We start from the raw sequence: 55,924 nt of genomic DNA, 5'->3' as shown, positions 1-55,924 counted from the left end.
TCCACCAGGTCCCGCACGCTGTGCGCGAGGCCGAGGATCTCGCCGTCCACCCGCACCCGGCGCCCGCCGGTCGGGGACGGCAGGTGCACGATGATGGGACGTTTCCCGGCCATGGCTCCAGCATCATCCGGACCGTCGGGGCCCGCACCCGGACCGGTCACTCGAGAATTCCCAGCGTGGTGTCCGGCCGGCAGAGCGGGCACGGCTGGACACCTCCTTCGGTGAGGGCCCGTACCGCCTGCTCCCGGCCGACCCCCTTGGCCCGCCCGCCGGCGCCCGTACAGCCGCCGACGTGGACGTACACCGCGCTGCGGCCGTTCAGGCCACGCTCGATGGCCCACTCCTGGGCGGTCCGCCGGGCGGCGGGGCGGTGCTGCCGCGCGGCCTCCCGGCGTTCCTCGTCGGCGATCCACCGGTCCATCAGCGCGAGCTGGCGGGCAGCCTGGTGTTCGACGACACGGCGGGCGAAGCGCAGCATGTCGAGACGCGTCAGCGGACGGTCCTCGTTCACACGTTCGATTCTAGTCCACGGTGGCCGACGTCCGGCCGGGTCCACGGCGGGTGTGCCGTCGAGGCGCCCCGGCGGCGAGAAAACCTCTCTCGCGCGGCGCGGCATTTCGCCGGTGTCCGCCCTCTTCCCGTGGACGTTTCTGGGCACCCAGCCGGTATGGGCAGTCCCATTCCACCGGGAGCACCGGCGCGGGACCTGGCTCCTTCACCGCGCGACGTCGTCGTGGCCCGGCGGTTCGTACGGTCGGTGCCGGACGGCGCCGCACCCGGGATCGTGGACACCGCCGAGCTGCTCACCGGCGAGCTGGTCACCAACGCCGTGATCCACGCGCGCACCGGGGTGGAGGTGCGGGCCTGGCTCACCGAGGGCCGGGCGCACGTACGGGTCAGCGATCACCGCCCGGACCGCGGGCTGGTGCCGCACGACCGCCACCCCTACGCCTGCACCGGGCGGGGCCTGGCCCTGGTGGAGGAGCTGGCCACCATCCACGGCGTCCACAGCGGCGAGGACCTCAAGACGGTCTGGTTCGAAGTGTGGCCCGAGGCGCCGGCTCCCCCGGCGTCCCCCTGGGAGACCGTGGCCCCGCCCGGCCGGTCCCTGACCGTGACGCTGAACGACGTGCCGTACGCCCTGTACTGGGCGGCCCAGCAGCAGTGGGAGGGCTTGCTGCGCGAGCTGTTCCTCGCCTCAGCCGACGGCCGCCCGGCCGGTGTGCGGCCGGCCGGTGTGCGGCCGGCCGGTGTGCGGCCGGAGGACCTCGTCGTCGCCCAGGACACCAGCAATGTGATCTGCGCGTCCATGACGGTGGCGGTGGAGCAAGAGACGCCCGACAGCTCGACCCTCTCGCTCCTGGTGGCCTTCGCGGCGGACGCGGCCCCCCGCGTGGCGGTCCTGCGCCGGGTCCTGGACCGGGCCGACCTGGCGGCTCAGCGGGGCGACCTGCTCAGCCTGCCGGCCCTTCCGCAGCTCCGGGCCTTCCGGCACTGGCTGTTCGACCAGATCGCCGGCCAGCTGTCCGGGGAGCACCCCACCGCGTGGACGCGGGCCCCGGGCGCGCCGAGCGCCACCCCGACGGACCTGGCGCCCTGGGACGCGAGCGAGGTGGAGGCCGCCCTGGTGCCGACCATCGCGGCGGACGACGGAAACCGGATCATCGCGGTGAACCGCTCCGCGGCCGACCTGCTGGGCTGACACGCCCACGATCTCGTCGGACAGCGGCTGACCGTCGTGATCCCCGAGCACCTGCGCACACGCCACGTGACGGCTTTCACCTCACTGCTGCTCACCGGCGAGTCCCGCATCCTCGGCCGTCAGATACCGGTCCCCGCGTTGCACCGGGACGGCCGGGTGATCCCGATCCGGCTCTCCGTGCAGACCCAGGAGGCGGTCGACGGGCGCACCGTGTTCGTCGCCCGGCTCACCGCCACGACGGCTCCCCCGGCTTCCCCGGCCCCGCCGGACACCACCCGGGACGACCGGCACTCGCGGCGGCCGGTGCCGGGTCCGGTGCGCCTGCCGAGCAGCACCAGGAAAGTGAAGGCGGTGGACCCGGGGCGGGCGACGCCGGAGTGGCTGTCCCTGTTCGCCGACACCGGGGGCGCGCTGACCGGCACCCTCGATCCGCGCGAGAGGCTGCGGCGGGTGTGCCACGTCCTGACCCGGGAACTGGCCGACTGGTGCGTGGCGGACCTCGTCGACGAGCAGGGGCGGGTGGAGCGGATCTGCGTCGTGCACCGCGACCCCCGGGTGCTGGTCTCCGGAGTGCACCTGGGCAGGCTCCCGGCGATGTCCCGGAACACCCAGGGGTCCCTGCCCAAGGTGCTGCGCAGTGCGGGCCCCCTGCTGGTCACCGGCATCCCTCCGCTCAGCCGGCCGCAGAACCCCTTGGACGCCCGGCAACTGGAGCTGGTGGAGCAACTGGGGGCGAGCAGCGCCGTCGTCGCTCCGCTGCGGTCCCAGCGGGAGGTCTTCGGCGCCCTGACCATGGTCCGCGTGCTGGACGAACACCCGTTCACCAAAGAGGACATCCCCCTGATCGCGGAGCTGGTCCGCGGCATCGCCCTCGCCGTGGACAACGCCCGGCTGCACCAGCACACCCTCTCCAACGCCGAGCACCTCCAGCGTGCGCTGCTGCCCGGACTGCCCCGCGTCGCACACCTGGAGCTGGCCGCCCGGTACGTCCCGTCCAGCACCACCGCGGAGGTCGGCGGGGACTGGTACGACGCCTTCGTCCTGCCGTGCGGCGACACCGTGCTGGTCATCGGCGACGTCTCCGGCCATGACCTCCAGGCCGCCGTCGCCATGAGCACGCTGCGCAACATGCTGCGCGGCATCACCGTCGACCGTCCGGAACCCCCCGGAGACGTCCTGCACCGCCTGGACCGCGCGAGCCACACGCCGTACCCGCTGTCCACCGCCACCTGCGTGTAGGGCCTGGTCAAGCGGGACGGCGGCACAACGGAGCTGCACCACTCCTCCGCCGGCCACCTGCCGCCCCTGCTGACCACGCGCGAGGGCGACACGCGCTACCTGGAGACGGGTCGTGGCCTGTTGATCGGCATGGACCCCGGCATGCCCCGCCGCTCCGCCCGCGAGCCGCTGCCGCCCGGCTCCACGCTGCTGTTCTTCACCGACGGTCTCATCGAACGCCGCGGCGAGTCGCTGGACGACGGAATGGCGCGGCTGCGCCGGCACACCGCCGACCAGGCACGAGCGCCCCTGGAGGTCTTCTGCGACGAACTGATCCTCAAGTTCGGAGCCGAGGCCACCGACGACATCGCCCTGCTCGCCCTGCGCCCCACCCCGACGGCCTGAGACCTCGTCCGGCACATACCGGTACACGACGAAGGCCCCGTGATCTGCTCTCACAGATCACGGGGCCTCGTTCCCGTGTGGCGGCGCCAGGATTCGAACCTGGGAAGGCTGAGCCGGCAGATTTACAGACCGCGCGGCGATCAGGCCCTCATCTGCGCCTTCCTACGTGGCACCGCCTTGCCGCCCCACAGGTGCCCCACGTCCCGCGCGCTGACCCACTGGGTGCCTCTGCGCGTAGGGGGCGAAGACTTGACGCTTCGACCCAAAGGGCACCGCCTTAAGCATTGCCATGCCATGCGTAAGGCGGTACGATGGACCAACGCAACAATTGTTGCCCTAGGGTGGCCGCTACGCCATCCATGTGGCACCTCCTTTGTTTGTATGACGAATGACCCGTCTGGCGACGTCCTTGGCCGGTTGGCGCCAAACGGGTCTTCGGCGTGCGCGCGCATTCTATCAGGCAGGGTGTGACCGACATGCGTCTACTGCCCGATGCTCGACATTGGAGACGGTAGCAGCGCCTACATCCAGCGCCCGATCTGGCCACCTACCAGGCGCTCACTTCCAGCAACGAAGCGCTTGGCGTAAGGCCAGCATCTCCGGTAGTGAGATTGCAGCGTTGGTGCTGGATGCGTGGTCACGGTGTAGCTACAGCGTAGTCAACGTGTAGCTACGCCGCGCTCGTTCAAGGTTGGCCAGAAGTGCCCCATGGGATCGATGAAGTAGCTTCGCTGCCCCACATCCGGCACGGCAACACGTCCTCCCCCCTCCTGCGGGTGCCCCGAGTCGTGGGACTCTTGGAGATGACGACGGGCGAACGGACGAGGAGAGCGGTGTCGCAGCAGACCAACCCTCGGGGAACCTTCCTGAAGATCGCCAACGCTCTGAAGACGCGGATCGAAGGAGATCCGAGCATGACGGTGCTCCCGTCACTGACCGAGGTTGTGCGCGAATACAAGGTCTCGCGTGGCGTGGCTGTCCGTGCGTTCGGCGTGCTGAAGCAGGAAGGCGTCGCCGAACCGGCGGCGGGTGAGCGGTGGCGCGTCATACGCCCGGGGACGGTGGTTGACCGGCGCCCCCTCCATGAGCGGATCGCAGACGTCATCACGGCTGATGAGCTGGAGGTGGGGGAAGCCTTCCCGAGCGCTTCGGTGCTAGCCGAGCGTTTCGGCGTCTCGCGCCCCACGGTGACGAAGGCTCTGGAGAAGTTGGAAGCCGCCGGCGTGCTGGCAGGGGGAGGACAGGGCAGAGTGCGGACGGTCCACACCCTGCCGACGCGAGAGGAGCGTTCGTAGCTTGCCGAAGTTGACGGAGTGGGCTTATCCCCTGGCTGAGTCCCTGCTCGCTGAACCGTTGCCGCGGCGATGGAAGCACTGCTTGGGCGTCGCCGAGAGGGCGCGGACGATCGCGCTCGTACTCGACCAGGACGCGGATCTGTTGGAGGCCGCAGCCGTCTTGCACGACATCGGCTACGCACCGGACTTGGCCAAGACGGGCTTCCACCCGCTTGACGGTGCGCGCTACCTCCGAGACACGGCTGTCGCCGATAAACGCGTCGTCAACTTGGTTGCGCACCACTCCTGTGCCTGGCTGGAGGCCGAAGCGCGCGGTATGCGCGAGGAGCTGGAGGGGGAGTTCCCGCGTGAGCGGGAGGACCTGAACGACGCGCTCTGCTACTGCGACATGAACACCACGCCGGACGGCACGCCGACGAACCCGATCGACCGGATCAATGAGATTACGGGGCGGTATGGGCCGGAAAGCCTGATCGGACAGTTCATTCGCCGGGCCGAACCCGAGATCCTGGGATGCACGTCCCGTGTGCTCGATCGGCTAGCTGCGGCCAAGCGTCAGCCGATGTAAGGAGCGTTGCGCGTCCGATCCATGGCGTGCTCAATCCGGAGCCGCATAGTCGGGTGCACGTCCATCGACTCCAGGTCCGCGGGACTGACCCAGCGGACCTGAGTCGTCTCGTTGCTCGTACGGAGTTCGCCGCCGACCGGTCGGGCACGGAAGCAGATGCTGAACTGTTGCCGCACCTCGCCGTCGTCGTACCTCATCACGTGGCCGGGGTCCGTGTAGAGCCCGGACACGTCGGCTACCTGCACCTTGATGCCGGTCTCTTCCCACACCTCACGCACGACTGTGTCACTGATGGATTCGCCCAGGTCGTGGCCACCGCCGGGCAACGCCCACCGTCCATTGTCAGACCGCTGAATCATCAGCACTTCGCCCGCGTGGTTCTGGACGAACGCGACTACGGACGGCACGACCGAGTTGGCTGGCGGCGCGTCGGGGTCGTGCAGGTAGTCAATGCGTCCCATGGTTCATGGCTCCCGTGGTCCTGGCTACGTCCTGCTCGGTGACCGGGCGGGCGTGCTGCCAGGTGTGATCGATGCTGTTCGCGTACGTGTCGAAGAGGCCACCGCCCGGCAGCCGGCGGAGATGGAAAACCGGTGCCATGTAAGCGCCGATGCCGTAGACGTGCGGGTTCACCAGCATCTCGTCATCGGCACGGTAGATGGAGTTGTACAGCGTGGAGTCGTGCAGCCGGAAGCTGATGTCCGGATGGCTTCGGATCAGCGGGCGGTACAGCACCAGGGCGTTGCGAATCTTGCCATCCATGATCCGGTGGCCTTCGTCAATGCCGCGCTGCCGAACGGCCGCGCAGTCTGGGTCTCCGAGCAGGATGCGCACTTGCACGCCGGCTTCCACCTTCGCCCTCACCAGGTCGTGGAACAGCGGGTCCTCCGAGAGGAATAGACCGGAGTAGACCAACACGTCTAGGTGCCGCTGAGCGCGGCCATACATCTCTCGCCAGAGCCCGGACGGAACCGTGTGCCGACGCGGATAGACGGTCGCTATCTCGGCTTTGGTCAAGTCCGTGGCGCCGTCGAGGGAACGGCCGTCCTCCCAAAGCGTCGTCACATCGACCTTGAGAACGGCTGCCGTCGCGTACTGGTGGCGTCGGTACGGCACCTTGCCCTGAGTGATCCAGCGTTCGACCGTCTTCGGGTTGACCTCGATCGCTTCCGCAAGGGCCTGCACGGTCATGCCGCGGGCGAGGAGAGCGGACCGTAAACGCTCGTTCGACATCTGCACCCCCGATGGGACGTCTAGGGACTTCCTGACCGTAGCCAGAAGTCCCGAAGCTGTCTACGTGGGGGGTAACCAACTCCCCTGAGCAGCAGAGATTCTGATTGAGCGCCAAGAAGTCCCGGCGCGAACACCAAGGAGTTCCGTCAGCAAGCTTGACGGCCCCCCATGCAGTACCTGTAAAACAGGTACTGCACCGCCGAGGCAAGGACTCGGCTGGTTGGCGGCTGACGCCGCATGCGCAGAAGGCGGGGACGCTGCAATCCCGCTGAAGGCCAGGAGGAACAGGGTTTCGACCCGTACTGGCGAGGTGGCCCGGCGACCGCGAGCAACGGCCGGAGAGTGGGGACGTGGTCCCCCTTGCAGTGCTTGTTCCTCGTTGACCTCAACTGATGGGAGTCCCCATGCGCGAACGAAGACCTAGGCGCTACCGGTACGCGGACCGGCCGGCGGCGCCCTTCTTCCTCGGTCCGCTTCCTGGCTTCGCGGCGCTTCGTGCTGCGGCCGGCTGCCTCTCCCGTCCGTCCGGACCTGCCTCGTGCGGGGTCGTACGGACGGGAGCGCGGGGAGCCGGAAAGTCCGGCCCCGAGAGGGGGAGTTTGATGGAGATCGCCGCCGCGGTTGTCGCGGTCGTCGGCACCGTGCTGGGTGCCGGTGTCGTCGGTGTCCAGCAGTACTACGCGGCCCGGTCCCAGCGCAGGCAGACGCTGAGGGACCGGGCCTTGACGGCCCTGTCCGAGCTGAGCACCGCGCTGGCGGATCACCGCCGTGCGATGTGGGTGCGCGAGGACCTGCGCCTGTCCGGCGCGGCCCCGGCCGACGTCGCTGCCGCCCGTGAGGCGAGCCACGTCACTCGGTCCGCTGTCACCGCCCCGCAGATCGCCCTGACGGTGCTGCTTCCGCAGCTGCGTCTGGACGTGACCGCGGCGGTGCGGGCCGCGTACGACATGCGCGGCGCCGTGAGCGTGGAGGCGCTGGCGTCGCTGCGTGAGTCGGCCGTCGCCGCTGCCGACTTCCTGGCCGCCTCTGCGGCCTACCTGCTGTCCCGCCCCTGATCCACCCCCACCACAAACGGCCGCACCCCCCGGAGGGCAATCCGGGGGGTGCTCTTCGGGCCGTCCACCCTGTGAGAGGAACCACGACCCATGAAGTCCATCGCTGCTGTCCAGGCGGTTGTTACCGCCGACGAGTACGACCGCGAGCCCACGGCCGCGGAGCTGGACGCGATCGAGACCGAGATGCCGCTCATCCGGGCGGAGGTCGAGCTGCTGGACGTGCGGATCGCGCTGCTGGACCGCGCGCCGAACGAGCTGGACCACAAGCGGCTGCGCCGCGCCCACAACAGGGTGTTGGTCGAGCGGGCGGTGCTGGCCAACCGTGGGACCGCGGGGGAGGCGGCGTGATCCGCATCGTGACCGCCGGCCGTGTGCGCCGGCTGGAGCAGGACGCCGACCGGGCCCGCTGTCGCGCGCGGGAGGTGCAGGGGCAGGCGGATGCCGCCTTGGGCCGGCATGCGCGCGAAGTGGGGGACCTGACGGCGCGCGCTGAGGAAGCCGAGAGCGACGCCGGAATCCTGCGTGAGCACGTCTTCGAACTCGCGGCTGCGCTCAAGAAGTCCGAGGGCGAGGCCGAGACGCTGAAGGAGCGCGCCGACCGGTCGAAGGCGGCTGCGTCCGAGACCGGTGCGCTCTTCTCCCACGCCGTGGAGGAGCTGTCCGCTGCGCAGCAGGAGCTGCTGCTGAGGGACATCGAGATCCGTCGGCTCCGTGAGGAGCTGAGGGGCATGCCGGTGGAGGGGCGGACGCTGATGGTGCTGCTGCACCACGGTGAGCCGCACACCATCTACGCCTCCCGCGAGGATGCCTACGCGGACACCGCCACCCATGGTGTGCCTGCCGGGACCCGGTGGGTGCCCTCGGCTGAACGCCCGTCGGCCGCGTGCACGTGGTGTCTTGAGGCGTTCATCTACCACCCGGCGTCCCGCGGCTTTCGCCGCGTGCACATGCCCGCTCCGAAGCCGGTCGGGGGTGCGGCGTGAACGGTGTTCAGATCCGTTCAGCGGAACGTGCGCTGTCGGTGGGCATGTGGCTGATCGTGGCCGGCGCCATGCTGTATTCGATCCTGACCGTCACCCCGTTGATGGCTGCCCACACCCCGGGTGACTGGGTGTGGACGGCTCCGATCCTGCCCCTGGTCGTGGATGCTGCGGTGGTCATCGTGGTCCGTCTGGATTCGACGCTGGCCCGTCTCGGCGCCAAGGGTGGGTGGTGGCCGGTCGCGCTGCGCTGGATGACCGGCGCGATGACTCTGGCCCTGAACACCGCCGACTCCGCCCTGAAGAAAGACCTGGTCGGTGTGGCCGTGCACGCGGTGGCGCCGCTGCTGCTGATCGTCACGGCGGAGACCGGTCTGGCCTACCGCCGTGCCATCACCGGCGCCGTCAAGGCGCTGGAGGAGCAGCAGCGGGCCGAGCGTGAGCGGGCCGAGCAGACGGCCCGGGAGCGTGCGGAGGCTGCCCGCCAGCAGGCGCGTGAGGAGCGCGAGCACGCCGCGACGCTGGCTCGTGAACAGCGTGAACACGAAGCCGCTCTGGCCCGTGAGGCTGCGGAGCGGGAGGAGCGGCGCCAGCTGCGCGAGCGGGAGGAGCGGGCCGCCCGCGAACGTGCCGAACAGGCCGAGCGTGAACGCCGTGAACGCGAGCGTGAACAGCGCGAGCGGGAGCGCGAACGCGCTGAGCGGGAGGCCGCCGAGCGTCGCGCCCGTGAGGCTGCGGAGCGGGCCGAGCGTGAACGCCGTGAACAGGCCGAGCGCGAGGAGCGGGCGGAGCGTGAACGCGCCGCGCTGCTGGAGCGTGGGCCGGCCGCGAGCAAGCTCCCCGAGGACGAAGCCCGCAAGATTGTGGCCGCCGCCTACGACGCGGAGCTGCCGGTGCGGGCTGCGGCGGAGTTGTGTGGCTGGTCGGTCGGGTGGGTCTCCGCCCGCTACGCCGAGCATCGCGACCCGGCCGCGGGCGTCGCTGAGCTGGCCATCGCGAGCCGGTGATGGCCGCCGTTCCCGTCTACCCGTGGCGACTGGCACCTGAGGGGCTGGCCACGGTCCGGCAACTGCGCGCGGCCGGTCTGCGGCCGGGCGGTCAGGACGTGGCCGCACAGATCGAGCGTCCGCGGCGCCGCCGCGGCCCGCTGGTCGCCTACCTCTACTCGGTAGAGCTGGCCAAGCCCGTCCGGCCGATGACCCCGGCCAAGCGCGCCGCGCTGGCGAAGGCGAACACGGCCCGCCGCACCTGCCCGCAGTGCCGCCGGGACGCCGGCTACGTCATCCCGGCCGCGCTCGGCGTGTGCACCCCGTGCGCCTACCCGGACGACCAGCCCGCCGCCTGAACCTGCACAGCACCCCCCATCCGACTGCCTCCCTCTGAGGAGATTCGCTGTGTCCAGTCGTACCCGTGCCCGCGGCCTGAAGTCCGCCGCGGGCGTTCACACCGTCCGCATCCCCCGTCAGCGCGGTCGCCGTAGCGCGCAGCCGTTCGTGATCGTCGTCCCCGAGCAGCCCTCCCTCACCCGGGAGGCCGCCGGATGGGCCGGGCGGATGCTGTGGCGCCACCGCGGCGCGCTGGCCCCGACCGGCCTCGCCGTGTTCGCCCTCGCCGCGGCCGGCGTGCTGCACGCCACGGAGCCGTGGACCGGTCTGGTCCTCGCCGTCCTCGCCGCCGGCCCGGCCGTGTGGGTGCTGCTCATGCAGCACCGCCGCCCGGGGACCGGCTCCGCCCTTGCCTGGCGCATCGGCCTGGCCGCGCTCGCCACCGTGGGCGGCGGCTGGTTCGCTGCCGCGGCCGGGTTCGGGCCGCTCACCGGTCCGCTCGGTCTGCTGTGGCTGCTGATCTGGGGCACCGCACAGACCGTCTGGCTCATCGTCCGCCGCACCCACTGACCTGCGAAGGAGTCCACTCATGGCATCCACGACGCGTGACAGCGCCGGCGCCGACAAGGGCAACAAGTTCGCCAACGCGGGTGCCGCCGCGGGCGGCTTCATCGGCGGACTGGGCAGCTCGTTCGCGCCCCCGGTGAACGTCACCATCAACCGCACCACCAACAACCACCGCGGCAACAGCGGCGGCGGACGCCGTCCCCACGCCGAAGCGCTGCTGCCGGAACCGGACTTCTCGTCTCCCGCCCTGGTCCGGATGTACTGCAACACCCTGCGGGCCGCCGCCGTGACGCTGTCCATCGAAGTCGCCATGGGCGCCGAGATCATGAAGGGCGTCCTCGCCTCCGTGCCAGACCCGGAAGGGCGGGCGTTCGGCTCGCGGATCAGGGCACAGAAGGTCGCCCGCAAGATGCAGCGGGCCGCGGACGCCCTGCGGGACGCGGCGAAGAACGCCGCCGCCTGCCACTCCACGTTCCAGCAGGAGTTCGAAGAAGAGATCAACCGCGTCCGTCACCGCGCCCGCCGGCCGCAGCAGCCGGTCATGAACTGGCACCAGCAGTAGGGAAGGAGTGATCTTCATGGCTCGCAACAGCCATTCGGTGGCCGCCTACGGCCACGACGGAGCCGCCGCCTACCTCCCCGACCCGCACGGACACGGATCGGGCGGGAGCGTGGGCGTCTACCTGCTCGCCCGGGTCAAGCCGCACCTGCCGCCCTGGCTCGGCTGGGCCGGTACGGGCCTGGCCGGAGCGCTCGGCTCGCTGCGGTGGGAAGCCTCCGCCGGGGCCGGTGTCGGCCTCACCCTCGCCTCCGTCGCCCTGACCGGGGCGACGTGGTGGGCGGGGAAGTCGACCAGTCAGCAGCGCCGGCTGCACTCGGCCATCACCGTGGCGGCGGGATCGGCGTGGGTGACCGCGGCCTGTCTCGCCGGACCCACCACCGGCCCGCTGGACGACCTGTTCCTGATGGGCGGCCCCGTCGTGGCCCTGTCCTGGAACGTGCGGATGATCCTGCGCCGCACCGACACCGACCCGCAGGCCGGCGGCACCGACAAGGGCCTGTTGGAGAAGGTCGGTCTGGCCCGTGCGCAGATCGGTACCACGACGGTGGAACCCAACCGGGTCACCGCGCCGTTGCTGCTGGAGCCGGGTGAGCAGACCAACGACGACGTGTCCAAGGCTCTGGCCCGGATCGCGTCCGCGCTGGACCTGCCAGTCTCCGCCGTCCGCTACCACCCCTCGCCGGACTCCAGCCGCCGCGGTGAGCTGGTCATCGTCCCCGAGGACATGCTCGCGCAGCCGGCGGAGTACGAGGGACCCTCGACCCTGGGCGGGTCGATCGCGGAACCCCTGGTCATCGGCCGGTACGACGACGGCTCCCCGCTCGTGATCTGGCTCCCCGGCGACCCGGAGGCCAAGCGGAACAGCACCCACCTGCTGATCGCGGGCGGTACCGGATCGGGCAAGGGCGAGACCGCGCTCAACCTGATGACAGAAGTGCTGTCCCGGCGGGATGTGCTGCTGTGGACCTCGGACCCGAAAGCGTTCCAGGACTTCGCCCCTTTGAGGCCCGGCATGGACTGGTCGGCCGAGGGCGGGGCGGACACGGAAGTCATGGTGGAGGCGGTCAAGGCCGTCATCCCCGCCCGCACCCGCTGGCTCGGCGCCCACGGCTACCGCCAGTGGCTCCCCGCCGCCGCCCAGGCCCAGACCGACCCCGCCCACTCCTGCCAGACCGGCCGGGCGTGCGGCTGCGCCGGTATGCCGTTCCTCGTCGCGTGGTTTGAGGAAGCGGCGAACACCTTGCGGGCGCTGGGGGACGACGCGTTCACCGGGATCGCTCAGGAAGCCCGCTCGGCCGGCGTCTCCCTGATCGTGTCCCTTCAGCGCCCCTCCTACGACCAGATGTCCACCAGCACCCGGGCCTCCCTGCCGTCCGTGATCGCGCTCGGCTGCGACCCCCGCGACGAAGGGTTCTCGCTCCCGGAAGCGGTCATCGACGCCGGCGCCCACCCCGGAGCGTGGGGCAACCGGCGCCCCGGCTACTGCTACGTCGTCTCCCCGGGCATCCCCGAGGACCGCTACCCCTCCCCGGGCCGCACCTTCGCCTTCCCCGCCCGCACCACCGCGCTCATGGAGCAGCTCGCGGCGTGGGCCCTGCGGGAGGGCGCGACCGCCGACCCCGTCACGGCCGGGGCCGTGGCCGCGGTCGCCGGCCGCGCCTACACCGGCCGCACCGCACCCGCACCCACCCCCGTTCCGGTCGCGGGCGGGCCGCGGCTGACCGCCGTACAGGGAGACAGCGCCATGAACGACGGACGGGAGCAGGGGCAGGGGCAGGGGTACGGGCTGCTGGTCGACCCCGAAGACGCCGGCATCGACCCGGAAGCCGACCTCCCCGGCGCCATGGAAGGCGACGACGCGCCGATCTTCGGACAGGAGAGCGGGCACAAGCCGTCGCCGGACGAGGCGCGGGAGCTGTTCGCGCTCGCGCTGGAGGAGTTCGAGCGGGCCGGGCAGATGGTCGTGGGCCCGGTCGACTTCATGGACTGGTGCGACCGCAACAACCTCTCCCGCTCCTGGGTGTCCAAGCGGCTGAAGGAAGCCGCGCTCGAGGGCCGTCTGGAGCCGACGAACGCCACCGGCCGGTGGCGCATCGTCCCCGCCCTCGCCGCTGCCTGACACCCGTCACACCGTGACGGCCCCGTCACACCCGAACCCCTAGGCGGGAGCGGGTGTGACGCGCCGTCACAGCAGCCCGTCACACCCCCGTCACACCCGTCCGACGCCCGCCCGCGGCCCCCGCGTCACACCCCGGCACGGGGGCCGCGGGCCCACCCGGGAGGACCACCCCCATGAACCGTCCCGACCACACCGACCACCCCGCCCGCCCGCTGCCGATGACCGACCAGGAAGCCGCCGCCGAAGCCCGCCGGATCATCGCCGCGGAGTACGGGCCCACCGCCTACCGCGACACCACCCCCGTGCCCGTCCACGGCGACACCCCGCCCGTCGCGCAGCCCGGCCGGCCCCCGATGAGCCAGGGCGCCACCGACGCCAGCGTGCTCATGCTCGCCGGCGGCGCCACCACCGCCATGGTCGGCGGCACCGCCGCCGTACTCCTGTGGGTGTCCCAGTTCGCTGACCCGGTCGTGTGCGGACTCGTCTTCGGCGCCCCCACCGCACTCGTCCTCGCCCTTGCCCGGCTCGCCAAGCGCGCCCGGCCCGCCCCGGACATTCACCAGCACTACACCGGGCCCGTCCACCAGGAACAGCACCACACCCACACCACCACCCGGGGTGTGTGGGCCAAGACCACCAACCAGCACTCCCACTGACCAGGAGTACACGTGATCCGTACGGGACTTGCCACCCGTGAAGGAACCGCCGCCGACAACGCCGACGCGGCCAAGGTCTATAAGCTGGCCGACGGCACCGTCGGCGCGGCCGTCATCGACGGCATCGGTCACGGACCGCACACCTCCGCCACCTCGCCCCTGCTCGCCGCAGTCGCCGCCCGGATCTCCGCCCGCCGCGGGCCGCTCGCCGGACTCCTCACCGCATCCGAACTGATCGCCGACAGGGGAGCCGACGGCAAGGAGGCGGACGCGGTCGCGGTCGCGGCCCGCGCCATCCCCGGCGACGACATCACCGTCATCAACTGGACCGGCGACGCCCGCGCGTACGGCTGGAACGGCCAGCGGCTGGAGCTGTATACCGACGACCACACCGTCGGCGCCCAGCTCCGAGCCAACGGGGTGGCGCTGGAGATCGCCCGGGAACACGACAACTGGCTCCGCACCAGCCTCGCCCGCGCCACGATCGGCACCGTCTACACCGCCGGCGTCCGGGACCGGCTCATCATCCTCACCACGGACGGCGTACACGACCAGGTGACGCCGGAGGTCATGAAGACCCTGGTCCGTGAGCTGGAGGACAACCCGCAGGCCCTTGCCGAGGCGCTGGTTGCCGCTGCGCGTGAGACAAACGGCTACCGGGACGACGCGACCGCCGTCGTCATCGCACACCCCTCCACACGGTGAAGCGAAGGGCAACCATGCGACCGCGCATCAAGGTCATCGACTGGCCCCGCCGGGCCCTCGCCATCGTGGACACCCCCCGCCCCGACTGCCCGCTGTGCCACGGCAACGGCGGACACGCCTGGGACTACACCACCCCCGACGGCGAATACGACGGCAGCGACTTCGACCCCTGCACCTGCTGGAACGACACCCGCCGCTGGCTCCTGCTCCCCCTGCCGTCCTGGACGCGGCGCACCCCGCCCGGCGGCTACAGCAACGAACCCCCCTTCTAGCAACGCCAAGGGCGGCCCCCGTCTCGGCAAAGTCCGGGGCCGCCCTTGTTCCACCCATCCAACTGAACAGTGGAGGTCCCCAGCATGACGCAACCCACCCTCATCCGGCGAGTGCCCGGCCGCAGGCCGCGTTTACTGGATCTGTTCTGCTGCCAGGGCGGCGCGGCCAAGGGCTACGCCGATGCCGGGTTCGACGTGACCGGCGTCGACAAGGACCCGCAGCCCCGCTACCCGCACCGGTTCGTGCAGGCCGACGCCATCGCGTTCGTGCTGGAGCACGGGGCGGAGTTCGACTTCATCCACGGCTCACCCCCGTGCCAGCACGACACCGCATGCCAGCGCATCCAGGGCCGCGAGCACCCCGACCTGATCGCCCCCACCCGCGCGGCCCTGGAGACGACCGGGCGCCCCTGGGTGATGGAGAACGTCGGCGGGGCCGTCCCGAAGCTGCGCGGTCCGGTGATGCTGTGCGGGCAGATGTTCCACCTGGCCAACTACCGCGCCCGTGAGGTGCTGGGGGTGCCGTGGATGAACCGCGACGGCATCCGCGAGTGCATCCCGCCCGCCTACGCCGAGCACATCGGCCGCGCCGCCCTCGCACAGCTCACTGCCACGCTGGAGGTGGCGGCATGAGCACGCTGCCCGAACTTTTGCGGACCGCACTGACGCTTGCCGCCGCCGGCGTGCCCGTGCTGCCCCTGCGCGCGGGCAAGGCACCGTTCGGCAACTGCCACCGGTGCGCGGGTAACGCGTGCGGCGGCCGGCCGAACATGAAGACGCCGGGAGCCTGCCGGTGTCCCGGCGTCTGCCACGCGTGGGCCGCCGCCACCACCGACCCGGCCATCCTGACCTCCCCGGTGTGGGAGGCCGCATGGCGGCGGGCCGTCACGGTCGCCTATCACCCCGGCGCCGCCGGGGTGACCGTGGTCGACCTGGACGACGCTGCGGCCGTCGACTGGGCACGCGCCACCCTGCCCGCCACCCGGACCGTGGAGACGACGCGCGGTGAGCACTGGCTCTACCGGGGCGCCATGACCTCCCGCAACGCGGTCCGCCCCGGTGTCGACATCAAGTCGATGATGGCCTACGCCCGCTACCTGGGCCCCGGCGCCGGCACCATGACCGATCTTCCCGACGTCGTCCGCGCGCTGGCCGTGACGGACTCCCCCACCGCCCGGTCGGCGCCCCGTTCCGTCTACGTGCCCGCCCGGTCGGGCGGCGGCGGGTGTCCCCACCGCTCACCCGCCTTCCTGGAACGCGGCATCGCCATGGCGGAGCAGCGCATCACGCAGGCCCGCAGCACGATCCACGCGACCGTGTACCGGACGTTCCTCGCCGTGCTGTCCACCCACGGCCGATGCGGCTGCCTCACCGACGCCCACATGACGCGACTGTTCACCGCCGCGCAGGCCAAAGGCGAATCCGTCCGGCACTGCACCGACGCGTGGACCAACGCCCTCGCCACGTTGGGACTGTGACCCGTGTCCGACGACGACAAGAACCCCGCACGCCAGATCATCACCGACTACGCCCAAGAGCACTTTCGGTACTTCCGCACCGCCGACGGCACCGTGTACGCGCAGAAGAACGGCCACCCCGTGGCCCGTCCGATCCGCTCCCAGGGCACCTCTGGCAGTCACCGCCAGGAACTCATGGTCGGTCTCTTCCACGACGGGCACGGCGTCTTCAACGGCACCGCCCTTAAGGAAGCACTCGACTTGATCGAAGCACTCGCGCTGAGCCAGCCCGTGCAGTCCGTCCACATTCGCGTTGCCCCGGGGTTCGACGGCGCAACGTGGTTGGACCTGGGCCGCACCGACGGCAAGTCCGTTCGCATCCACCCCACCGGCTGGGACATCATCACCCCCGACCCGGCAGAAGTGTGCTGGCGGCGCACCCAGCTCACCGGGGAGCTGCCCCTGCCCGTCAAGGACACCGACGGTAAGGGCATCGATCTGCTGCTGCGGCTGTGCAACTTCGCCAACGCCGAGACCGAATGCCTGGCCATCGCCTGGCTGATCGGCTGTCTCGGACCGTCCGTGCCCGTCCCCGCCCCTTTCCTCACCGGCCCCCAGGGCGCAGGAAAGTCCACCGGCGGCCGGATGCTCGTGCGGATCATCGAGGGCATGACCGGGGACCTGCGACGGGCGCCGAAGGACGAGGAAAACCTGATCGCGGCCGTGGCCGCCGGATGGGTCACCGCCCTGGACAACCTCTCCCACCTGGCACCCGACCTGTCCGACCTCATGTGCTGCATCGTCACCGGCGCCGAGACCATCAAACGCGCCCTTTACACCGACGGCGACGTCGTCCGCGCCCGCTACCGCCGTCCCCTGCTCCTGACCGGCATCGACGTGGGCGTCATCCGCCCCGACCTCGCCGAACGGCTCCTTCCCTTGCGTCTGGAACGCCCCCGCACCCGGCGCACTGAAGCGGAGCTGTGGGCGGAGTTCGAAGAGGTGCTGCCCGTGGTCCTCGGGTCCCTTCTGGATCTCACCGTGCAGGTGCGGGCGACGGAAGCAGACATCCCGACCGACCTGCGGATGGCCGACTTCGCCCACCTGTGCGCGCAGCTCGATGCGGCGACCGGTCTGGGAGCGCTGGGCGCCTACCGGGCCAGCCTGGACGACCTCAACGACGACGTCATCGAGGGCGACCTGCTGGCGCAGACCGTGCTCAAGTACGCCGCCGGCCTGGACGCGGGGGCAGAGCAGCGGATGACGTCCGCAGAGTGGCTGCACTGCCTCACCGGTCTCTACAGCGGCGAGGACTGCCGCCCCCTGCCCAAAGGGTGGCCGACCACCGGCAAAGTCCTCTCCGACCGTCTCAAGCGTCTCCAGCCCACCCTCGCGGCCCGGAGCGTCCTCATCGACTGGGGACGCACCAGCAAGGCCCGGTACATCGAAATGGCCCGGCCTCCGGCCACGTCGCCGCACGAGCAGGAACCGGCGTTCTGACCAGCGGGCCGAACGCAGTACAAGCAAGAAGAGCACCCGGCCGCCGCGACGCGTGCTCTTCTTGCGGTTCGGCGGCTCCGCCGCCCTGCGATGGACGCGCCGCGAAGCGGCTCCTTCTTCTCGCCCTGAGCGCGCGCACCACAACAGAAACCCCCTCCCTTGTCCGAAGTGGAAAGACGCTGCGTCACCTGCGTCACCCACGGACGGAAAACACGCCGTAACCAGTAGGAACGGCGGTGACGCAGACAGCCAACGGCTTCGTCACCCGCGTCACATACGTCACCCCGCGACGGAAGCCTGCGTCACCAGGTGACGCGCTCCAACCCCGACACGTCACACAAAACAGCAGGTCAGAGAAGCGACTGACGCAGATGACGCGGTGACGCAGAAATCCGCACCTCGGACAGATGGAGGTGCCGGTAAGACCGAACCCGACCCCGTTCGCGGGCCCACCTGTGCACGATTGCTGAGGAGCCATCGAATGGCCAGTCACAAGATGCTCAAGCTCCCCGAAGTCCTCGGCGAAATCGGTATGAGCCGCGCCGCCTTCTACCGCATGCGTTCCCGTGGACAGGCGCCCCGCCTCAGGAAGCTGCCCAACGGCCAGATCCGCGTGAGCCGGGCCGACCTGGACGCCTGGTGGCAGCAGTGCGAAGACAACGCCGCCTGATCGACTCGACATCACCCGAGGGGCCCGCTGCCGGCGGGCCCCTTCGCACGAAAGGACCCTTGTGGGCACGACGTACAACGTTCGGATCTGGGCGGCCCGCCAGCGCAAAGACCGCGGGCAGTCCTCTGCCGAGCTTCGGTGGAAGGTCGGAGACACCCCGCACTCTCAGACGTTCGCCACGAAGACCCTCGCCGACAGTCGGCGCGCACAGTTGCTGACGGCCGTCAACGCGGGCGAGCCGTTCGACGAGGCCACCGGTGTGCCCATGCGGGAGTTGCGGCAGCGCAATGACGTGTCCTGGTACCAGCACGCACGGGACTACATCGAAATGAAGTGGTCGACATCGCCCGCCAAGACCCGGACCACGCTCGCCGACGCTATGGCCACCGCCACGCCGGCCCTGGTAAGCAGCCGACGCGGCATGCCGGACGCTCGCGACCTGCGTCATGCCCTCTATAGCTGGGCGTTCAACCTCAACCGCTGGTCAGACGACCAGCCGAGGGAGGTGACTCGCGTACTGGCGTGGGTCGAGCGCAACGCCCTGCCGGTGAGCGCTCTGGACGACCCGCTTGTGATCCGCAAGGTACTCACCGCGTTCACTCAGCGGCTGGACGGGGGCAAGGCGGCACCTTCTACGGTCAAGCGCAAGCGCGCCATCTTTCACAACGCCCTCGGGTTCGCCGTGGAGGCCCGCCGGCTTCCGCACAACCCCCTCCCCCAGGTTCAGTGGGTGATCCCGCCGGCCGAGGACGCGGTAGACCCCGGATGCGTGGTCAACCCCCGGCAGGCCCGCACGCTGCTGGACGCCGTCGCCGACCAGGGCACACGGGGCCAGCACCTGAAGGCGTTCTTCGGGTGCCTGTACCACGCCGCCATGCGCCCTGCGGAAGCCGTCTGGCTCCGCCGCGAGAACTGCGACCTGCCCGCGTCGGGCTGGGGCACTCTGCACCTCGACGGCTCACGGCCGCGTGTCGGCCGCGGCTGGACCGACTCCGGGGCGCCCCACGACATCCGCGGCCTGAAGTGGCGACCGGAGCGGGAGATCCGGCACGTACCCATCCCGCCGCACTTCACTGCCATGCTCCGTGACCACATCGAGCGATACGGCGTGGCGCCCGACGGCCGACTCTTCCGTACCTCCCGCGGTGGCCTGGTGCAAGAGAGCGGCTACGGCGAGGTGTGGGCCCGTGCCCGCAAACAGGCTCTCACCCCGCAACAACACGGTTCGCCGCTTGCCGCCCGCCCTTATGATCTACGTCACGCATGCGTATCCCTGTGGCTGAACTCCGGTGTGGACCCCGTGGAGGTCGCCCGCCGCGCCGGGCACTCGGTTGCGGTCCTACTGAAGGTCTACGCGAAGTGTCTGGACGGGGCCACGGAGATGGCGAACCGCCGGATCGATGAGGCACTGAGCCGCTGGGCATGACCCGCGCTGCCCCACAGATGCCCCACCCGCACTGGTCACCATGCGGATCAGGGTGAGACAAACCGGGAAGATGCACCGGAAACGACCTGACAGTGGCCGGGAACGACGAGAGGGCCCGTATCCAGCATTTTCGCTGGTCACGGACCCTCTCGGTCGTGTGGCGGCGCCAGGATTCGAACCTGGGAAGGCTGAGCCGGCAGATTTACAGTCTGCTCCCTTTGGCCGCTCGGGCACACCGCCGGGTGACGCTGCCGTTCGAACCGCTTTCCGCGGTGCTCTCCGGCAACGACGTAAACAATACCCGATGCGCAGGGGTGCTCCGCCACCCGATTGATCTCCACTCCCCCGGTCGCGAGGTGGCTAGGCTGGTGCGGATGCGGACCGGTGCTCCACCAGGCCCGGCGGTCGCCGCCGCGCACGTCGGCACGCACCCGACACGCACCCCCATACGCACCCCGATACAAGGAGCCACAGGACATGGCCGACTCCAGTTTCGACATCGTCTCGAAGGTCGAGCGGCAGGAGGTCGACAACGCCCTCAACCAGGCCGCCAAGGAGATCTCGCAGCGCTACGACTTCAAGGGCGTGGGGGCCTCGATCTCCTGGTCCGGCGAGAAGATCCTCATGGAGGCCAACTCCGAGGACCGGGTGAAGGCAGTCCTCGACGTCTTCGAGTCCAAGCTCATCAAGCGCGGCATCTCGCTGAAGTCGCTGGACGCGGGCGAGCCGCAGCTCTCCGGCAAGGAGTACAAGATCTTCGCGTCGATCGAGGAGGGCATCTCCCAGGAGAACGCCAAGAAGGTGGCGAAGATCATCCGCGATGAGGGCCCGAAGGGCGTGAAGGCCCAGGTCCAGGGTGACGAGCTGCGCGTCAGCTCCAAGAGCCGCGACGACCTCCAGACCGTGATCGCCCTCCTGAAGGGCAAGGACTTCGACTTCGCGCTCCAGTTCGTGAACTACCGGTAGCCGGAAGCGGGGTGGGCACCCGGTGTGCCCACCCTGGTGCGCCCCCTTGGCCGCCCCCCCTGCTCGTGCGCTCCCTTGGCCGCCCCCCTGGGCGCGCTCGGGCGCGTTCAGTCGCGCGAGTTGCCGAACAGGATGCGGTAGACGATCAGCAGCACCAGGGAGCCACCGACGGCCGAGGCCCAGGTCGCGCCGTCGTAGAAGTCCTTGGCGATCGGGTGGTCCAGCCAGCGGGCCGATATCCAGCCCCCGATGAACGCGCCCGCCACCCCGATGAGGGTCGTACCGATGAAGCCGCCGGGGTCGCGGCCCGGCAGCAGGACCTTGGCGATGGCTCCGGCCAGCAGTCCGAGGATGATCCAACCGATGATGCCCATGCCGTGAACCTGCCCTTCCGCGCTGTGCCCGCACGGTCGGGGACCTCGGGTCCCCGGTGCGGACTCGCTGTGTGTCACGCGCGCGTGTTCGTGCCGTGTCGATGTGGAGGACGCCACGGGGCCATCCCCCGGTTGCCCCGCTCAGTAGGGTGCGGCGCATGACACGTACCGATGCCGGCCTGCTCCGCGGCCTGGGCGTACGGGACGCCGTGGTCGTCGGCCTCGGTTCGATGATCGGCGCCGGAGTCTTCTCGGCCCTGGCGCCGGCCGCGCGTGCCGCCGGGTCCGCCCTGCCGGCCGGGCTCGCCGTCGCCGCCGTGGTGGCCTACTGCAACGCCATGTCGTCCGCCCGGCTCGCCGCCCGTCACCCGGCCTCCGGCGGGACGTACGTGTACGGCAGGGAGCGCCTGGGCGCCTTCTGGGGGCACCTCGCGGGCTGGGCCTTCGTGGTCGGCAAGACGGCCTCCTGCGCGGCGATGGCGCTGACCGTGGGCGCGTACGTGTGGCCCGGGCAGGCGCACGCGGTGGCGGTCGCGGCGGTGGTGGCCCTGACCGCCGTGAACTACGGCGGGGTCCAGAAGTCGGCGCGGCTGACACGGGTGATCGTGGCCGTGGTCCTGGCCGTTCTCGCGGCCGTCGTCGTGGTGTGCCTGGCCTCCGGGCAAGCCGACGCCGGACGGCTGTACGCCGGCTCGCCATCGGGTGCGGGCGGGGTGCTCCAGGCGGCCGGACTGCTGTTCTTCGCCTTCGCCGGCTACGCGCGGATCGCCACCCTCGGGGAGGAGGTACGCGATCCGGCGCGCACGATCCCGCGGGCGATCCCGCTCGCCCTGGGCATCGCCCTGGTGGTGTACGCGTGCGTGACCGTCGCGGTGCTCGCCGTCCTCGGCGCGGACCGGCTCGGGCACGCGACGGCGCCGCTGGCCGACGCCGTGCGGGCGGCCGGGGTACCGGGCCTGGTCCCGGTGGTGCGCGCCGGGGCGGCGGTGGCCGCGCTGGGGTCGCTGCTGGCGCTGATCCTCGGGGTGTCCCGTACGACGCTCGCCATGGCCCGTGACGGTCATCTGCCGCGCGCTCTGGCGGCGGTGCACCCGCGGTTCCGGGTGCCGCACCGGGCCGAGTCGGCCGTGGGCGCGGTGGTCGCCGTGCTGGCGGCGACGGCGGACGTGCGCGGCGCGATCGGCTTCTCGTCCTTCGGGGTGCTCGCCTACTACGCCATCGCCAACGCGTCGGCCTGGACACTGGGCGAGGCCCCGCTGTCCCGGCTGGTACCGGCGGTGGGCCTGCTGGGCTGCGCCACCCTGGCGTTCGCGCTGCCCATGACCTCGGTGACCGTGGGAGCCGGGGTGCTCACGTTGGGCGCGGCCTCCTACGGGGTACGGCGATGGCGGGCGGGGCGGCGAGAGGCGTGACACGGCGCCGGCGCGCGGGTCGCCCCACCGGCTGCACGGCACCGGCGAGCGTGCCCTCTGCGTACGAGCGCCGGCCGTGCCGACCGTGCCGACCGGAATCGTCTCAGGACGTTCCCGGTCACGCTACGAAGGCGCTGCGGTTCCGCCCCTGCGCGTGATCGGCTGATACTGCTGGCAGCAGGCATGCCGACTGAGCGACCTGGAAAGGTGCCGATCATGAAGGTGTTCAACCTGCTGCTCAACATCCTGTGGCTCATCCTGTGCGGGCTCTGGATGGCGATCGGTTACCTGATCGCTGCCCTGATCTGTTTCGTCCTGATCGTCACCATCCCGTTCGGCATCGCATCGCTGCGCATCGCCGGGTTCGTCCTCTGGCCGTTCGGCCGCACCACCGTGGAGAAGCCGAACGCCGGAGCACCGTCGTGCGTCGGCAACGTCATCTGGCTGGTCTTCGCGGGATGGTGGCTCGCACTGGCCCACCTGGTCACGAGCATTCCGCTGTTCCTGTCGGTCGTCGGGATTCCCTTCGGCTGGGCGAACCTCAAGCTCATCCCCCTCTCGCTCATGCCGCTGGGGCGTGAAGTCGTGCCGACGGACGAGGCGTTCGGCGGACGCTGAGCCCGACGCCCGGAAAGCCGGTTCCCGTCTTGCTGCCGGCTCCCCTGGAGAGGACCGTGCCGGTGTCCGACAATGGATTAGTGCGAGAGGGCGTCCCCTTGCAGAGACATCCGGCGGGCTCCCCTGGCGGGAATGCCGACCCGGAGAAAAAGCCGCGGAGAATACGTCAGCCACGCGGCGCACTGCCGGACGAAAGGCGTGACCCATGAGTGCACAGCGTGCCAAGCACCTCCTCACGGTATCCACGGTCGGCGTTCTGATGGCCGGCGGTGCCGCGGTCGAGGCAGCGGGAACGGCTTCGGCGGCAGCCCCGGCGCACCTCTCCTCGGCCGCTCCCCAATCGAGCCGCGGATGCGACGAGGTCTGGGGGAACGACGGCTGCGAAACCCGCGGTGACGACGGTGAATTCGTGCGGGTGGCGAGCGCGGCGGGTACCGATCCGAGTCGATGAGAGCACCGTCACCGCGTCAGCCACCACTCCCGGTGCCGCCCGCGCTCGTACCGCTCGGACGGATGTCGTTCAGGCTGCCGACGATGGCCACGGAGGACGGATGGGAAGGGGTGGGAACCTGGATGAGAATCGGGACATAGACGATTTCGCCGTGCCGGTACTCGGCCTTCCAGGACTTTCGATAGCACACGACGTCATGCGGATCTGCGCGCGTCGCATAACACCGGGTTGCCGACGCCATGGGGGTATCCTGCGACATCCGTGAAAAGGCGCCCGTTTCGCTCGCCGAAGCGCCCGACGCGCCAAGTGCCGTGCAGCAGGCGACCACGGTCGCGAGTCCGCCACTCCATACGGCTGCTCTCTTCGCGATCAATTCCCTCGACCTGATTTCCGCTTCGTCGACATGTAGTTCACCGCCATGTACCACTGGGAGCACGCGCGACAGTCCGGCGACCAGGAATTTCGGTCCACCCGGCCGCCGGACTCTCAAGTTCAGTCGTTGTTGTTGTTATTGTTGTTGTTCCCGCCGCCACCGTTGTTGTTGTTATTGTTGTTGTTGTTTCCTCCGCCGCCGTTATTATTATTATTGTTGTTGTTGTTGTTTGCACCACCTCCGTTGTTATTGTTGTTGTTATTGTTGTTCGCGCCTCGACCTCCGTTGTTGTTGTTATTGTTGTTGTTGTTCCCGCCCCGCCCGTTGTTATTGTTGTTATTGTTGTTGTTGCCACCCCGCCCGTTGTTATTGTTGTTATTGTTGTTGTTGCCGCCGCGACCTCCGTTGTTGTTGTTGTTATTGTTGTTGTTCCCGCCTCGACCGTTGTTGTTGTTATTATTGTTGTTGTTTCCTCCGCCGCCGTTGTTGTTATTGTTGTTGTTGTTGTTTCCTCCGTTGTCCGCCGGCGCCATCGCGTGCGTCCCTGTGGGCGCCGGGGCGGCAAAGGCGCTCGGAGAGGCAAGGGCGCCTCCCGCTGCCAGAGCGGCCGATGCGACTACTACTGCCGCGCGCTTCGCATACTTGTTCGCCATGATGTTTTCTTTCCGTTGGGTATGGACGCTTTCGATTCGCAGTCCATATCGATGGGAGAAGGCGTTCTCGGGAATGCGCCACCAGGTCAGTGCAGAGCGCGGAACGGTCGGATCCGCGGACTCGGAGACCGGGGCCTGGAACTCTTCCGCCAGAATGCCCCGCCGCAGCCGGGGGGCGCATCGGGTGAACACCCCAAGTTCCGCCCCCGTACGCCCTACTTCCCACCCCGGCGCGCCCCGGATCGACCCCCCGGCGCACCCCCTAGGCCATTCGAGGGCGATCCCCGGCGGCCCCCGCGCCACCCTCACCGACCTGCCCGTCTAGATCGGTCTTGGATCTTTTGCGCCGCTCCGCGCACGGAGAGAAACTGACTGGTGATGGACCTGCTAGAGCGAGAGGCTGTGCTCCGGGACCTCACCGGTCACCTACAGGCTGCTGTGAGCGGCCCTGGACGCCTGGCCCTTGTCCGCGGCGAGGCCGGCATCGGTAAGACCACCGTCGTCCAGCGTCTCGCCCAGGTGGCCGATCCCCGCATCCGGGTCTTGATCGGCGCCTGCGACCCGCTGGCCACCCCCCGCCCCCTCGGGCCCCTGCTGGACTTGGCCCCGCGTCTGGGCCCGGCGGTGCGCACCGCGCTGACCGGCACGCTGACCGGCACCAGCCGTTCGGACGAGGTCTTCGACCGCCTGCTCGCCGACCTGAACGCCTACCCCAGTCTGCTGGTCGTCGAGGACGTCCACTGGGCCGATGAAGCCACCATGGACCTGCTGCGCTACCTGGCCCGGCGCCTGCCGGACGTTCCGGCGCTGGTGCTCACCACCTACCGCGACGACGAGGTCGGCCGCACCCACGACCTGACCTCTCTCCTCGGCACCCTGGCCGCCTATCCGTGGGTGTACCGCCACGACCTGGCTCCCCTGAGCCGCCGCGCCGTGGCCCGGCTGGCCACGGGGCACGCCGTCGACGCCGAGCAGCTGTACCGCGTCTCGGCCGGCAACCCGTTCATCGTCACCGAGATCCTGGCCGCGCCGGACGAGCCCATCCCCGCCACGGTGCGCGAGGCCGTGGCCGGTCGCCTGGCGGGACTGTCGGACACGGCGCGCACGGCGGTCGACGTGCTGGCCGTCCTGGGGCGCCGGGTCCCTCCGCCCCTGCTGGCCGACATCCTGCCGGACCCGGACGAGGCGCTGGGCGAGGCCGTGGCCTGCGGGATCGTGCGCACCGAAGGTCAGGTGACCGAGTTCCGGAACGAACTGACCCGGCTGGCGGTGCTGGAGGCCGTTCCCGCCGCCCGCCGTCTCAGGGTGCACCGCCACGTGCTCGCCGCGATGCGGTCCGGCCCGGTCGCCGGGCACGACCTGGCGCTGCTGGCCGATCACGCCGAGGGGGCCGGGGACGCGGCCGCCGTGCTGGAGTACGCGCCCGCGGCCGCCGTCCGCGCCGCCGCGCTGGGCGCGCACCGGGAGGCCGCCGCCCAGTACGCCCGTGCCCTGCGGTGCGCCGACCGCCTGCCGCCCGATCAGCACGCCGCTCTGCTGGAGGGTCATTCGCAGGCATGCTTCCTGTCCAGCAGCCTGGACGAGGGGGTCGCTTCCCGTCGTACGGCGGTGGGGCTGCGGCGCGCTCTGGGTGACCGGCTGCGCGAGGGGGAGGACCTGCGCTGGCTGTCGTGCTGGCTGTGGCCGGCCGGGCGGACGGCCGAGGCCGGACGGATCGGCCTGGACGCGGTGCGGCTGCTCGAAGGGCTGGGGCCGAGCCGGGAGTTGGCCCGGGCTCATCTGAACCTCTGTCAGCTCGCCTGCTACGGGCACGAAGGCGTGGCGGTGGCCACCGGCCATGCCCGGAAGGCGATCGCCCTGGGTGAGCGCTTCGGTGACGCGGGGGTGCTCGTCCAGGCCCGTTTCCACGCCGCCGCGGCACGCGTGCTGAGCGAGGGGCGGGGCTGGGAGGAGTGCGAACAGCAGGTGTCCCGCGCGCTTGCGCAGGATCTGCCGGTGGACGCGGGCTTCATGGCGGTCATCATGTGCTGGCTGGCCGCGCTCCGGCGGGACGCCGCCCGCACGGCCGCGGCCGTGCGCCGGGCGGAGGCCCACTGCCTCGACCGCGACCTGCTGACCTATCTGCTCTGCACGAGGGCCTGGGGCAGCTGGGGGCTGCTGAACCGCGGCTCGTGGTCCCAGGCCGCCGACGCCGCGCAGCGGGTCCGGTCCCACCCCGGCTCACCGCCCGTCGTGAAGGCCCTGGCCCTGACCGTCGTCGGCCTGGTCCGGGCCCGCCAGGGCAGGTCACCGGTGTGGCCGCTGCTGGACGAAGCGGCGAACCTGGTGGACGCGCACTGTCGGCTGGACACCGGCCTGGGGTGGGAGGCACGGGTTGAGGCGGCCTGGCTGGCCGGTCGTCACGAGCTGGTTCAGGCCGAGGCGCGGCGGGGTCTGGCCGCGCTGGCGGACCGTACCCACCCCTGGTTGTCCGGGCCCCTGGCCTGCTGGATCCGCCGTGCCGGAGGGGAGCCCCCGCGGGTGCCGGCGGCCGGGCCCTACGCGCTGGAGCTGGCCGGTGACTGGGCCGGTGCCGCGGCGCTGTGGGACGCGCTCGGCTGTCCGTACGACGCCGCGCTGGCCCGCCTGTCCGGTGACGCGCCCGCGCTGCGCCAGGCCCTGGCGGCCTTCGAGGCGCTCGGCGCCCGGCCGGCCGTGGCCCGTACGCGCACGGTGATGCGGGCCTGCGGGGTCCGTCCGATCCGGCGTGGCCCGCAGGCGGCCACCCGGGCCAATCCGTACGGGCTGACCAACCGGGAGATGGACGTCCTGAAGCTGCTGCACGAGGGCCTGTCGGACGCCGAGATCTCCGCCCGCCTCTACATCAGCCCCAAGACCGCCGGTCATCATGTGGGCGCGGTGCTGAACAAACTCGGCGTCCACACCCGCCACGAGGCCGCCCGCAAAGTCCATCATCCCGAGAGTGAATGAGACGCCGTCGCGGATTCACCGGGTTGTCGCGGGGTCGGCCGGATCAACTGAATTTGCAGTTGATGTTCTGGCTTCCGGTGAAGGTGTTGTTCCCCTGCGCGGCCTGCCCTGTCGGGTGGCAGATCTGGAGGAGCGGCCCGATACCCAGCAGCGAGAGCAGTCCTCCGCCGCCCTGTTCATCGGCCCCGGTCAGAATGTTGTTGTTGTTCGTGTTGTTGTTCGTGTTCGTGCCGCCGTTGTTGTTGTTATTGTTGTTGTTATTCACACCACCGGCGTTGTTGTTGGTGTTCGTGTTCGTGTTGGTCGTGTTGTTCTGCGCGCCGGTGCCTCCCTGCCCGTCGGTGCCCGTCTGTCCCGCCCGGTAGGGGGCGTTGAGCAGTGACTTGGCACCCAGGAGTGACAGAAGTCCTCCGTCGCCCTGCGCCTGAGCGCCGCCGGCGCTGAAGAGGACCGCCGTGATCGCGGCGGCGCCGATCGCGGCGAACCGCTTGGTGAGCTTCACTCGGCCAACCTTTCGTCGTCCCTGGTGGCGCATTCCTGGCCTCAGTGGACAGGATGACGACGGCGGGCGCCGGACGATCGGCAGGCACGCTGCGGTGCTCCCGTTTTCCCCCGTACAGCCTCAGGGCCTCTCGCAAGCCATCAGGCTGCGCATTCCACGCGGGCCGTCAGGTCGCCCATTCGGCGTCCTTCACGGAATTCCGCTCTCACCGGTGGCCGCCCGCCATCCTCTCCAGCCTGGCGATACGTTCCGCCATCGGCGGGTGCGTGGAGAACATCTTCGACAATCCCTGTCCCGGCCGGAACGGATTGGCGATCATCATGTGGCTCGCGGTCTCGATCCGGGGCTCGGGCGGCAGCGGAAGCTGCCGGGTGCCCGTCTCCAGTTTCCGCAGGGCGCTGGCGAGGGCGAGCGGGTCGCCGGTGAGCTGGGCACCGGAGGCGTCCGCCTCGTACTCCCGGGAGCGGCTGATGGCCAGTTGGATCAGGGTGGCGGCGATGGGTCCGAGCAGCATGACCAGCAGGGCGCCGAGCAGACCGGGGCCCTCGTCGTCGTCCGAGCGGCCGACCGGGATCAGCCAGGCGAAGTTCACCAGGAACATGATCACGGAGGCGAGCGCGCCGGCGACCGAGGAGATCAGGATGTCCCGGTTGTAGACGTGGCTCAGTTCATGGCCGATGACACCGCGCAGCTCCCGCTCGTCCAGGAGGCGCAGGATGCCCTCGGTGCAGCACACGGCGGCGTTGCGCGGGTTGCGGCCGGTGGCGAAGGCGTTCGGGGCCTCCGTGGGCGAGATGTACAGCCGGGGCATGGGCTGGCGGGCCTGCGTGGACAGCTCCCGCACCATCCGGTACAGCGCCGGGGCCTCGAACTCGCTGACCGGGCGGGCACGCATCGCGCGGAGTGCCAGCTTGTCGCTGTTCCAGTACGCGTACGCGTTGGTGCCCAGGGCGACCAGGACCGCGACGATCAGTCCGGCGCGTCCGAAGAAGCTGCCGATGACGATGATGAGTGCGGACAGTCCCCCGAGGAGTACGGCGGTCTTGAGCCCGTTGTGCCGGCGGTGCACGGTGCGCCCTCCAAGTCGTGCAGCTGGGGAACACTCTGATCCAGTGGACCCTCCCGCTGGTGACAACGCCAGGCGGGAGCCACGAGTTCCCCGTGCCTACGGTGACGCGCCTCGGCCGGGCGGGTGACGTGCTGGTTCGGCCGCGCGCGCGGGGAGCCGGGTGCCCCACGCGCGCGCGACGACTCCTAGAACAGTCCGGTGGCCGCGAAGCGGAGGACCAGCTGCGGTGCTCCGGAGAGGGCGACGCCGAGGACTCCGGTGAGGGCGATGGCGGCCGTGAGGGGGGCCGGGAGCCGGTGCCGGGCGGGTTCGCCCTCCGGGGCGCGGAAGAGCAGGGCGGCCCACTGCAAGTAGTAGAAGAGGGCGATCACGACGTTGACGGCCATGACGACGGCGAGCCAGCCGAGGCCCGCGTCGACGGCCGCCGAGAACACGGTGACCTTGGCGAACAGTCCGACGACACCCGGCGGCAGCCCGGCCAGGCACAGCAGGAAGAAGGCCAGCAGCAGCGCGGTGAGCGGGTTGGTGGCGTACAGGCCCCGGTAGTCGCCGATCCGGTTCAGCGCGCGGCCGCGGCCGACCACGGCGGCCACGGCGAAGGCCCCGAGGTTCACGGCGGCGTACATCAGCGCGTACGCCACCGTGGAGCCGATCGCCTTCTCGGCGTCCTCGGTGTACCCGGCGGCGGCGATCGGCACCAGCAGATAGCCGGCCTGCCCGACGGACGACCAGGCGAGCAGCCGTACGGCGCTGTACGCGCGCGTGGCCTGCTGGCGCAGGGCGGCGACGTTGCCCACGGTCATGGTGAGGGCCGCCAGGGCGGCGAGCGCGGGGCCCCAGACGTCGGCGTACGACGGGAACGCGACGACGGTGACGAGGATCAGGCCGGAGAAGCCGACCGCCTTCCCGACGACCGACAGGTAGGCGGCGACGGGCAGGGGCGCGCCCACATAGGTGTCGGGCACCCAGAAGTGGAAGGGGACGGCGGCCGTCTTGAAGGCGAAGCCGACGAGGGTGAGGACGACGCCGGTCTGGGCGAGGACGTGCAGCTGACTGTCGACGTGCGGCAGGCGCTGGGCGACCTGGGTGAGGTAGAGCGTGCCGGTGGAGGCGTACACGAAGCTGATGCCCATCAGGCTGACCGCGGTGGCGGTGACCGACGACAGGAAGAACTTCAGGGCGGCCTCGGAGGACCGCTTGTCGCCGTGCCGGATGCCGACGAGGGCGAAGGCGGGCAGGGAGGCGACCTCCAGGGCGACGACCAGGGTGGCCAGGTCGCGGGAGGCGGGCAGCAGGGCGGCGCCGGCCGCGGAGGACAGCAGCAGGAACCAGAACTCGCCCGCGGGGACGCGCCGCCGCTCGTCGTCCAGGTGGGTGACCGACAGCAGGGCCGCGAGCAGGGCGCCGCCGAGGGCCAGGAGCTGGATGACGAGGGTGAAGCGGTCGGCGGTGTAGCTGCACGCGCGCGCGTGGCCGCCGGTGCAGAAGGTGCTGCGGTCGCCGTCGAGGAGGGGCAGGAGCAGCAGGAGGGACACGGCGAGTCCCGCGACCGAGACCCAGCCGAGGACGGCCTTCCGGGACTCGGGCACGAACAGGTCGGCGACGAGGACGACGAGCGCCACCACGGCGGCGGTGGTGGGCGGGGCGATCGCTAGCCAGTCGACGGACTGGACCAGCGACTCGGCAAGCGGCTGGGCGCTCATCGGTTGCCTCCTGCGAGGAGCTGCTGCACGGCCGGGTCGGTCAGGCCGAGCAGGGCCCTCGGCCACAGTCCGGCGAGGACGGTCAGGGCGACGAGCGGGGTCCAGGCGGCGAACTCGTACCCGCGGACGTCGGGGAGCTTCGGGACCTCCCGGTCCGCGCCGCCCATGCAGACCCGGCGGACCACGACCAGCATGTACGCGGCCGTCAGCAGGGTGCCGAACGCGCCGATCGCCATGAAGGTGAGGAAGGCGGGCCGGGAGAGGCCGGCGGCGGGGTCGAAGGAGCCGAACAGCGCGAGCATCTCGCCCCAGAACCCGGCGAGCCCGGGCAGGCCGAGGGAGGCGACGGCGCCGAAGGCGAGCAGTCCGCCGAGGCGTGGGGCCCTGCCGTACAGCGCGGCGCCCGTCCGCTCGGCCAGGGTGTCCAGGTCGGTGCTGCCGGTACGGTCCTTCAACCCGCCGACCAGGAAGAACAGCAGGCCGGTGATGAGGCCGTGGGCGATGTTGGCGAACAGGGCGCCGTTCACGCCGGTCGGGGTCATGGTGGCGATGCCGAGCAGGACGAAGCCCATGTGGCCGACGGACGAGTAGGCGATCAGCCGCTTGAGGTCGCCCTTCGCGCCCTGCCTGGCGAGGGCCAGGCAGGCCAGCGATCCGTAGACGATCCCGACGACGGCGAACGCGGCGAGGTACGGCGCGAAGGTGTGCAGACCGTGCGGCGCGATCGGCAGCAGGATGCGGACGAAACCGTACGTGCCCATCTTCAGCAGGACACCGGCCAGCAGGACCGAGCCGACGGTCGGCGCGGCGGTGTGGGCGTCGGGCAGCCAGCTGTGCAGCGGCCACATCGGCGTCTTCACCGCGAGCCCGACGCCGATCGCCAGAACGGCGATGACCTGCACGGACGCGGTCAGCGACCGGCCGTTGTCAGTGGCGAGTGCCACCATGTCGAACGTGCCCGCCTTGATGCCGATCAGGAGCAGGCCGAGCAGCATGACCACGGAGCCGAGCAGCGTGAAGAGGATGAACTTCCACGCGGCCCGGGTCCGGCCCTCGCCGCCCCAGCGGGCGATGAGGAAGTACATCGGGATGAGCACCGTCTCGAACGCGAGGAAGAACAGCAGCAGGTCGAGGACGGCGAAGGTGGCGAGGGTGCCGGACTCCAGCAGGAGCAGCAGCGCGACGAAGGCCTTCGGGGACGGGCCCGACGGCGGGTTGAAGTAGGAGTAGAGCGCGCAGAGGAAGGTCAGCAGCGCGGTCAGGACCAGGAGGGGGAGGGAGATGCCGTCGATGCCGAGGTGGATCCGCACGTCCAGCGCGGGGATCCAGCTGATGTCGGTCGTGGCCTGCATCCTCGACGGATGGTCGTGGTCGAAGCCGAGCGCGAGGACGATCGCGGCGATGAGGAGCACGCCGGTCACGGTCACGCCGTGCCGTAGCACGGCCTGCTCGGGCGACTTCCCCTTCAGTCCGGGCGGGGCCGGGAGGAGGGCGGCGACGGCGCCGAGGAGCGGGCCGACGACGACGAACGCCAGGAGGAACTGCATCACGGACTCGCTGATATCGATCACGCCTGCTCACGCTCCCGTGGCGACGAGGAGGACGGCGACCGCCAGGACGACGGTGCCGGCGAGCAGCGCGCTCACATAGGTCTGCACATTGCCGGTCTGGGCGCGCCGTACGGCGGCCCCGAGCAGCCGGGGGGTGGCGGCGGCGGCGCGTACGTAGGTGTCGACGACCTCGCGGTCGAGGAACCGGACGAGGCTCGCCGCGGCCTGGACCGGCCGGACGAACAGCACCGTGTACACGGCGTCCAGGTGGAAGCCCTCGGCGGCGGGCCGGTGCAGCGGGCCGAGCAGCAGCCGCCCGGGGTCCGCCGGGTCGGGGGCGTAGGCGAGGTCGCCGTAGGCCGGGCGGTGGGTGGCGATGGCCTCGGCCTCGACCAGCCCGGCGTCGCCCTCGGGGTGGGCGGCGACGGCGCCCATCGGGGTGCGGGCGGCGAGCGCGGTGCCGCGCTGCCAGGCGCCGAAGGTGAGCAGCCCGCCGACGACGGCGAGGCCGGTGCCGAGGATGGAGGTGAGCAGGGTCGGGGTCAGCTCCCGGCCGTCGAACCAGCCGGGCAGCGCCCGGTAGGCGAAGCCGCCGAAGGCGAGGGAGGGGACCGCCAGGACCCAGAGCACCACGGTCATGGTCAGCGGCTGGCGGCCGTGGTCGGGGGCCTCGACGCCCCGGCCGCGGAAGGCCAGCAGCCACAGCCGGGTGGCGTACGCGGCGGTCAGCAGGGCGGTGACCAGCCCGGCGACCAGGACGATCCAGCCGGCGGCGCCGGGGGCGTGCCCGGTGTGGCCCTGGGTCACGTGCTCGGCGGCGCCGAGGACTGACTCCTTGGAGAAGAAGCCGCTGAAGGGCGGGATCGCGGCGAGCGCGAGGAGCGCCACGGTCATCGTCCAGTAGGCGTCCGGGACGCGGTCGCGCAGCCCGCGCATGCGGGACATGGCGGCCAGCGAGTTGGTGCCGGCGGCGTGGATGATCACGCCGGCGGCGAGGAACAGCAGAGCCTTGAAGGCGCCGTGGGACAGGAGGTGGAAGACGGCGGCACCGCGGTCGCCGACGGCGAGGGCGCCGGTCATGTAGCCGAGCTGGCCGACCGTCGAGTAGGCGAGGACGCGTTTGATGTCGTCCTGGGCGAGCGCGGCGAGACCGGAGCCGGTCATGGTGACGGCGGCCATGACGGCGAGGACCACCATCGCGGCTCGGGACGCCTCGAAGAGCGGGAGGAGACGGGCGACGAAGTAGACACCGGCGGCGACCATCGTCGCGGCGTGGATCAGTGCCGAGACGGGTGTCGGGCCCGCCATCGCGTCGGGCAGCCAGGTGTGCAGCGGGAACTGCGCCGACTTGCCCGCCACGCCCGCCAGGAGCAGCAGCGCGATCACGGTCGGGTGGCCGATGCCGCCGCCGGCGACGGCGCCCAGGACGCGGGTGATGCGGAACGACCCGGCGTCGGTGCCGAGGGCGAACAGGCCGATCAGGAACGGCACGTCGCCGAGCTTGGTGACCAGGAACGCCTTCAGGGAGGCGGCGCGGGCCTCGGGGGTCTCCCAGTAGTGGCCGACCAGGAAGTAGGAGCAGATGCCCATGACCTCCCAGCCGACCAGCAGCACGATCAGGTCGCCGGAGTAGACGACCAGGAGCATCGCGGAGGTGAACAGGGAGACGAGAGCGGCGTACGAGGGGTAGCGCGGGTCGTCGCGCAGATAGCCGGTGGAGTAGATCTGCACGCACGACGCGACGAACGCGACCAGGACGGCGACCAGCGCGGCGAAGCCGTCGATGTGCAGGGCCAGCTCGATCGGGACGGACCCGGTGGGCGTCAGCTCGGTGTGCGCGTCCACGGCCGCGCCGCCGCCCTGGCGTACGGCGACCAGCGCGGCCAGGGCGAGCGAGACCAGCGGCGGCAGTACGGCGAGCGGACGGACGAACCCGGGCGCGGTGCGGCCGAGCAGCAGTCCCGCCGCGGCGCCGAGGAACGGCAGGAGGGGGACGAGGACGGCGAGGGTGGTCGTGGTCACGCGGAGGCCTCAGCCTTCTCGGCCGCGGAGGTGCCGGGGCCCTCGGTGCCGGGCCCCTCGGCCTCGGGGCCCTCGGCGGTGTCGCGGAGCTTGTCGATGTCGGAGGTGCCGCGGTTGCGGTACACCGCGAGCACGATCGCCAGGCCGATGCCGATCTCGGCGGCGGCGATGGCGATGGTGAACAGGGTCAGCGCCTGGCCGGAGTGCAGCGTGTCCCGGGCGGTCCGGCTGAGCCAGACGTCGAAGGCGACCAGGTTGAGGTTGACGGAGTTGAGCATCAGCTCGACCGACATCAGGACCAGGATCGCGTTGCGGCGGGCGAGGACGCCGTACAGGCCGGTGCAGAAGAGGAGGGCGGACAGCGCGGCGGGATAGGCGAGGTGCATCAGCGGGCGCCGTCCTTCCCGGGGACCGCGGGCGCGGCGTCGGCGTCCGCCCCGTCCTTGCGGGACAGCACGATCGCGCCGACCAGCGCCGCGAGGAGCAGTACGGACAGGGCCTCGAACGGCAGCACCCAGTGCCGGAACAGACTCGTGCCGGTGACCTCGGTGGTGCCGGCGGCCGGGCCGTCCAGGTCGATCCAGGTGGTGCGGAAGGCGTCCACGACCACCCACACCAGGGCGACGGCGGCGGCGGTCGCGACGGCCAGGGCGGCCGGGCGGTTGCCGGAGTCGGCGTCCGGGGAGCGGCCGATCGGGGCCTTGGTGAGCATCAGCCCGAAGAGCAGCAGGACGACGACGGAACCGACGTAGATGAGGACCTGCACCCAGGCGATGAACTCGGCCGTGAGCAGCAGGTACTCCACGGCGAGCCCGCCGAGCGCGACCACCAGCCACAGCGCGGCGTGCACCAGTTGCCGGGTGGTGACGGTGACCAGGGCGGCGCCGAGGGTGACCAGGCCGACGAGCAGGAACGCGATCTCGACGCCGGTCGGGGAGAGGAAGCCGTGCGGGCCGGCGGCGGTCACGGCGGCCGTGGTTGCGGCGGGGTTCACGACTCGCCCTCCCGGGGTTCGGCCTGGGCGGCGGCCAGCTTCTCGGCGGTCTTGCGGGCCGCGGCGATCTCCTTGGGCTCCTCCGCGCCGGGGTCCAGGGCGGGCGGGGCCGGCACGGTCCACATCCACTCGCGGAGCTTGTCCCGCTCGTGGGTGAGGTCGCGGATGTCGGTCTCGGCGTACTCGAACTCGGGGGACCAGAACAGCGCGTCGAAAGGACAGACCTCGATGCAGATACCGCAGTACATGCACAGGGAGAAGTCGATCGCGAAGCGGTCGAGGACGTTGCGGCTGCGTTCCCGGCCGCCGGGGGCGGCGGGCGGCACGGTCTCCTTGTGGGAGTCGATGTAGATGCACCAGTCCGGGCACTCGCGGGCGCACAGCATGCAGACCGTGCAGTTCTCCTCGAACAGCCCGATCACCCCGCGGGTGCGGGGCGGCAGCTCGGGCAGGGCGTCCGGGTACTGGTCGGTGACGGACTTCCGCGTCATCGTGCGCAGGGTGACGGCCAGGCCCTTGGCGAGGCCGGAACCGGGGAACGACCGGCGGGGCCGTCCGGAGGGCGTCGACGAGTCGTGGTGGTCGGGCGACGGGCTGGACATGGTTAGTCGATCACCACCTTGACGATGCCGGTGAGGGCGATCTGGGCGAGGGAGAGCGGGACGAGGAGGGTCCAGGAGAGCTTCTGGAGCTGGTCCTCGCGCAGCCGCGGGTAGGTCACGCGGAGCCAGATGACCAGGAAGGCGAGGATCGCGGTCTTCAGCAGGGTCCACACCCAGCCGAGGCCGTCGGCGCCCCACGGGCCGTGCCAGCCGCCCAGGAAGAGCACGGTGGTCAGGCCGCACAGGACGACGATGCCGGCGTACTCGGCGAGCAGGAAGAGCGCGAAACGCAGACCCGTGTACTCGGTGTAGGCGCCGAAGATGATCTCCGAATCGGCGACCGGCATGTCGAACGGCGGGCGTTGCAGCTCGGCCAGTCCGGCGACGAAGAAGACGATCGCGCCGACGATCTGCCACGGCACCCACCACCAGTGGAAGGCGTGCAGGATGCCGGGCAGGGAGACCGTGCCGGCCGCCATGGCGACGGAGGCCGCCGCCAGCAGCATCGGCAGTTCGTAGGCGAGCAGCTGGGCGGCCGTGCGCAGCCCGCCGAGCAGGGAGAACTTGTTGGCGCTGGCCCAGCCGGCCATCAGCGAGCCGAGCACGCCGACGCCCATGACCGCGAGCACGAAGAACACGCCGGCGTCCAGCACCTGGCCGACGGCGCCCTCGCCCGGGCCGATGGGGACGGCGAGCAGGACGAGGAGGTACGGCAGCAGGGCCACGGCGGGGGCGAGCTGGAAGACGCGGCGGTCGGCACCGGCCGGGACCACGTCCTCCTTCTGCGCGAACTTCACGCCGTCGGCGATCAGCTGGGCCCAGCCGTGGAAGCCGCCCGCGTACATCGGGCCGAGGCGGCCCTGCATGTGGGCCATCACCTTGTGCTCGGTCTGGCCGACGATCAGCGGGAAGGTGAGGAAGACGACGAAGACGGCCAGGAGCCGCAGGGCGACGTCGAGCGCGCCGTTCACTGCGGGCCTCCTGCGGGGTCGTCGGGGGTGCCTGGGGTGGGGGGCGTGGGAGGAGCGGGAGGGACGGGAGGGGTGTCGTCAGGGGCGTCCTCGGGCGCGGGGTCCGGCTGGGGCGCGGGCGCGGGCGCGGGCTCCGGTTGGGGCTCGGGCGCGGTCTCCGGTTCGCTGCGCGGGGACCGTTCCGGCTCGGGGGCCCCTCCGGGTTCGGGGGCCCCTTCGGGTTCGGGGGTCGCCTCGGGGCCGGGGGTCGCCTCGGGGCCGGGGGTCGCCTCCTGGTCGTCGAAGGCCGGGCGGGCGTGGTGCCACGGGGCGTCCGAGCTGCGCGGGGCCGCGCCGCGGCGGGCGGGGCGAGCGGGACCGCCCGGTTCCGCCGGTCCTGCGGCTCCCGGGGTTTCCGACGCTTCCGCGCTCTCCGCGGACTCTGCGGCTCCCGGCGCTTCCGCCGCTTCCGGGGAGGCCGGTTCAGGTGTCCCGGCGCGCTGCGACGCCGAGCCCTGCGAGGCGCTGCGTGCCCGGCGGGGCCGTGCGGTCGCGGGGCCCGGGCCGGGCTCGTGGGCCACCGATGCCTCGGCGGCCGGCCCCTCGGCCGCGTCCTGCCCGCGCGGTGCCGCGTCCTCGGCGGGCGCCGGCTGCTGGCTCACCGAGCCCTCGCTCGCGCTGCGCGTCCGACGCGGCCGGGTGCCGGCGCCGGCACCGGCACCAGCACCAGCACCAGCACCAGCACCAGCACCAGCAGCCTCGGGCGTCCCGTCCTGTCGCGGGGCCTGTGCCGCCTGGCTGGCCGAGCCTTCCGACACCGAGCGGGTGCGCCGTACCGGACGCTCGCCCGCCGCACGGGCCGGCCGCTCCCCCGCCGTCCCCGCGGCCGCCGCACGTCCGGCCGCGGCGCGGGCGGGGCGGGCCGGGGCGGGCGGCAGCTGGCCCTTCAGCGGGCCCCACTCGTTCGGGTCGGGCACGCCCGGGGGCAGCATCTGGCGTCGCTTGGGGCCGCCATGCTCGGACTCGCCCGGCTCCTTGGCGCCCGGCCATGCCTTGGCGACTCGGGCGGCGAGCACGAAGTCCTTGCGGAGCGGGTGGCCCTCGAAGTTCTCGGGGAGCAGCAGGTGGTCCAGCCCGGGGTGGCCCTCGAAGACGACGCCGAACATCTCGTGGGTCTCGCGCTCGTGCCAGCCGGCGCCCGCGTAGACGCCGACGGCGGACGGCAGGACCGGTGCCTCGTGCGGGACCGTCGTACGGACGAGCAGGCGGCGCACCGGGTGCAGGGCGACGACGTGCGCGGAGACCCGGAAGCCGGTGCCGGGCTCGTCGACCGCGCTCAGCCAGTCGAAGTACGTGCAGGACAGGGTCGTACGAGCCGTCTCCAGGGCGGTGAGCCAGGCGGACGGCGGTACGTCCACGGTCAGCAGGTCGTACGCCTCCTCGGCCGTGGCGTCCGCACCGAAGAGTTCGTCGGCGGGGGCGGGCAGCCAGCCGGCGCCGGCGCTCATCGGGTTCCCTCCTCGGGGGCGGCCGGGGCCGGCGGCCGGACCAGTCCGCTCCGGAGGGCGGCCGCGGAGGGCCGGGAGGTGCCGTACCGCTCCCCCAGCGACTCGCGGGCGATCTTCTCCTGGAGCTTGAGGATGCCCTGGAGCAGCGCCTCGGGGCGCGGCGGGCAGCCGGGGACGTACACGTCCACCGGGATGATCTGGTCGACACCCTTGGTGACGGAGTAGGAGTCCCAGTAGGGGCCGCCGCAGTTGGAGCAGGCGCCGAAGGAGATGACGTACTTCGGCTCGGGCATCTGCTCGTACAGGCGCTTGACGGCCGGGGCCATCTTGTCCGTGACGGTGCCCGACACCACCATCAGGTCGGCCTGGCGGGGCCCGGGCGCGAAGGGGATGACGCCGAGCCGGATGAAGTCGTGGCGGGCCATCGACGCGGCGATGAACTCGATCGCGCAGCAGGCGAGGCCGAAGTTGAACACCCACAGCGAATAGCGGCGGCCCCAGTTCAGGACCACCTTCATCGGCTCGGGCGCCAGACGGGACAGGGCACCCAGCCGCTTGGGCTCCGGCAGCGCGACGGGCTCGGACACGGGTACGGGCTCGGACACGGGTACGGGCTCGGACACCGAGGGGTTCACGTCCATGTCAGGACGCCCTTCTTGTATGCGTACAGCAGGCCCACGGCGAGGAAGCCCAGGAAGACGAACATCTCCACGAGGGTCGTCGCGCCGTAGCCGGGGGCGGCGAAGACCGTCGCCCAGGGGAACAGGAAGATCGAGTCGACCGCGAAGATCACATAGAGGAACGCGTAGACGTAGTAGCGGACCTGGGTGTGGGCCCAGCCCTCGCCGACGGGGTCGACACCGCACTCGTAGGTGAGGAGCTTCTCCGGCGTCGGCACCACCGGGCGCAGCAGGCGGCCGGCGCCGAAGGCGACCGCGACGAACAGCACGCCGATGAGGGCGAGCAGTCCGACCACCGAGTAGGACCGGAAGTAGCCGGCCGCGACGGTGTGTGCCGCGGCGACCGTCGAGTCCCCCAACGTCTCCCGCACGTCCGTCCCTCGCTCCCTGTCCTCGTGACCTGGTGCCCTAGTGACCCAGTGAACTCTGTGATGCAACGTGATTCGAGGATCTGTACGCACGGGAGTCTAGGCCCTGATAAAGAGACGGTAAGCAGCCCGTCACACCGTGGGACGGCCGGAGCCCGCCGGGGTGGGGTTTTCCCCCGGCGGCGGAGGGCGGCGTACCGCATGGCGTGAAGGGTGCCGGGCACGGCAGGCTGACCAGCATGACCGCTCCCAGCCCCGCCACCGACCGGACCGGCGGCACCGACGAACGCGACCGCCGTGATGGACGCGACGGACGCGACGACCGCGACGGACGCGACCACCGTGACGGACGGAACGGCCGCGAGGGCCTGCACCGGCTGCCCCCGCCCCGGCCGGCCTACGACGCCCACACCTGGAAGGAGATCGCGCATCTCCTGCTGAACCTGCCGGTGGCGGTGTTCGGGTTCGTCTACGCGTTCACCGTGCTGGTGGTCGGCGGCGTCCTGACCCTCACCGTGATCGGACTCCCGCTGCTCGCGCTGTCCCTGCTGGGCTCCCGGCAGCTGGGCAAGCTGGAACGGGCCCGGTCCCGGAAGCTGCTCGGGGCGCCGGTGGAGGAACCCACCCCGCTGCCGCTCGCCCGCAGCGGAGGCCCGGTGCAGCGGCTGTGGATGGCGCTGAGGGACCCGGTCGGCTGGCGCACCCTGCTGTACGACGTGATCCGGCTGCCCTGGGGCATCCTCACCTTCTGCACCGTGCTGGTCTCGCTGTTCGTGCTGTGGCCGGTACTGCCGTACCTGACCCGGGCCATGGCGAACGTGGACCGGGCGATGGTGCGCGGGCTGCTGTCGCCCTCGGACGAGCTGGAGCGCCGCATCGCCGAACTGGAGTCCGACCGCGGGATCGTGGTCGACACGGCCGCGGCGGACCTGCGCCGGATCGAGCGGGACCTGCACGACGGGGCTCAGGCGCGGCTGGTCAACCTGGCCATGGGGCTCGGCCTGGCCAAGGAGAAGCTGCTGGAGGACCCCGACGCGGCGGCGGCGATGGTGGACGAGGCGCACGGCGAGGTGAAGCTGGCCCTCCAGGAGCTGCGCGACCTGGCCCGGGGCATCCACCCGGCCGTGCTCACCGACCGCGGTCTGGACGCGGCCCTGTCGTCGGTCGCCTCCCGCTGCACGGTGCCGGTGAGGGTGACCGTGGACCTGCCGGCCCGGCCGGCGGCGGCCATCGAGGGCATCGCCTACTTCACCGTCTCCGAGCTGCTCCAGAACGTCAGCAAGCACAGCGCGGCCCGGACCGCCTCGGTGGACGTGTGGCGCGCGGACGACCGGCTGATGCTCCAGGTGACCGACGACGGCCGGGGCGGCGCCCGGCTGGACGCCGGCAGCGGCATGCGGGGCCTGGCGGAGCGGCTGGGCGCGGTGGACGGCCTGTTCGTGGTCGACTCCCCGGCCGGTGGCCCGACGGTGGTCACCGCGGAACTGCCGTGGCGGGACCGGCAGGGGTGACGCCCCCGCCGCCGGGCTTCGAAGGGGTCCCGGGAGCGCCCCGAGGCCGTCCCGGGGCGCCCCCGGGGTCGTTCCGGGGTCGCCCGGGGTGGGGAAAACCCCCCGCTCAGGACGCCGACGGCCTCCATGTCGGACGGGCGCGCGGCGGACCACCCTGGGAGTACGGCTGAACCGCCGCCAGGACGAGGAGAACGGGACGACACCGATGGCCACGGAGTACGGACAGGGGTACGCCCACCCGAGCGGGCCGCGCCACCGGCTGCCCGCCGCGCTGCGGGCGCCGATCGAGGCGCGCAGCTGGCGCGAGTTCGCCTACGTGCTGCTGGGCCTGCCGGTCTCGGTGGCGCTGTTCAGCTGGACGGTGACGATGGTCGCCCTCGGCGCGGGCCTGCTGGTGACCTTCCTCGGCATCCCGGTGCTGGCGGTCGCGCTCGCCGGCTGCCGGGGCTTCGGCGTGCTGGAGCGGAGCCGCGCGCGCGGGCTGCTCGCCTTGGAGGTGGCCGACCCCGAGCCGCTGCGACCGCGCAAGCCGGGCCCGGCCGCCTGGGTGGGCGCGCTGCTCAAGAGCGGCTCCTCGTGGCGGCAGGCGCTGTACGCGCTGGTGCAGTTCCCGTGGGCGGTGTTCTCGTTCTCGGTGGCGGTGTGCTTCTGGACGCTCGGCTGGGCGTTGCTGACGTATCCCCTGTGGTTCTGGGCGTTCCCGGCCTACGCCGGGCAGGACGGTCTCCAGCTGTACGGCGACGCCCACCACAGCGTCTATCTCGACAACCCGTTCGAGATCACCGTGACCGCGCTGGTCGGGCTGGTCCTCACGCTGGCCGCGCCGTGGCTGGTGCGGGCCCTGACGACCGTGGACGGGCTGCTCGTGCGCGGGCTGCTCGGGCCGTCGCCGCTGTCGGCGCGGGTGGTGGAGCTGGAGTCGAACCGGGGCACCGTGGTCGACACGGCCGCCGCCGACCTGCGCCGTATCGAGCGGGACCTGCACGACGGGGCGCAGGCGCGGCTGGTCAGCCTGGCCATGGACCTGGGGCTGGCGAAGGAGCGGCTGAAGGAGGACCCGCGGTCGGCGGCGCGGATGGTGGAGGAGGCGCACGGCGAGGTGAAGACGGCGCTCCGGGAGCTGCGTGACCTGGCCCGGGGCATCCACCCGGCCGTGCTCACCGACCGCGGTCTGGACGCGGCCCTGTCGTCGGTCGCCTCCCGCTGCACGGTGCCGGTGACGGTGGAGGTCGACCTGCCCGCCCGGCCTACGCCGGCCATCGAGGGCATCGCCTACTTCACCGTCTCCGAGCTGCTCCAGAACGTCGGCAAGCACAGCCGGGCCCGGACCGCCTCGGTCGACGTGTGGCGCGCGGACGACCGGCTGATGCTCCAGGTGACCGACGACGGCGTGGGCGGCGCCGACCTCGCCCGGGGCTCCGGACTGGCCGGTCTCGCCGCGCGCCTGGACGCGGTGGACGGCGTCCTGCTGGTGGACTCCCCGGCCGGCGGCCCCACCCGGGTCATCGCGGAGCTGCCCTGGCGCGGCTGAGGCCGAACCCCGGCCCGAGGACGTACCCGGCTCTGCGGGTGGTCCCTGCGCCGGCGCCTGCCGGCCGCCGTTCTTCCCCCCTACGGCGGCGGTGCGGCGCGAATCCTGGAATGCTGGTCCCCCGGAGGACGGTGCGACGGACGCCGTCCCGGGGAACGGGGCGCGAGGCTCGGGCTGTGGGGGACCGGAAGATCGTGGAGGACAGGGTGCGGGTGGTCATCGCCGAGGATTCAGTGCTGCTCAGGGAGGGCCTGACCCGGTTGCTGACCGACCGCGGGCACGAGGTGGTGGCGGGCGTCGGCGACGCGGACGCGCTGGTGAAGACCATCGCCGACCTGGACGGCCGGGGCGAGCTGCCCGACGTGGTGGTGGCGGACGTACGGATGCCGCCGACCCACACCGACGAGGGCGTCCGGGCGGCCGTGACGCTGCGCCGGCTGCACCCCGGGCTCGGGGTGCTCGTGCTGTCGCAGTACGTCGAGGAGCGCTACGCCACCGAACTGCTGGCCGGTTCCAGCCGGGGCGTGGGCTATCTGCTCAAGGACCGGGTCGCGGACGTGCGGGAGTTCGTGGACGCGGTGGTGCGGGTGGCGGAGGGCGGTACGGCGCTGGACCCCGAGGTGGTCGCGCAGTTGCTCGGACGCAGCCGCAAGCAGGACGTGCTGGCCGGGCTGACGCCCCGGGAGCGCGAGGTGCTCGGGCTGATGGCGGAGGGCCGGACGAACTCGGCGGTCGCCCGTCAGCTGGTGGTCAGTGACGGCGCCGTGGAGAAGCACGTCAGCAACATCTTCCTGAAGCTCGGACTGGCTCCGAGCGAGGGCGATCACCGGCGGGTTCTGGCCGTTCTCACCTACCTCAACTCCTAGCGCCGATGGCCGCGGGCCCCCGGCGGGGGCGGCTGGCCGGAAAGACCCCGAGCGAGGCCGGAAACGACCCCCGGGGGACACCGGAATGACCCGTAGGGGGACGGACCACGACCTTGTGGGAACCCGCGGGGAAGAACCTGGGAACGCGCGGGAGCGTCTTGAGCGGCGCTTCAGCGATGCGGGACATGATGTGAACGCAGCGCGACAGGCCGTCTCGAAATGTCGTCCGATCCACGGATGACCTCGGGAAGGCGACCCTGACCGACGTAGGGTTGATCTGGGATGGTCCGTGGGACGACCAGGCCCCGGACAGCCGCCTCGAAGGAGGTCCAGTTCAGTGACCAGCCAGGTCAGCAGCCCAGCGGAGCAGACCGACGGAACCGTCGTGGGAGAGCAGCGCAAACCGGGCGGCGCGAAGGACGTGCGGCGCTTGGACCGGGTGATCATCCGGTTCGCGGGGGACTCGGGTGACGGCATGCAGCTCACCGGGGACCGGTTCACCTCGGAGACCGCTTCCTTCGGCAACGACCTCTCCACGCTCCCGAACTTCCCCGCCGAGATCCGCGCCCCCGCAGGCACCCTGCCCGGTGTCTCGTCCTTCCAGCTCCACTTCGCCGACCACGACATCCTCACCCCCGGGGACGCGCCCAACGTCCTGGTCGCCATGAACCCGGCCGCCCTGAAGGCCAACATCGGCGACCTCCCGCGCGGGGCCGAGATCATCGTCAACACCGACGAGTTCACCAAGCGCGCCCTCCAGAAGGTCGGCTACGCCGGCGACCCGCTCCAGGACGGCTCGCTCGACGGCTACAACCTCCACCCGGTGCCGCTGACCACGCTCACGGTCGAGGCGCTGAAGGAGTTCGACCTCTCCCGCAAGGAGGCCGAGCGCAGCAAGAACATGTTCGCGCTGGGCCTGCTGAGCTGGATGTACCACCGGCCCACCGAGGGCACCGAGAAGTTCCTGAAGTCGAAGTTCGCGAAGAAGCCGGACATCGCCGCGGCCAACATCGCCGCGTTCCGCGCGGGCTGGAACTTCGGCGAGACCACCGAGGACTTCGCGGTCTCCTACGAGGTCGCCCCGGCCGCCAAGGCCTTCCCCGTGGGCACCTACCGGAACATCTCCGGCAACCTCGCCCTGGCCTACGGCCTGATCGCGGCGTCCCGCCAGGCGGAGCTGCCGCTGTTCCTGGGGTCGTACCCGATCACCCCGGCCTCGGACATCCTGCACGAGCTGAGCCGGCACAAGAACTTCGGCGTGCGCACCTTCCAGGCCGAGGACGAGATCGCGGGCATCGGCGCGGCGCTGGGCGCGGCGTTCGGCGGTTCGCTGGCGGTGACGACGACGTCGGGGCCCGGTGTGGCGCTGAAGTCGGAGACGATCGGCCTCGCGGTGTCGCTGGAGCTGCCGCTGCTGGTGGTGGACATCCAGCGCGGCGGTCCGTCGACGGGTCTGCCGACCAAGACCGAGCAGGCCGACCTGCTCCAGGCGATGTACGGCCGCAACGGCGAGGCGCCGGTGCCGGTGGTCGCGCCGAGGACCCCGGCGGACTGCTTCGACGCCGCCGTGGAGGCGGCGCGGATCGCGCTGACGTACCGCACGCCGGTGATGCTGCTGTCCGACGGCTACCTGGCCAACGGCTCCGAGCCGTGGCGCATCCCCGAGCTGGAGGAGCTGCCGGACCTGCGCGTGCGGTTCGCGGCGGGCCCGAACCACACGCTCCCGGACGGCTCCGAGGTCTTCTGGCCGTACAAGCGGGACGCGCGGACGCTCGCCCGGCCGTGGGCGATCCCGGGCACCCCGGGCCTGGAACACCGCATCGGCGGCATCGAGAAGCAGGACGGCACGGGCAACATCTCCTACGACCCGGCCAACCACGACTTCATGGTCCGCACCCGCCAGGCCAAGATCGACGGCATCGACGTGCCGGACGTGGAGGTGGACGACCCGCACGGCGCGCGGACGCTGGTGCTGGGCTGGGGCTCGACGTACGGCCCGATCACGGCGGCGGTACGGCGGCTGCGCGCGGCCGGCGAGTCCATCGCCCAGGTCCACCTGCGCCACCTCAACCCCTTCCCGCGCAACCTCGGCACGGTCCTGAAGGGGTACGACAAGGTGGTCATCCCCGAGATGAACCTCGGGCAGCTCGCCACCCTCGTCCGGGCGAAGTACCTGGTCGACGCCCACTCCTACAACCAGGTCAACGGCATGCCGTTCAAGGCGGAGCAGCTCGCCGCGGCGCTGAAGGAGGCCATCGATGACTGACGCCGGAAACGGGCTGCTGCACCTGGTCCCCCGGGCCGAGGCCAAGCAGTCGATGAAGGACTTCAAGTCGGACCAGGAGGTGCGCTGGTGCCCCGGCTGCGGTGACTACGCGATCCTCGCGGCCGTGCAGGGCTTCATGCCGGAACTGGGCCTGGCGAAGGAGAACATCGTCTTCGTCTCCGGCATCGGCTGCTCCTCCCGCTTCCCGTACTACATGAACACCTACGGGATGCACTCCATCCACGGCCGCGCCCCGGCCATCGCGACCGGGCTGGCCTCCTCCCGCCGCGACCTGAGCGTATGGGTGGTCACCGGCGACGGCGACGCCCTGTCCATCGGCGGCAACCACCTGATCCACGCCCTGCGCCGCAACGTCAACCTGAAGATCCTGCTGTTCAACAACCGGATCTACGGCCTGACGAAGGGGCAGTACTCGCCGACCTCCGAGGTCGGGAAGATCACCAAGTCGACGCCGATGGGTTCGCTGGACGCGCCGTTCAACCCGGTGTCGCTGGCGATCGGCGCCGAGGCGTCCTTCGTGGCGCGCACCATCGACTCCGACCGCAAGCACCTCACCCAGGTGCTGCGCGCCGCCGCCGACCACCCGGGCACGGCGCTGATCGAGATCTACCAGAACTGCAACATCTTCAACGACGGCGCCTTCGACGCCCTGAAGGACAACCAGCGGGCCGAGGAGGCGCTGATCCGGCTGGAGCACGGGCAGCCGATCCGCTTCGGCGCCGACGGGACGCGCGGGGTCGTACGGGACCGGCGGACCGGTGATCTGAAGGCGGTGACGGTGACCCCGGAGAACGAGGCGGACGTCCTGGTGCACGACGCCCACGCCGCGTCCCCCACCACCGCCTTCGCCCTGTCCCGGCTGGCCGACCCGGACACCCTGCACCACACCCCGATCGGGGTGTTCCGCTCGGTGGAACGGCCGGTCTACGACACGCTGATGGCCGAGCAGCTCGACACCGCGGTCGCCCAGCGGGGCGAGGGCGACCTGGCCGCGCTGCTGGCGGGCGGCGACACCTGGACGGTCGTCGGCTAGTCGACGGCGGTCCGGTCGACGGCGGTCACGAGGCCCGGGACTTCGGTTCCCGGGCCTCGGCGTCCGTCCGGCGGCTCTCGTCGTAGGCGTGGCGGGCCCGCTCGACCTCGTCCAGGCGGTCGTGCGTCCACCGGGCGAGGCCCCGCACCTGTTCCGCCGCCTCCCGGCCGAGGGCGGTGAGCGAGTAGTCGACGCGGGGCGGGATGACCGGCTTGGCGTCCCGGTGGACCAGGCCGTCGCGCTCCAGCGTCTGGAGGGTCTGGGTGAGCATCTTCTCGCTGACCCCCCGCCCGCGGTAGCCGCCGATCGCCCGGCGCAGCTCGCCGAACCGGTACGGCCTCTCCAGCAGTTCGATGAGGACGAGGACGCCCCAGCGGCTGGTGACGTGCTCCAGGACGAGGCGGTAGGGGCACATCGCCTCGGCGTCCACGACGGTCTTGCTTACCGGCATGCCAGTACCTTACTTCAAAGTGGGTACTTTCTTATCGACAGTGCAGCTCCTACGGTGAGTGCCATACCCGCCGCACAAGGAGTTCGCGAATCATGAGCATCGTCGTCACCGGAGCCACCGGACACCTCGGCCGTCACGTCGTGGAGCAGTTGCTGGAGAAGGTCCCGGCCGAGCGGATCACCGCGGTCGTGCGCGACGAGGCGAAGGCCGCCGGCCTCGCCGCCCGCGGAGTGCGGCTGGCCGTCGCCGACTACAACGCGCCCGAGACCTTCGACGGCCTGTTCGGCGCCGGGGACAAGGTCCTGCTGATCTCCGGCAACGAGTTCCACAACGACCGGGTGGGCCAGCACACCGTCGTCATCGAGGCCGCGAAGGCGGCCGGTGTGGCCCTGCTCGCCTACACCAGCGCCCCGGGCAGCCTGACGGCCGCGCTGGCGGACGACCACCGGGCGACCGAGGAGGTGCTGCGCGCCTCCGGCCTGCCGTACAGCCTGCTGCGCAACGGCTGGTACCACGAGAACTACACCGAGAACCTGGCGCCGGTCCTGGCGCACGACGCGGTCGTGCAGGCCGCCGGCGACGGCCGGATCTCCTCGGCCGCGCGCGCCGACTACGCCGCCGCGGCGGTCGCGGTGCTGACCGGCGAGGGGCACGAGAACACGACGTACGAGCTGGGCGGCGACGAGGCGTGGGGCTTCGCCGAGTACGCGGCCGAGCTGAGCCGGCAGACCGGCCGGGAGATCGCCTACACCCCCGTCTCGGTGGAGGCCCTCACCGGCATCCTGACCGGCGCCGGGCTGCCCGCGCCGGTGGCCGGCATCCTGGCCGGCGTGGACGCCTCGATCGAGAAGGGCGAGCTGGTCGTCTCCTCCGGCGACCTGTCCCGGCTGACCGGCCGCCCGACGACGCCGCTCGCGGAGGCCGTCGCCGCCGCGCTCAAGGGCTGAGGAGCCGCACACCCCGACTGTCATGACCGTATCGCGATACGAGCATGACAGCCGGGGCCGCCCGGCGTTACCTTCGTGCTCGCGCGTCCGCGTCGGACGCGTGAGCGAGAAGGAGGGGACGTGGCCGGGACGTCGTCCGAGGGTGAGCACCGCATAGGTCTGCTGAACGGCTTCGCCGCCTACGGCATGTGGGGGCTGGTGCCCCTGTTCTGGCCCCTGCTCAAACCGGCCGGGGCCGCGGAGATCCTCGCCCACCGCATGGTGTGGTCCCTCGTGGCCGTCGGCGCCGCGCTGCTCTTCGTCCGCCGCTGGGCCTGGGCCGGACAACTGCTGCGCCAGCCCCGGCGGCTCGCCCTGATCGCCGTGGCCGCCGGTGTGATCACCGTCAACTGGGGCGTCTACATCTGGGCGGTGAACGCCGGTCACGTCGTCGAGGCGTCACTCGGCTACTTCATCAACCCGCTGGTCACCATCGCGATGGGCGTCCTGCTCCTGAAGGAGCGGCTGCGGCCCGTGCAATGGGCGGCGGTCGCGATCGGCTTCGCCGCCGTCGTCGTCCTGACCGTGGGCTACGGCCACCCGCCGTGGATCTCGCTCTGCCTCGCCTTCTCCTTCGCCACGTACGGGCTGGTCAAGAAGAAGGTCGCCCTCGGCGGGGTGGAGTCGCTGGCCGCCGAGACCGCGATCCAGTTCCTGCCGGCGCTCGCCTACCTGCTGTGGCTGGCCGCGCACGGCGACGGCAGCTTCACCACCGAGGGCACCGGGCACGCCGCACTGCTCGCCTCCACCGGCCTGGTCACCGCCGTACCGCTGATCTGCTTCGGCGCGGCGGCGATCCGCGTGCCCCTGTCCACGCTCGGTCTGCTCCAGTACCTGGCCCCGGTCTTCCAGTTCGTGCTCGGCATCGTGTACTTCCACGAGGCCATGCCGGCCGAGCGGTGGGCCGGGTTCGCGCTGGTCTGGCTCGCGCTGTTCCTGCTCACGGGCGACGCGCTGCGCACCTCCAGGCAGCAGCGGCGGCTCACCGGACCGACCTCCCTCGCCGTCGAGAGCGCCGTATCGGCTCCGGCGGACGCCTGACCGCGCGCCCGGAGGCATCGGGGTCGTCAGGCTCCGGTCGCCCCGGAAGGCGTCGGGTTCGTCAGGCTCCGGTCGCCCCGGAAGGCGTCGGGTTCGTCAGGCTCCGGTCGCCTTGGCCGCGCGGTCGGTCAGGCGGACCATGCGGGCGCGGGCGGCCTCCAGCGGGCGCGGGTCGTCCGCCGCGGGGCCCGGCTCGGCGGCCAGGTCCGTCCACACCTCGATCAGGTCGCGGCCCAGCCGCAGCCCCTCCTCGGGGTCGCGCACCGCGCGCCACGCGGTGGCCGCGCTCCGCACGTTGCCGTAGGCGGCCTCCCCGTCGCCCGCCCCGCGGCGCAGCCGGGCGAGGTCCAGGGACAGCCGGCAGGCGCGGACCGGGTCGTCGGCCAGGTAGGCGATGTAGGCGGACAGCTCACGGATGTGCAGCACCTCGGCGTGGTGCGGTCCGAACACGGCGGACGCCTCGTCGAGCGTCCGGTCGGCCAGCTCCGCCGCCGTGTCGATACGGCCCGCCCGCACGGCCTCGTTGAGACGGCGCATCGGCTCGGCGAGCAGTTCCGCCCCCTCGGCGGTCTCCGTCAGCGGCCCGTCCCCGAGCACCTCCTCGGCCACCGCGTCGAAACCCCGGGCCGGGGTGTGGGCGGGCACGGCGGGGGGCTCCGGCGGCAGGGCGGCGAAGGGGGACAGCAGGGAGGACGGCGAGGAGGCCGGCCGGGAGATCGGCGGGGCCGAGACGGCGGGCTTCTCCGGTACGACGGTTTCGGCGGTGCTTGCGGTGCCGGCTGTCTCGAAGGTGGCACTGGTGCCGGCGGTGCCGGTTGTCCCGAAGGTGCCGCTGGTGCCGGCGGTGTCCGCGGTCCGCGGGTTCATCAGCGGAGGGGGTCCGAACCGGCCCGTCGGCACCTGCACGGTCCCCGGCGCCACGGCCCCCGTACCCGGCGCCTCCGGCGCGGTCAGCCGGACCGGCTCGCCGGTCACCCGGCTGGAGCCGTCCGCCGAGACCTCCAGCGGGACCACGCAGCCCGCGAGGTCGTCCTGGATCACGGCGCGAACGGGGGTGCCGACACTCATGGCCAGGCGCTGGAGGTGGTTCAGCACGGCCTGCTGGATCTCCTCACCCGGCGCCGCCACGACCGCCACCCCGCCCACCGACGCGTCCCCGGCGCCGAACACCCGCACGGGTACCGCCGCCGGATACCCCACGGGCTGCGGCGCCCGCTTCTTCTCGAAGCTGAGTCGAGCCATCGGTGTCCCTCACTCCCCCGGCGTCGCGATCCGGTCGTACGCGTCCTGCTCACCAGTGTGTCCGCTCGCACCCCCGCTCACGTCACCGCGAGGTCACAGACTCGCACCAGCCACCCCTGGTGGAAACTACTTGCATGTGCATAAGATGCGTATGCCTTTGTTCGAGGTACAACAAGAAGCCCCTGGGGGACCCATGAGCCGCCGCTTCCTCTTCGTCCTGGGCAGCGCCCGCACCGAGGGCAACACCGAGCTGCTGGCCCGCAGGGCCGCCGAGCAACTGCCCGCGGACGTCGAACAGCGCTGGATCAGCCTGGCCGACACACCGCTGCCCGACTTCGCCGACCTGCGGCACGACAGCGACCACGTACGGCCGGCCTCGGACACCCCCGCCGGAACGCTGCTGGACGCCACGCTGGCGGCCACGGACCTCGTGATCGCCTCGCCGGTGTACTGGTACTCGGTCTCCAGCCTCACCAAGCGCTACCTGGACCACTGGTCGGCCTGGCTGCGCACCCCGGGTGCCGACTTCAAGGAGGCGATGGCCGGCCGTACGCTCTGGGGCGTCGCCGCGCTGGCGCACGCCGAGCGGTCCGTCGCCGACCCGTACACGGGCACCCTCCGCAACTCGGCCGCCTACCTGCGGATGCGCTTCGGCGGAGTGCTGCTGGGCAACGGCACCAAGCCCGGTGACGTCCTGGAGGACGCCGAGGCGCTGGCGCGCGCGAAGACGTTCTTCACGCGGGACGCGCCCCTCGCCCGCTTCCCGTACGAGACCGCCGACGCCTCGTGAGCGCCCGCCCCGTGAACGCCACGCGCCCCGGAGTGTCAGGCGCTGATGTCCTTCGCCGTGAACCGCGCCCAGGCCGCCGATCCGAACACGGCCGCGTACAGACCCTGGAGGCCGAGGTTCCGCGCGATGTCGTCCCAGGAGACGGGGTCGCGCAGCAGGTCGGCGAACGACAGCCACCAGTGCGAGAACAAGTAGGGCTGGAGCGCGTGCAACTGCGGTATCTGGTCGACGATCTGCACGGTGATGAGCAGGCCCACCGTGGTCGCCATCGCCGCGATGCCGCTGTTGGTGAGGGTCGACACGAACAGGCCCACGGCCGCCACGCCGACCAGTGAGGCCGCGACGACCAGGGCGATCAGCAGGGCGCGGCCGAGCCCCTCGGCGAAGCTGATCCGGGTGCCGGAGATCGTCGTCAGCTCGCCGAGCGGGAAGAGCAGCGCGCCCACGATCAGCGCCGAGACCGCGACCACCAGGGTGGCCAGCAGACAGAAGGCCAGCACCGTCGCGTACTTGGTGAGCAGCAGCCGGGTGCGGCCGGCCGGGGCCACCAGCAGATAGCGCAGGGTGCCCGCGCCCGCCTCCCCGGCGATCGCGTCCCCGGCGACGACGCCGACCGCCATCGGCAGGAAGAACGGCAGGGTCGCGGCCAGCGCGGTGAACACCAGGAACAGGCCGTTGTTGGTGATCTGGCTGATGAAGGCCGGGCCCTCGCCGCTGCCACCGCCCGCCGGACCGCCGCCCCGCGTCTCGATCCGCACCGCGATCCCGACCAGCACCGGCACCGCGGCCAGTACCCCGAGCAGGGCGAGCGTGCGCCAGCGGCGCACGGTGACGACCACCTCGCTGCGCAGCAGCCCGAAGGCCCACAGGGGGCTCGGGGTGCGTACGGCGGCGGGTGCCGACTCAGCCCGCGACATCGAAGCCCTCCCCGGTCAGCGCCACGAAAGCCTCCTCCAGCGAGGGCCGTTCGACGGTGAGCCCCCGGACGCGGACGCCCGCGGCGACCAGGGCCGCGGTCACCTCGGCGAGGTCCCGGGCGGGCGGTTCCCCGGTGACCCGGTCGCCGTCGGCGGCCACGTCCCCGACGCCCAGCTCCTTCAGCACGCGGGTCGCCTCCGCCGCGTCCGGGGTGGTCACGACCAGCCGGCCGCGCGCCCCGGCCGCCAGACCGGCCACCGGTCCCTGGGTGACGAGCCTGCCCTGCGCCATGACCGCCGCGTGCGTGCAGACCTGCTCGATCTCGTCCAGGAGGTGGGAGGAGAGGAAGACGGTCGTACCGTCCGCGGCCAGTTCCCTGATCAGGGCGCGGATCTCACGCATGCCCTGCGGGTCGAGCCCGTTGGTGGGCTCGTCCAGCACGAGCAGCCGGCGCGGCTGGAGCAGCGCGGCGGCCAGGCCCAGCCGCTGCTTCATGCCGAGCGAGTACGCCCTCGCCTTCTTGCCGGCGGCGGACGCGAGGCCCACGCGTTCCAGCGCGGCCGCCGCGCGCGCGTGCCGGGTGCGCGGGTCGGCGGTGGGGTCGGCGGCGTCGTAGCGCAGCAGGTTGTCCCGGCCGGAGAGGAAGCCGTACAGGGCGGGGCCCTCGATGAGGGCGCCCACCTGGGGAAGGACCGCACGGGACGCCCTCGGCATGGGCCGGCCGAGCAGCCGGACCGTGCCCGCGGTCGGCTCGATCAGGCCCATGAGCATGCGGATGGTGGTGGTCTTGCCGGAGCCGTTCGGGCCGAGGAAGCCGAAGACGCTGCCCGCCGGGACGGTCAGGTCGAGACCGTCCACGGCGAGCTGTCCGCCGCGGTAGCGCTTGGTGAGCCCGCGCGTGTCGATCACCGGCGGGTGGGCGGGCGCCGGAGCGCGCGCCGGAGCGCCGTCCGGGTCACGTTCCGCGGCGGCCGGTCCGTCCATCGGCTCCCCTTCGCTTCGTCGGGCCCGGTGGGATCACTTCCCCGCGTCGGCCGCCTTCACCAGGGCGTCCTTCGTCACCGCGCCGGCGTACACCTTGCCGTCGTCGGTGACCAGGGCGTTGACCAGGCGGGTGGAGAAGACCGTGCCCTTGCCGAACTTGCCGGAGACCTGGTCACCGAACGAGCCGAGGAAGCCGCCGAGGTCGCCGCCCTGGGAACCGGTCGGCCGGCCGCCCTCGGCGCCGGTGTCGAACGTGGCGATCGACGTCCAGCCCTCGCCCAGGACGTTCAGCCCGTCGAGTCCCCGGGCGAGGTCCTCGCCGTGCTTCGGGGTGTGCTCCGGCGCCTTGCCCGCGTCCTTCTCCTCGGTGACCTTCGCGCCCTTCGGCGGGGTGAAGTCGAAGGTGGAGGCGGCCGGCCGGGCCAGGGAGAGCTGGGTGAAGCCGGCGTCGACCACGGCGGCGCCGCCGCTCCTCGGGGTCAGCGTGAACTTGAGCGGCATCCACGTCCGGGCGTCCACGGCGATGCTGATCGCGCCGACCGTGGTGCCGGACTGCCTGGGCTTGATCAGCAGCTTGTAGGCGTCGCGTCCGGCGACCTGCGCGGTGCCGTCGACGGTGACGGAGGTGGTGTCGTCCACCGCCTTCAGGGCCTCGTCGGCGAAGTCCTTGGGCGTGGCCGACGGCTCGGTCCGGTGGTCCTTGCCGGACTCGGCCGCGGTGCCGTGGTAGACCTCGTTGCTCTTGCTGTCGTAGCCCCAGACGTCCTTGCCGTGGTGGATCAGGCTGTACTCGGCGCCGCGCTCCACCAGGGACAGCTTCTGCCGGTCCGGGCCGTCAGCGGCGACGCGCAGGGTGTGCGTGCCGGAGACCAGCTCGGTCAGCTTGGACCGCGGGTCGGCGGAGGAGCCGTCGCCGGAGCCCTGGGCCGTCCCGGAGAGCAGGCCGTCCTCCAGTCCGCCGAGGTCGGGCAGGCCGAGGTCGGTGCTGATCTTCACGGTGCCGGACAGCTGCTGCACGTCCGATTCGGACATCTTCTCGATGAGCTGCCGGGCGCTGATCTTCGGCAGGTCGGGGTCGCCGGAGTCGGCGAGCGCCGGGACGAGCCCGATCGTGGCCGCCGCCACTCCCACCACCGCGACCGGCACGGCGTACCGGGCGGCCTTGCGCCGGCCGGAGCGCGAGTCCTCGTCCCGTGCGGCGCCCACTGCGTCGTCGGATTCGTACGGTGCCATGTGTGCCTTACCTCCGTCGTCGGCGGCGGCTGTTCTCACGCTGGTCAACCCTGAGCCGCCATTCTCACCCGAATCGGTGAGGAGTGGTGATTTCCGTGGCATCCATATGACCAAATCGGCCGAGGCGAAGCGTCAGCCCTCGGAGGCAACTCCGTCTACGTCTGCGGTATGACACACGACGGCTCCGCCTCCGCCGACCCGTAGGGGTCGCGGGGGACGGTGCCGTCCGAATGGGTGTCCGGCGGCGACCGTCAGCCGGGGTCAGCCGGGCCGGCCGGATCAGCCGGCGCGGTGCACCACCGCGTCGCACAGTTCGATCAGCGCGGCCTTGGCGTCGCACTCGCGCAGCGGGGCCAGCGCGGCCCGCGCCTCCTCCGCGTACCGGACGGTGTCGCGGCGGGCCTGCTCCAGCGCGGGGTGCGCACGCAGCGCGGCCAGCGCCTCGGCGTGCCGGGCGTCGTCGCTGAGGTCGGAGTCCAGCAGCTCGCAGAGCGCGATGTCCTCGGCCAGCTCCAGCCGGGCGGCCCGCTCGCGCAGCCGGAGCACCGGCAGGGTCGGGATGCCCTCGCGCAGGTCGGTGCCCGGGGTCTTGCCGGACTCGTGGGAGTCGGAGGCGATGTCCAGGACGTCGTCCGCGAGCTGGAAGGCGACACCGAGCCGTTCGCCGTACTGGGTGAGCACGTCGACGACCCTCTCGTCGGCGCCGGACATCATCGCGCCGAACCGGCACGACACCGCCACCAGGGAGCCCGTCTTGCCGCCGAGCACGTCCAGGTAGTGCTCGACCGGGTCGCGTCCGTCCGAGGGGCCCGCGGTCTCCAGGATCTGGCCGGTGACCAGCCGTTCGAACGCCAGCGCCTGCACCCGGACCGCCTCCGGGCCGAGGTCGGCGAGGATCTGGGAGGCGCGGGCGAAGAGGAAGTCGCCGGTGAGGACCGCGACGGAGTTGCCCCAGCGGGTGTTGGCGCTGTCCACGCCGCGCCGCACGGCAGCCTCGTCCATCACGTCGTCGTGGTACAGCGTGGCGAGGTGGGTCAGCTCCACGACGACGGCCGACGGCACGATGCCCGGCGCGTATCGGTCACCGAACTGGGCCGCGAGCATCACCAGCAGTGGCCTGAAACGCTTCCCGCCGGCCCGTACGAGGTGCTGCGCGGCCTCGGTGATGAACGGGACCTCGCTCTTGGTGGCCTCGAGCAAGCCTTCCTCGACAGCCGCCAATCCGGCCTGGACATCGGCTTCCAGAGCCTGGTCCCGCACGCTCAGCCCGAACGGCCCGACGACGGTCACGAGGGGTCTCCTGTCTGCTGGTGTCTGCTGGCGATTACACGGTTTGTCGATAGGTCGCTGCCATCACTCAAGTCAGCGTATCCGGTCCTGTTTCGATCACCGATAGCGCCCACCGGTCCAGCCTGGGCGGTATCGGATCATGACCGGCATACTTTTGATCACATCGTAATACCGGACATTTATCGACTTAATGGTAATCCGGGGACCGTGTCAGGACCTCTCCACCCCCTCCCCGCCCTCCCTCCGTCCTCCCTCCACCCCCTCTTCCCCCTCTCCCCAAC

Annotated in this window: 57 protein-coding genes, 1 tRNA gene and 1 pseudogene (1 of these 59 cut by a window edge); 33 read left to right on the top strand and 26 right to left on the bottom strand. The window is 71.6% G+C overall.

The window, feature by feature from the left end; genetic code table 11:
* Both IF37_RS0126295 and IF37_RS0126290 read right to left on the bottom strand, forming a co-directional pair.
* Positions 1-113: the 5' portion of a hypothetical protein gene (locus IF37_RS0126295; protein ID WP_030747440.1), read on the bottom strand. Its footprint begins 112 nt before the window's first position; 113 of the gene's 225 nt are visible here — the first part of the coding sequence; the start codon lies at positions 111-113; its stop codon lies off the left edge, out of view.
* 44 nt (positions 114-157) lie between these two features.
* Positions 158-511 (bottom strand): DUF6233 domain-containing protein, encoded by a 354-nt coding sequence (locus IF37_RS0126290; protein WP_037857065.1) that lies wholly within the window; start codon positions 509-511, stop codon positions 158-160.
* A gap of 156 nt (positions 512-667) precedes the next feature.
* Between IF37_RS0126290 and IF37_RS46670 the strand changes: the two genes are divergently transcribed.
* From IF37_RS46670 to IF37_RS0126275, 4 genes and pseudogenes are all read left to right on the top strand, one after another.
* Entirely contained in the window at positions 668-1,702 is a 1,035-nt protein-coding gene (locus tag IF37_RS46670; protein WP_367647126.1) for an ATP-binding protein, read from the top strand.
* Positions 1,703-1,738: 36 nt separating this feature from the next.
* Positions 1,739-3,325: pseudogene (locus tag IF37_RS46665) on the top strand (PP2C family protein-serine/threonine phosphatase).
* An 833-nt stretch (positions 3,326-4,158) separates the two neighbouring features.
* Positions 4,159-4,620 (top strand): GntR family transcriptional regulator, encoded by a 462-nt coding sequence (locus IF37_RS0126280; protein ID WP_030747436.1) that lies wholly within the window; start codon positions 4,159-4,161, stop codon positions 4,618-4,620.
* 1 nt (position 4,621) lies between these two features.
* On the top strand, positions 4,622-5,188 hold the full coding sequence (locus IF37_RS0126275; protein ID WP_030747433.1) for an HD domain-containing protein: 567 nt from the start codon (positions 4,622-4,624) through the stop codon (positions 5,186-5,188).
* Here the strand turns inward: IF37_RS0126275 and IF37_RS0126270 are convergent.
* Together IF37_RS0126270 and IF37_RS0126265 are read right to left on the bottom strand one after the other, a co-directional pair.
* Positions 5,176-5,649 (bottom strand): NUDIX domain-containing protein, encoded by a 474-nt coding sequence (locus IF37_RS0126270; RefSeq protein WP_030747430.1) that lies wholly within the window; start codon positions 5,647-5,649, stop codon positions 5,176-5,178. The two genes, IF37_RS0126275 and IF37_RS0126270, sit on opposite strands and share 13 nt — an antisense overlap.
* On the bottom strand, positions 5,636-6,421 hold the full coding sequence (locus IF37_RS0126265) for a helix-turn-helix domain-containing protein (RefSeq protein ID WP_030747427.1): 786 nt from the start codon (positions 6,419-6,421) through the stop codon (positions 5,636-5,638). Before IF37_RS0126265 ends, IF37_RS0126270 begins: the two co-directional genes overlap by 14 nt.
* 602 nt (positions 6,422-7,023) lie before the next feature.
* Here IF37_RS0126265 and IF37_RS0126260 point away from each other — a divergent pair.
* The 16 genes from IF37_RS0126260 to IF37_RS0126185 all read left to right on the top strand — a co-directional run bounded on the left by IF37_RS0126260 (position 7,024) and on the right by IF37_RS0126185 (position 19,715).
* Positions 7,024-7,476 carry a hypothetical protein gene (locus tag IF37_RS0126260; RefSeq protein WP_030747425.1) on the top strand — a complete coding sequence of 151 codons (453 nt, stop codon included), beginning with the start codon at positions 7,024-7,026 and terminating at the stop codon, positions 7,474-7,476.
* A 90-nt stretch (positions 7,477-7,566) separates the two neighbouring features.
* Positions 7,567-7,824 carry a DUF6284 family protein gene (locus tag IF37_RS0126255; RefSeq protein ID WP_030747423.1) on the top strand — a complete coding sequence of 86 codons (258 nt, stop codon included), beginning with the start codon at positions 7,567-7,569 and terminating at the stop codon, positions 7,822-7,824.
* Positions 7,821-8,459, top strand: a complete 639-nt coding sequence (locus tag IF37_RS39700; RefSeq protein WP_037857063.1) for a hypothetical protein — start codon at positions 7,821-7,823, stop codon at positions 8,457-8,459. The genes IF37_RS0126255 and IF37_RS39700 overlap by 4 nt, the downstream gene beginning before the upstream one ends.
* Positions 8,456-9,463, top strand: coding sequence for a hypothetical protein (locus tag IF37_RS0126245; protein WP_030747418.1), 1,008 nt, complete (start codon positions 8,456-8,458; stop codon positions 9,461-9,463). The genes IF37_RS39700 and IF37_RS0126245 overlap by 4 nt, the downstream gene beginning before the upstream one ends.
* Complete coding sequence (locus IF37_RS0126240) at positions 9,463-9,801, top strand: RRQRL motif-containing zinc-binding protein (RefSeq protein ID WP_030747415.1); 339 nt, start codon at positions 9,463-9,465, stop codon at positions 9,799-9,801. Before IF37_RS0126245 ends, IF37_RS0126240 begins: the two co-directional genes overlap by 1 nt.
* Positions 9,802-9,850: 49 nt before the next feature.
* Positions 9,851-10,351 (top strand): hypothetical protein, encoded by a 501-nt coding sequence (locus tag IF37_RS0126235; RefSeq protein ID WP_030747412.1) that lies wholly within the window; start codon positions 9,851-9,853, stop codon positions 10,349-10,351.
* Positions 10,352-10,370: 19 nt separating this feature from the next.
* Entirely contained in the window at positions 10,371-10,910 is a 540-nt protein-coding gene (gene traA, locus IF37_RS0126230; RefSeq protein ID WP_030747409.1) for a plasmid transfer protein TraA, read from the top strand.
* 16 nt (positions 10,911-10,926) lie between these two features.
* A complete protein-coding gene (gene traB, locus IF37_RS0126225; RefSeq protein ID WP_030747404.1) occupies positions 10,927-13,029 on the top strand; it encodes a plasmid transfer protein TraB in 2,103 nt (700 codons plus the stop codon).
* 173 nt (positions 13,030-13,202) lie between these two features.
* Positions 13,203-13,685 carry a hypothetical protein gene (locus IF37_RS0126220; protein ID WP_030747401.1) on the top strand — a complete coding sequence of 161 codons (483 nt, stop codon included), beginning with the start codon at positions 13,203-13,205 and terminating at the stop codon, positions 13,683-13,685.
* Positions 13,686-13,697: 12 nt separating this feature from the next.
* Positions 13,698-14,390 (top strand): SpoIIE family protein phosphatase, encoded by a 693-nt coding sequence (locus IF37_RS0126215; RefSeq protein ID WP_030747398.1) that lies wholly within the window; start codon positions 13,698-13,700, stop codon positions 14,388-14,390.
* A 14-nt stretch (positions 14,391-14,404) separates the two neighbouring features.
* Positions 14,405-14,662, top strand: coding sequence for a hypothetical protein (locus tag IF37_RS0126210; protein ID WP_030747395.1), 258 nt, complete (start codon positions 14,405-14,407; stop codon positions 14,660-14,662).
* Between the two features lie 84 nt (positions 14,663-14,746).
* Complete coding sequence (locus tag IF37_RS0126205) at positions 14,747-15,295, top strand: DNA cytosine methyltransferase (RefSeq protein ID WP_030747392.1); 549 nt, start codon at positions 14,747-14,749, stop codon at positions 15,293-15,295.
* Positions 15,292-16,140, top strand: coding sequence for a bifunctional DNA primase/polymerase (locus IF37_RS0126200; RefSeq protein WP_030747390.1), 849 nt, complete (start codon positions 15,292-15,294; stop codon positions 16,138-16,140). Before IF37_RS0126205 ends, IF37_RS0126200 begins: the two co-directional genes overlap by 4 nt.
* A gap of 3 nt (positions 16,141-16,143) precedes the next feature.
* Positions 16,144-17,619, top strand: coding sequence for a hypothetical protein (locus IF37_RS0126195; RefSeq protein ID WP_030747387.1), 1,476 nt, complete (start codon positions 16,144-16,146; stop codon positions 17,617-17,619).
* 481 nt (positions 17,620-18,100) lie between these two features.
* Positions 18,101-18,289 (top strand): AlpA family transcriptional regulator, encoded by a 189-nt coding sequence (locus tag IF37_RS0126190; RefSeq protein ID WP_030747384.1) that lies wholly within the window; start codon positions 18,101-18,103, stop codon positions 18,287-18,289.
* 61 nt (positions 18,290-18,350) lie between these two features.
* Complete coding sequence (locus tag IF37_RS0126185; protein WP_030747380.1) at positions 18,351-19,715, top strand: tyrosine-type recombinase/integrase; 1,365 nt, start codon at positions 18,351-18,353, stop codon at positions 19,713-19,715.
* Positions 19,716-19,873: 158 nt separating this feature from the next.
* Here the strand turns inward: IF37_RS0126185 and IF37_RS0126180 are convergent.
* A tRNA-Tyr gene (locus tag IF37_RS0126180) sits at positions 19,874-19,955 on the bottom strand.
* A 237-nt stretch (positions 19,956-20,192) separates the two neighbouring features.
* Here IF37_RS0126180 and IF37_RS0126175 point away from each other — a divergent pair.
* Positions 20,193-20,681: a YajQ family cyclic di-GMP-binding protein gene (locus tag IF37_RS0126175; protein ID WP_030747377.1), complete on the top strand. Its 489-nt coding sequence runs from the start codon at positions 20,193-20,195 to the stop codon at positions 20,679-20,681.
* Between the two features lie 107 nt (positions 20,682-20,788).
* Here the strand turns inward: IF37_RS0126175 and IF37_RS0126170 are convergent, their stop codons facing one another.
* Positions 20,789-21,055 (bottom strand): GlsB/YeaQ/YmgE family stress response membrane protein, encoded by a 267-nt coding sequence (locus IF37_RS0126170; protein WP_030747374.1) that lies wholly within the window; start codon positions 21,053-21,055, stop codon positions 20,789-20,791.
* Positions 21,056-21,213: 158 nt separating this feature from the next.
* On the opposite strand from IF37_RS0126170, the gene IF37_RS0126165 reads away from it, so the two are divergent.
* The 3 genes from IF37_RS0126165 to IF37_RS44575 all read left to right on the top strand — a co-directional run bounded on the left by IF37_RS0126165 (position 21,214) and on the right by IF37_RS44575 (position 23,536).
* Positions 21,214-22,467, top strand: a complete 1,254-nt coding sequence (locus IF37_RS0126165) for an APC family permease (RefSeq protein ID WP_030747371.1) — start codon at positions 21,214-21,216, stop codon at positions 22,465-22,467.
* Between the two features lie 216 nt (positions 22,468-22,683).
* Complete coding sequence (locus IF37_RS0126160) at positions 22,684-23,085, top strand: YccF domain-containing protein (RefSeq protein ID WP_030747367.1); 402 nt, start codon at positions 22,684-22,686, stop codon at positions 23,083-23,085.
* A gap of 205 nt (positions 23,086-23,290) precedes the next feature.
* The gene (locus IF37_RS44575; protein WP_158727386.1) at positions 23,291-23,536 is read left to right on the top strand and encodes a hypothetical protein; all 246 of its coding nucleotides are present in this window, start codon (positions 23,291-23,293) and stop codon (positions 23,534-23,536) included.
* 16 nt (positions 23,537-23,552) lie between these two features.
* On the opposite strand, the gene IF37_RS44570 is transcribed toward IF37_RS44575, so the two are convergent.
* Together IF37_RS44570 and IF37_RS44565 are read right to left on the bottom strand one after the other, a co-directional pair.
* Entirely contained in the window at positions 23,553-23,777 is a 225-nt protein-coding gene (locus IF37_RS44570) for a hypothetical protein (protein ID WP_158727385.1), read from the bottom strand.
* A 251-nt stretch (positions 23,778-24,028) separates the two neighbouring features.
* Positions 24,029-24,562: a hypothetical protein gene (locus IF37_RS44565; RefSeq protein WP_158727384.1), complete on the bottom strand. Its 534-nt coding sequence runs from the start codon at positions 24,560-24,562 to the stop codon at positions 24,029-24,031.
* A 438-nt stretch (positions 24,563-25,000) separates the two neighbouring features.
* On the opposite strand from IF37_RS44565, the gene IF37_RS0126155 reads away from it, so the two are divergent.
* Positions 25,001-27,532: an AAA family ATPase gene (locus IF37_RS0126155; protein WP_253915852.1), complete on the top strand. Its 2,532-nt coding sequence runs from the start codon at positions 25,001-25,003 to the stop codon at positions 27,530-27,532.
* Positions 27,533-27,575: 43 nt separating this feature from the next.
* Here the strand turns inward: IF37_RS0126155 and IF37_RS39695 are convergent, their stop codons facing one another.
* From IF37_RS39695 to IF37_RS0126095, 12 genes are all read right to left on the bottom strand, one after another.
* Positions 27,576-28,034, bottom strand: coding sequence for a hypothetical protein (locus tag IF37_RS39695; protein WP_037857062.1), 459 nt, complete (start codon positions 28,032-28,034; stop codon positions 27,576-27,578).
* A gap of 205 nt (positions 28,035-28,239) precedes the next feature.
* Positions 28,240-29,103 (bottom strand): zinc metalloprotease HtpX, encoded by an 864-nt coding sequence (htpX, locus tag IF37_RS0126145; RefSeq protein ID WP_030747362.1) that lies wholly within the window; start codon positions 29,101-29,103, stop codon positions 28,240-28,242.
* Between the two features lie 185 nt (positions 29,104-29,288).
* Positions 29,289-30,806: an NADH-quinone oxidoreductase subunit N gene (locus IF37_RS0126140; RefSeq protein ID WP_030747360.1), complete on the bottom strand. Its 1,518-nt coding sequence runs from the start codon at positions 30,804-30,806 to the stop codon at positions 29,289-29,291.
* Positions 30,803-32,377: an NADH-quinone oxidoreductase subunit M gene (locus IF37_RS0126135; protein WP_030747357.1), complete on the bottom strand. Its 1,575-nt coding sequence runs from the start codon at positions 32,375-32,377 to the stop codon at positions 30,803-30,805. The genes IF37_RS0126140 and IF37_RS0126135 overlap by 4 nt, the downstream gene beginning before the upstream one ends.
* Positions 32,378-32,383: 6 nt before the next feature.
* Positions 32,384-34,378 carry an NADH-quinone oxidoreductase subunit L gene (locus tag IF37_RS0126130; RefSeq protein ID WP_030747353.1) on the bottom strand — a complete coding sequence of 665 codons (1,995 nt, stop codon included), beginning with the start codon at positions 34,376-34,378 and terminating at the stop codon, positions 32,384-32,386.
* Entirely contained in the window at positions 34,375-34,764 is a 390-nt protein-coding gene (gene nuoK, locus IF37_RS0126125; protein WP_030747350.1) for an NADH-quinone oxidoreductase subunit NuoK, read from the bottom strand. Before nuoK ends, IF37_RS0126130 begins: the two co-directional genes overlap by 4 nt.
* A complete protein-coding gene (locus tag IF37_RS0126120; RefSeq protein WP_030747347.1) occupies positions 34,764-35,372 on the bottom strand; it encodes an NADH-quinone oxidoreductase subunit J in 609 nt (202 codons plus the stop codon). Before IF37_RS0126120 ends, nuoK begins: the two co-directional genes overlap by 1 nt.
* Entirely contained in the window at positions 35,369-35,863 is a 495-nt protein-coding gene (locus tag IF37_RS0126115) for a 4Fe-4S binding protein (RefSeq protein ID WP_052845379.1), read from the bottom strand. The genes IF37_RS0126120 and IF37_RS0126115 overlap by 4 nt, the downstream gene beginning before the upstream one ends.
* 113 nt (positions 35,864-35,976) lie before the next feature.
* Entirely contained in the window at positions 35,977-36,945 is a 969-nt protein-coding gene (locus IF37_RS0126110; protein WP_030747341.1) for a complex I subunit 1 family protein, read from the bottom strand.
* Positions 36,942-38,432, bottom strand: a complete 1,491-nt coding sequence (locus IF37_RS0126105; RefSeq protein ID WP_030747338.1) for an NADH-quinone oxidoreductase subunit C — start codon at positions 38,430-38,432, stop codon at positions 36,942-36,944. Before IF37_RS0126105 ends, IF37_RS0126110 begins: the two co-directional genes overlap by 4 nt.
* Positions 38,429-39,073, bottom strand: a complete 645-nt coding sequence (locus IF37_RS0126100) for an NADH-quinone oxidoreductase subunit B (RefSeq protein ID WP_030747334.1) — start codon at positions 39,071-39,073, stop codon at positions 38,429-38,431. The genes IF37_RS0126105 and IF37_RS0126100 overlap by 4 nt, the downstream gene beginning before the upstream one ends.
* Complete coding sequence (locus IF37_RS0126095) at positions 39,064-39,483, bottom strand: NADH-quinone oxidoreductase subunit A (RefSeq protein WP_030747331.1); 420 nt, start codon at positions 39,481-39,483, stop codon at positions 39,064-39,066. Before IF37_RS0126095 ends, IF37_RS0126100 begins: the two co-directional genes overlap by 10 nt.
* A gap of 203 nt (positions 39,484-39,686) precedes the next feature.
* On the opposite strand from IF37_RS0126095, the gene IF37_RS0126090 reads away from it, so the two are divergent.
* The 5 genes from IF37_RS0126090 to IF37_RS0126070 all read left to right on the top strand — a co-directional run bounded on the left by IF37_RS0126090 (position 39,687) and on the right by IF37_RS0126070 (position 46,708).
* Complete coding sequence (locus tag IF37_RS0126090) at positions 39,687-40,991, top strand: sensor histidine kinase (protein ID WP_030747328.1); 1,305 nt, start codon at positions 39,687-39,689, stop codon at positions 40,989-40,991.
* A 205-nt stretch (positions 40,992-41,196) separates the two neighbouring features.
* Positions 41,197-42,522 carry a sensor histidine kinase gene (locus IF37_RS0126085; RefSeq protein WP_030747325.1) on the top strand — a complete coding sequence of 442 codons (1,326 nt, stop codon included), beginning with the start codon at positions 41,197-41,199 and terminating at the stop codon, positions 42,520-42,522.
* A gap of 194 nt (positions 42,523-42,716) precedes the next feature.
* On the top strand, positions 42,717-43,388 hold the full coding sequence (locus IF37_RS0126080) for a response regulator transcription factor (protein WP_030747322.1): 672 nt from the start codon (positions 42,717-42,719) through the stop codon (positions 43,386-43,388).
* 337 nt (positions 43,389-43,725) lie between these two features.
* Positions 43,726-45,654: a 2-oxoacid:acceptor oxidoreductase subunit alpha gene (locus IF37_RS0126075; RefSeq protein ID WP_030747318.1), complete on the top strand. Its 1,929-nt coding sequence runs from the start codon at positions 43,726-43,728 to the stop codon at positions 45,652-45,654.
* Positions 45,647-46,708: a 2-oxoacid:ferredoxin oxidoreductase subunit beta gene (locus IF37_RS0126070; protein WP_030747315.1), complete on the top strand. Its 1,062-nt coding sequence runs from the start codon at positions 45,647-45,649 to the stop codon at positions 46,706-46,708. The genes IF37_RS0126075 and IF37_RS0126070 overlap by 8 nt, the downstream gene beginning before the upstream one ends.
* A gap of 25 nt (positions 46,709-46,733) precedes the next feature.
* Here the strand turns inward: IF37_RS0126070 and IF37_RS0126065 are convergent, their stop codons facing one another.
* Complete coding sequence (locus IF37_RS0126065) at positions 46,734-47,159, bottom strand: helix-turn-helix domain-containing protein (protein WP_030747313.1); 426 nt, start codon at positions 47,157-47,159, stop codon at positions 46,734-46,736.
* A gap of 92 nt (positions 47,160-47,251) precedes the next feature.
* Between IF37_RS0126065 and IF37_RS0126060 the strand changes: the two genes are divergently transcribed.
* Both IF37_RS0126060 and rarD read left to right on the top strand, forming a co-directional pair.
* Positions 47,252-48,106 (top strand): SDR family oxidoreductase, encoded by an 855-nt coding sequence (locus IF37_RS0126060; RefSeq protein ID WP_030747310.1) that lies wholly within the window; start codon positions 47,252-47,254, stop codon positions 48,104-48,106.
* A 120-nt stretch (positions 48,107-48,226) separates the two neighbouring features.
* A complete protein-coding gene (gene rarD, locus IF37_RS0126055; RefSeq protein WP_030747306.1) occupies positions 48,227-49,186 on the top strand; it encodes an EamA family transporter RarD in 960 nt (319 codons plus the stop codon).
* A gap of 96 nt (positions 49,187-49,282) precedes the next feature.
* Here rarD and IF37_RS0126050 read toward each other — a convergent pair whose 3' ends face one another.
* The gene (locus IF37_RS0126050; protein ID WP_030747303.1) at positions 49,283-50,428 is read right to left on the bottom strand and encodes a hypothetical protein; all 1,146 of its coding nucleotides are present in this window, start codon (positions 50,426-50,428) and stop codon (positions 49,283-49,285) included.
* A 193-nt stretch (positions 50,429-50,621) separates the two neighbouring features.
* Between IF37_RS0126050 and IF37_RS0126045 the strand changes: the two genes are divergently transcribed.
* Positions 50,622-51,218: a flavodoxin family protein gene (locus IF37_RS0126045; protein ID WP_030747300.1), complete on the top strand. Its 597-nt coding sequence runs from the start codon at positions 50,622-50,624 to the stop codon at positions 51,216-51,218.
* 35 nt (positions 51,219-51,253) lie between these two features.
* On the opposite strand, the gene IF37_RS0126040 is transcribed toward IF37_RS0126045, so the two are convergent.
* From IF37_RS0126040 to IF37_RS0126025, 4 genes are all read right to left on the bottom strand, one after another.
* Positions 51,254-52,135 (bottom strand): ABC transporter permease, encoded by an 882-nt coding sequence (locus IF37_RS0126040; RefSeq protein WP_030747297.1) that lies wholly within the window; start codon positions 52,133-52,135, stop codon positions 51,254-51,256.
* Positions 52,122-53,120 (bottom strand): ABC transporter ATP-binding protein, encoded by a 999-nt coding sequence (locus IF37_RS0126035; protein ID WP_030747294.1) that lies wholly within the window; start codon positions 53,118-53,120, stop codon positions 52,122-52,124. The genes IF37_RS0126040 and IF37_RS0126035 overlap by 14 nt, the downstream gene beginning before the upstream one ends.
* 33 nt (positions 53,121-53,153) lie before the next feature.
* Entirely contained in the window at positions 53,154-54,353 is a 1,200-nt protein-coding gene (locus IF37_RS0126030) for a membrane protein (RefSeq protein WP_030747291.1), read from the bottom strand.
* A 279-nt stretch (positions 54,354-54,632) separates the two neighbouring features.
* On the bottom strand, positions 54,633-55,643 hold the full coding sequence (locus IF37_RS0126025) for a polyprenyl synthetase family protein (protein ID WP_030747288.1): 1,011 nt from the start codon (positions 55,641-55,643) through the stop codon (positions 54,633-54,635).
* Positions 55,644-55,924: the final 281 nt, after the last annotated feature.

Origin of the sequence: Streptomyces sp. NRRL S-31, from assembly GCF_000718775.1 — a bacterium.
Classification (GTDB): domain Bacteria; phylum Actinomycetota; class Actinomycetes; order Streptomycetales; family Streptomycetaceae; genus Streptomyces.
The sequence above is the reverse complement of the archived record's forward strand: the minus strand, read 5'-3'. Positions and strand labels throughout refer to the sequence as shown.

Bases quoted from the DNA above. Each gene is read 5' to 3' on its own strand.
- IF37_RS46670 (WP_367647126.1), top strand. From the start codon at position 668: ATGGGCAGTCCCATTCCACCGGGAGCACCGGCGCGGGACCTGGCTCCT.
- IF37_RS0126270 (WP_030747430.1), bottom strand. From the start codon at position 5,649: ATGGGACGCATTGACTACCTGCACGACCCCGACGCGCCGCCAGCCAAC.
- IF37_RS0126265 (WP_030747427.1), bottom strand. From the start codon at position 6,421: ATGTCGAACGAGCGTTTACGGTCCGCTCTCCTCGCCCGCGGCATGACC.
- IF37_RS0126260 (WP_030747425.1), top strand. From the start codon at position 7,024: ATGGAGATCGCCGCCGCGGTTGTCGCGGTCGTCGGCACCGTGCTGGGT.
- IF37_RS0126255 (WP_030747423.1), top strand. From the start codon at position 7,567: ATGAAGTCCATCGCTGCTGTCCAGGCGGTTGTTACCGCCGACGAGTAC.
- IF37_RS0126240 (WP_030747415.1), top strand. From the start codon at position 9,463: ATGGCCGCCGTTCCCGTCTACCCGTGGCGACTGGCACCTGAGGGGCTG.
- traA (WP_030747409.1), top strand. From the start codon at position 10,371: ATGGCATCCACGACGCGTGACAGCGCCGGCGCCGACAAGGGCAACAAG.
- traB (WP_030747404.1), top strand. From the start codon at position 10,927: ATGGCTCGCAACAGCCATTCGGTGGCCGCCTACGGCCACGACGGAGCC.
- IF37_RS0126220 (WP_030747401.1), top strand. From the start codon at position 13,203: ATGAACCGTCCCGACCACACCGACCACCCCGCCCGCCCGCTGCCGATG.
- IF37_RS0126210 (WP_030747395.1), top strand. From the start codon at position 14,405: ATGCGACCGCGCATCAAGGTCATCGACTGGCCCCGCCGGGCCCTCGCC.
- IF37_RS0126205 (WP_030747392.1), top strand. From the start codon at position 14,747: ATGACGCAACCCACCCTCATCCGGCGAGTGCCCGGCCGCAGGCCGCGT.
- IF37_RS0126200 (WP_030747390.1), top strand. From the start codon at position 15,292: ATGAGCACGCTGCCCGAACTTTTGCGGACCGCACTGACGCTTGCCGCC.
- IF37_RS0126190 (WP_030747384.1), top strand. From the start codon at position 18,101: ATGGCCAGTCACAAGATGCTCAAGCTCCCCGAAGTCCTCGGCGAAATC.
- IF37_RS0126175 (WP_030747377.1), top strand. From the start codon at position 20,193: ATGGCCGACTCCAGTTTCGACATCGTCTCGAAGGTCGAGCGGCAGGAG.
- IF37_RS0126170 (WP_030747374.1), bottom strand. From the start codon at position 21,055: ATGGGCATCATCGGTTGGATCATCCTCGGACTGCTGGCCGGAGCCATC.
- IF37_RS0126165 (WP_030747371.1), top strand. From the start codon at position 21,214: ATGACACGTACCGATGCCGGCCTGCTCCGCGGCCTGGGCGTACGGGAC.
- IF37_RS0126160 (WP_030747367.1), top strand. From the start codon at position 22,684: ATGAAGGTGTTCAACCTGCTGCTCAACATCCTGTGGCTCATCCTGTGC.
- IF37_RS44575 (WP_158727386.1), top strand. From the start codon at position 23,291: ATGAGTGCACAGCGTGCCAAGCACCTCCTCACGGTATCCACGGTCGGC.
- IF37_RS44570 (WP_158727385.1), bottom strand. From the start codon at position 23,777: ATGGCGTCGGCAACCCGGTGTTATGCGACGCGCGCAGATCCGCATGAC.
- IF37_RS44565 (WP_158727384.1), bottom strand. From the start codon at position 24,562: ATGGCGAACAAGTATGCGAAGCGCGCGGCAGTAGTAGTCGCATCGGCC.
- IF37_RS0126140 (WP_030747360.1), bottom strand. From the start codon at position 30,806: ATGAGCGCCCAGCCGCTTGCCGAGTCGCTGGTCCAGTCCGTCGACTGG.
- nuoK (WP_030747350.1), bottom strand. From the start codon at position 34,764: ATGCACCTCGCCTATCCCGCCGCGCTGTCCGCCCTCCTCTTCTGCACC.
- IF37_RS0126115 (WP_052845379.1), bottom strand. From the start codon at position 35,863: ATGACGCGGAAGTCCGTCACCGACCAGTACCCGGACGCCCTGCCCGAG.
- IF37_RS0126105 (WP_030747338.1), bottom strand. From the start codon at position 38,432: ATGAGCGCCGGCGCCGGCTGGCTGCCCGCCCCCGCCGACGAACTCTTC.
- IF37_RS0126100 (WP_030747334.1), bottom strand. From the start codon at position 39,073: ATGGACGTGAACCCCTCGGTGTCCGAGCCCGTACCCGTGTCCGAGCCC.
- IF37_RS0126085 (WP_030747325.1), top strand. From the start codon at position 41,197: ATGGCCACGGAGTACGGACAGGGGTACGCCCACCCGAGCGGGCCGCGC.
- IF37_RS0126070 (WP_030747315.1), top strand. From the start codon at position 45,647: ATGACTGACGCCGGAAACGGGCTGCTGCACCTGGTCCCCCGGGCCGAG.
- IF37_RS0126065 (WP_030747313.1), bottom strand. From the start codon at position 47,159: ATGCCGGTAAGCAAGACCGTCGTGGACGCCGAGGCGATGTGCCCCTAC.
- IF37_RS0126060 (WP_030747310.1), top strand. From the start codon at position 47,252: ATGAGCATCGTCGTCACCGGAGCCACCGGACACCTCGGCCGTCACGTC.
- IF37_RS0126050 (WP_030747303.1), bottom strand. From the start codon at position 50,428: ATGGCTCGACTCAGCTTCGAGAAGAAGCGGGCGCCGCAGCCCGTGGGG.
- IF37_RS0126045 (WP_030747300.1), top strand. From the start codon at position 50,622: ATGAGCCGCCGCTTCCTCTTCGTCCTGGGCAGCGCCCGCACCGAGGGC.
- IF37_RS0126040 (WP_030747297.1), bottom strand. From the start codon at position 52,135: ATGTCGCGGGCTGAGTCGGCACCCGCCGCCGTACGCACCCCGAGCCCC.
- IF37_RS0126035 (WP_030747294.1), bottom strand. From the start codon at position 53,120: ATGGACGGACCGGCCGCCGCGGAACGTGACCCGGACGGCGCTCCGGCG.
- IF37_RS0126030 (WP_030747291.1), bottom strand. From the start codon at position 54,353: ATGGCACCGTACGAATCCGACGACGCAGTGGGCGCCGCACGGGACGAG.